Genomic DNA, 56,490 nt, shown 5'->3' with positions numbered 1-56,490 from the left:
AAGCAGGGTGTAGCAAAAGGAAGCGCCCTGGGCGGAGCGGTTCTCCTCGTCACTGTCGGTGTGCTCGAAATTCTCCAAGGCATCTCGGCGATATCCGAGGACGACGTTATTGTCGTCGGCCCTGAATACGCGTACCAATTCGACCTCACCTCCTGGGGATGGATTCACCTCGCACTCGGCGTGCTCGTCACCGCTGTCGGAATCATGCTCTTCACCGGCGCGACGTGGGCACGGGTAGGCGCGATAATCTTCTGTTCGCTGTCGATCCTCGCGAATTTCCTGTGGTTACCCCACTCTCCGTGGTGGTCGATCACCATCATCGCGCTCGACGTGTTCGTCATCTGGGCTGTCGCGACATGGAATCCCGACGTGATCTGAGGCCACACCTTCGGCTCCGCCCCTCGAGTTCAACGTTTTCATCTGTGCGGCAGCAGTTTCCCTCCGGAGAGGAACATGATGGCAAACGGCACGAGCGACGGCCCACTCCACGAGGACGAACGTGCCGAACTAGCCCGGTTACGCGAAGAAGTAGCAACACTGCGCGAGCAGACTCCCAGCGTCCGGGAAACGACCGTCGAGAAAGTATCCCGACCGCCTCGACACGGGCTGCGGTGGACCGCGGTGACTATCCTGCTGGTGCTGGTAGCACTACTCGCAGTCTTGTCGGTAACCACCCGCTTCGTTCGAAGTCAGATCCTCGACACCGACCGCTACGTCAGCACGGTAGCGCCGCTGGGTGAGAATCCAGCCGTGCAAGCGGAGATCACGAATCAAGTCACGGACGAGATCTTCGATCGCGTCGACGTCGAGGGGCTCACCACCGAGGCACTCACCGCATTGACGGACGTTTCGAATCTCGCAGCCAATGCGCCTCGCGTGGACCAGGCACTGGTGGGTTTGGCACCGGTGATCGCCGGCCAGGCGAAGAGTTTCGTCCACGACACAGTGGGCTCACTCGTACAGACGCAGCAGTTCGAAGACCTGTGGATTCAAGCCAACCGAGCGGCGCACAACTCTCTCGTCGCAGTGATGACCGGAAACTACGGCCCCGACTCCGTCGAAGTCGACCAGAGCGGAACCGTCAGCATTTCACTGAGCACGATCATCGACCGGGTGAAAACGGCCTTGACCGACCGCGGCTTCGCTTTTGCAGACAAAATCCCCTCCGTGGACAAGGAATTTGTACTCTTCCAGTCCCCCGAACTGGTGAAGGCCCAGCGAGCTGTCTCGGCACTCGACAAAGTGTCGTCGGTGTTGCCATGGCTGGGAATCGCCTGCGCCGCAGCCGCAGTCGCCGTTGCCCCCAGCGGTCGAAGGCTCCGTGCACTGTCCCTGGTCGGCCTGTCGATCGCCTTGGGAATGCTTGTTCTCGCGATCGGAATTCTGATCGGGCGTGCAATCTACCTCGACAGTGTCCCCACCGACATTCTCTCGCCCGACGCCGCCACAGCGGTCATCGACACTGTCCTGGTGCCGCTGCGGACGAGCCTGCGCGCGGTTGCGGTCCTCGGCGTGGTGGTGGGACTCGGCGCCTACCTCGTCGGTGGGTCGTCGTCGGCGATCGCCGTTCGTCGAGGCTACGGGCAGGCGTTGGACTTCGTCCGCCATTCTGCAAGCGGCCGTAGGCCGAATCAGGTCGAGCGGTGGGCCAATCAGCTTCGTGTTCCGCTGCGCTGCACAATCATCGGCATCGCCGCACTGTTGCTGCTTTTCTGGCGCTACCCCACCGGATTGGTCGTGGGCTGGATCGTCGTCATTGCCTTGGTCGCACTCGTCGCACTTGAAGTGCTGGTTCGTCCTGCCCGCGCTGCCGCACAGGAAAACGAGAAAACTACGCCAGCGCCTTTGCCTTGATGGCCTGGAATTCCTGTTCGTTGATTGCGCCGGAGTCGAGAAGCTCTCTGGCGTCGGCGATCTGCTGAGTCGGAGATTTGCCGGCGACGGTTCGGATGTAGTCACTTTGCGCGTGTATGTGCTGCTGGGCGGCCTCCATCGACCGCCGCGTCATTCCGTCATTCTTCACGACCACGTAGATCATCGCGGACAAGAATGGAATGACGAAGAGGAAAATCATCCATAAAGCTTTGGCCCAGCCCGAAGTCTCGTGATCACGGAACAAGTCGGTGATGATCGAGAACAGCACGCTCAAGTAGGCCACAAACGCAAAGCAAACGAAGATGAACCAGAAGAATTCCCAGAAGCCTTCCATGTCAACGCTCCCTGTACTCGGTTTCCACATCAGGAGTCGGGAGACTGACGTTCCGCGCCTGAAATCCGCATGCGGCCAGAACTCCCTGGTCCAAGGTCATTTCAGTATGCGCCGACGACGCCCGTTCCGGCTACAGCTCGAGTGAGTTGAGGCTCGCCGACCGCTCATCCAGTATCGGAATCACGATTCTCCGATTCGAGATCTCTTGTCTGGCCGCCTTTTCGACGAGGAGAGGCACGAAGTCACGGATCCGACAGCCGACAAAGCGCTCGTGAATTTTTCGCACTCTGGCTTCGATCTCGGTTGGCGAAACGGCGGGATAGCGGGAGATCAGGCGAGTGATCACCCGCTCGACGTGGAGCAACTCTTCGTCGCCAGTCATCCATTAATGGTCGTCCGTCCAGACGAGCACGTCAAGGCTCGAAACAGGTTCGAAAACAACACGATTCGGGTCTCGATCACGGGGAGAATAGGTTGACCGAATACGGGGCATACACATACGAGCGGACGATCCCCGCACGCTCACGATGCGCTCACGATGGCAGGGAGTCGAAGTGGGAAAGAACGCTCGGACTCGCCGCGACGACACGGCGTCGATTCTTCACGACGACGCGGCACCCGTCGCAGAAAAGCTGATGAAGAACAAGGCGTACCGCCGCGAACTCAAGCCATTGCACGGCGAACTCGTGGCTTTGCAGGAGTGGGTCAAATCGTCTGGCGCCAAGGTCTGCGTCGTGTTCGAGGGCCGAGATACCGCGGGGAAGGGCGGTGTCATCAAGGCCATCACCGAGCGCGTGAGTCCGCGAGTATTCCGGGTCGTTGCGCTGCCCGCCCCGACCGAACGCGAACACTCGCAGATGTACGTCCAGCGTTACGTTCCGCATCTTCCGGCGGCTGGTGAGATCGTCATCTTCGACCGAAGTTGGTACAACCGTGCCGGTGTCGAACGGGTGATGGGCTTTTGCACCGAAGAACAGGCACATCAGTTTCTCCAGCTCATTCCGACCGTCGAGCGCGCGATCGTGGAATCCGGCGTCATTCTGCTCAAGTACTGGCTCGAGGTCAGCGAAGAGCAGCAGCTTCTGCGTTTGCAAAGCCGAATCGACGACCCTCGAAAGATCTGGAAGCTGTCAGATCTGGATCTGAAGTCGTTCAGTCATTGGTACGACTACTCGCGTGCCCGCGACGAGATGTTTCGCTTCACCGACACCGGCTGGGCACCTTGGTATGTCGCGAACAACGACGACAAGAAACGCGGGCGACTCAACATCATCAGCCACATTCTGAGTCAGATCCCCTACGAACCGTTGCAATCGACTGACATCACGTTGCCGAAGCGGCAGAAGGCCCACGGCTACCAGGCGCCCAAACAACCGCTGCACTGGATTCCGACCCGGTATTGACGATCGCCAAGGAAAGGACGTGCGGTCATGAGCCCCACGCCGTGGCATGCGCAGAGCGGCGAGTCAGTCGTGTCCGCACTGCAGTCGGACCAGGAGCGCGGGCTGCAATCGGCTGAGGCCGACCAGCGCCGACGACGATACGGTTCGAACGAAATCACGTCGACACCACCTCCGTCGACGTGGTCGATCGCGCTGTTACAACTGAAAGATCCGATGAACTTGATGCTGGTCGCCGTTGCTGCGGTCAGCATCGCCATCGGTGAAGTACCGACAGCAATCGTGGTGGCCGTGCTCGTCGTGCTCAACATCGTCCTCGGAACTCGACAGGAGTTGAAGGCACGGGCCAGCGTCGACGCGCTCGCCAAGATGCAGACACCTCGAGCGCGGGTCATTCGTGACGGGAACCTGATTGAGCTCGACGCTACCGAACTGGTGCCGGGTGACGTCGTCCAAGTCGAGGCGGGAGACATCATCGCCGCCGATGGACGGTTGCTCGCCTCGACCACCCTGGAGACGCAAGAAGCCGCACTGACCGGTGAAAGCGCACCGATCCCGAAGGACCCGAAAACGCTGAGCAATAAGGATATTCCTCTCGGAGACCGGAGCAATCTGGTGTTCCAGAACACCTCGGTCACTCGCGGCACGGCAACCATGGTGGTCACCGAGACCGGGATGCAGACGCAGATCGGCCAGATAGCGTCGATGTTGTCGGCGGTCGCCCCGGGAAAGTCGCCGCTGCAACGAGAATTGGACTCTCTGACAAAACTTCTGGGGATCATCGCGTGGACGGCGGTGATCGTCATCGTCGTCATCGGACTGATTCGCGGGCAGGATCTGACAACGCTTCTGCTGCTCGGTATCGCAATGGGGGTCTCTGCGATACCGACCGGCTTACCAACTTTCGTTCAGGCGATGCTGGCGTACGGTGCCCGTCAACTGGCAGACGCCAAAGCAGTCGTGAAGAACCTGACCGATGTCGAGACACTCGGCGCGACCAGTGCGATCAACTCGGACAAGACCGGCACGTTGACCATGAACCAGATGACCGTGCGATCGCTGTACGTCCACGGCCGGTGGTACACGGTCGACGGAGAAGGTTACGCCAAGACCGGAAGGATCACGCAGGTTGCCGGCGAGGCACCACCCGACTTCACACTCCTCGCCTACGGGTTGTGCCTCGACAGCGATGCAACGGTTTCCGATTCCGGAGAGGTTGTCGGCGACCCGACCGAGGCCGCACTTGTGGTGCTCGCGGCGAAGATCGGTGCCGACGCCCCACTCACCAGACGGACTTATCCGCGAGTCGCAACGGTTCCGTTCGATTCCGCGTACAAGTTCATGGCGACGTACCACCATCTCGAAGTCGACGGCGAAAGTCAGTTCGTCGAACTGGTCAAAGGCGGGCCTGACGTCGTCCTCGCTCGGTGTGGTTCGGCCTTCCTCCCCGGCCGTCGACCGGTACCGATCGACGAAGTCCGTGACGAGCTGACGGCAGCAAATCAGTCCATGTCCGAGAAGGGTCTTCGGGTGCTGGCTTTCGCTGTCAGACGACTCGACGGACGGGAAGAAGCCGTCGTGGCGGACCCCATGTCCTTTGTCGAGGACCTGACGTTTGTCGGCATGGCAGGCATCATCGACCCGCTGCGGCCGGAGGCAGTCGATTCGGTGCGCACCGCGCACCGCGCCGGCATCGAGGTCCGCATGATCACCGGCGACCATGCCGTCACCGCCGCCGCAATCGGTGCCGAACTCGGGCTCGGCCCGGGTTCCGTGAGCGGAAGCGATGTACAAGCGATGACCGACGACGAACTGTCGACCGCATTGCCGAACCTGCACGTGTTCGGCCGAGTCACCCCGCAGGACAAACTTCGATTGGTCGATGTCATGCAGCGCAGTGGCGCCGTCGTCGCAATGACCGGCGATGCCGTCAACGATGCCGCCGCGTTGAAGAAGGCAGACATCGGCGTCGCCATGGGCTCTGGCAGCGAAGTGACCAAACAGGCGGGCAAGATGGTGCTCACCGACGACAACTTCGGAACACTCATCACTGCGATCACTTTGGGCCGCAACATCTACGGGAAGATCGTCTCGTACATCCGCTATCAAATGTCGAAGCTCTTCTCGTTGGTTCTCCTCTTCCTCGCTGCCAGCATCTTCAACATCAACGAGGGTGTCGCGCTGACGCCGCTGATGGTGCTGTTCCAACACTTCTTCATCACGCTCTTCCCCGTTGCCGTGATCATGCTCGACCCGCCGCCTCCGGATCTGATGAACAAGCCGCCACGTGATCCCAAGATGCCGATCGCACATCGAAGCGCGGTCGGACAGTGGCTCGCGTACGGCGTCCTGCAATTTGCCGTGACCCTCGCGGCGATGCTTCTCGCACCGGGTGAAATGAGCACTACCGAAGCGAATGTCCCCATGACCACCGCATTCGTCGTCCTGTCTCTCGGTTCCATATTCGCGGGGTTGACCATGCGGCGCGATCCCGAGTCCGGTCTCGTTCCGCCGGTTCTCGGTGCTGTCAAAATCCTGACGATTCCCACGGTCGTCACCGTGTTTGCCGTCGAGGCGGGTGTCCTCCAGGAACTCCTCATGACCACCTCACTGACCGGCGCCCAATGGCTCGCCTGCCTCGGATGGTCGCTGGTCATCCCGGTTGTCGTCGAGTTGGAGAAGGCGATCCGACGCCGCCGCCTCGCGCAGCGACCTGTCCCGATGACCGCGGCCGCCGCGATTGCCCCCGAACGCGCGCGTGTACTCCGCTGAGGGAGGGACAATCACACGATGATGTGGGCGGAGAATCTAGGTCGGCTACCGGGCATCGCGACTGCCCGCGGGTATCGCCGCGAATGGCTGCGAACAGACATCACTGCCGGACTCGTCTTGACGGCATTGCTGATCCCGGCAGGTATGGGCTACGCCGAAGCCGCCGGACTGCCCGCGTACGCCGGGCTGTACGCCACCATTGTGCCGCTGCTCGCGTACGCGCTGGTCGGACCGTCGAAAATTCTTGTACTCGGACCTGATTCGTCGCTGGCACCGCTGATCGCCGCCGCGGTCATACCGCTGGCTGTGGTCGGCGATTCGGAGAACGCGCTTGCACTCGCCGGGGTTCTCGCCATTCTTGTCGGACTCATCCTCGTGATCGGCGGATTCCTTCGTCTGGGCTTCGTGACCGAACTCCTCTCGAAACCGATCCGCCTCGGTTACCTCAACGCCATCGCAGTCGTTGTCGTGGTAGGTCAGATTCCCAAGCTGCTCGGATTCTCGGTCGACGCATCGGGCCTCCTCGGTGAAATCGGTGAAATCGGGAAGGCCCTGATCGGTGGCGATGTCGACCCACTCGCTGCGGCCATCGGTGTCGGCTCACTCGTTGTCATCGTCGCCTTCCGACTCTGGGTACCTGTTGTGCCCGGCGTGCTGGTGGCCGTTGTCGCGGCAATAGTCTTGTCCGCCGTCGCCGGTCTCACCGATGACATCGGCATGGTGGGAGCACTGCCGGAAGGACTTCCCCTCCCCTCTGTCGGCGGAGTCACCTGGCAGGACGTCGGCCATCTGATCGGGCCGGCGGCCGGTATCGCATTGATTGCCTTTGCCGACACCGGCGTTCTCTCGCGCACCTTCGCCGCACGACACGGCGAGGACGTGAACGGCAGTACCGAGATGAAGGCAATCGGTGTCGCGAACGTGGCCGGCGGTCTCTTCGGCGGATTCCCCATCTCGGCGAGCGGGTCACGAACTCCGGTAGCCGAACAGAGCGGGGCGCATACGCAATTGGCCGGCGTCGTCGGGGCGCTCGCCGTACTGGTGTTCGTGCTCGTCGCTCCCGGACTCACGGCCTATCTGCCAGACGCGACATTGGCCGCCGTCGTCATCGTCGCGGCGTGTGCGCTGATCGACGTAGGCGGAATGGTTCGAATGTGGCGGATGAGCACTGTCGAATTCGGCCTCGCTGTCGCGGCATTCCTGGGGGTCGCGCTGGTCGGCGTGCTTCAAGGCATCCTGGTTGCGATCGGACTGTCCTTCGCGGCAGTCATCGCGCAGGTGTGGCAACCGCACAGAACCGAACTCGTCGAAACCGGTGACCTGGCCGGCTTCCACGACTTCGAACGCCATCCAGATGGGCATCGCATCCCCGGGTTGGTGTTGGTGAGGTTCGACGCTCCACTCTTCTTCGCGAACGGCGAGATCTTCGACGAGTACGTTCGCTCCGTCGTCGCCAAAGCGCCGGACCCCGTCGAATGGGTGGTGATTGCCGCCGAACCGATCACCGGACTCGATACCACGGCCGTCGACGAACTCGTCGATCTGGATACATTCCTCGAAGGCAAAGGAATTCGATTGGCGTTCGCGGAGATGAAAGGTCCGATCAAGGATCGACTCATCCGATTCGGCGTCGGGGATCGGTTCGATTCGACGCATTTCTTCCCGACTCTCGAGGCCGCGGTGAGTGCATTCCGCGCCAGGAACAGCGACTGACTGCGCGACGAAGTTGGGAGCATCGGTCGTTTTGGGTACCGTTCGGTATGGGATTCACGACGGACAATGTTCCGGCACGCCGTATCGCTCAGGTCGCCGGTGTGGGCGGCATTGCCGTCGGCGTTGTCGCGCTGATCGCGTTGTACTCCTCCAAACCGATCAACCCGTTGATCGCCGCGGCCTCTTTCGTCCCGATTCTGCTTGCAGTCACGCTCGTCGCATCTTTGATCTGCCTGGCCTTTCGGCGCTGGATCCTCCTGGCGATCTCGGTTGCGCTCATAGCGATCGGCGCTTCGGTGATCAGCCCGTTGTACGTCGCGAACGGTTCCGAAATCGACGGGCCGTCCCTGCGGGTGATGCAGGCGAATCTTCTGTTCGGACAAGCAGACCCTGCCAGTTTGACCGCGACGGTGCGCGAGAAGGCAGTCGACGTCCTGACAGTTCAGGAACTGACCGAATCACTCGAAGGATCCCTGCGAGATCAGGGCCTCGAACAACTATTGCCGTACCGCTTCTTGATGCCGGACAACGCCGGCGGCGGTGGAGCAGGGATTTACAGCCGCTTCCCGCTGACGGATACGCGAGAGCTGAACGGCTTCGGACCCACGAATCTGGTTGCAACAGTGGGTTTCTCCACCCCGTTCACGCTTCTGGCGGTGCACCCCGGACCGGCGTACGTGACCCCGCCCGACGTGTGGACTGCCGAGCTGAGCACTCTCCGGAACGCGCTCGACGCCGCTGCCGCCGAGGACACCGTCATCGTCAGCGGTGATTTCAATACGACCTTCATGCACAAACAATTCCGAGACCTCCTCGACGTCGGCTACTCCGACGCCGCAGACCAATTGGGCGTCGGCATCGTTCCCACCTACCCCGCTGACAAGCGGTTCCCTGCGATAGTCGGCATCGACCACGTAGTTCTGCGCGGCGCACAGGCGAAGTCGCTCGAGCGAATCCAGATCGAAGGTTCCGATCACCACGGCTTGATCGTCGACGTGACCATCCCCGAGTAGGCAGGGAGCATCCCGCCACGCACGAATACGGTGCAACTCACCCGTGCCTGGGCATGCTCCGACCCGACACATCTATCGTCCGATGGAGGTGATGCGGCGTGCGCAGGACTATCGATCGATCTACCACGGATACGCCCGGGAACTGTTCGGCGAGATAACCTTCCAATCGCTGCACGTCGTCGATCGAGCGAAGCCACACTGCCAGTGCGATGTCGTAGCTGCCGATAGTCGAAGCAACAAGCCTCGCTTCTCGCAGGTGCGCAAGGCGCTGGGCAATTGCCTCCTTTCGCGCGTCGAGACGTAAGAAGTACCAGGCATAGACCGGCCAGCCGGAGTATGGCCGCGCAATCTCCGTGCGGACGACCAGCCGCCCAGTCGACAGCTCGTGCGACAAGAGCGCCCCGGCGCGAGCCGCTGTCACTCCGAGCACTGCGGCGAGGGCAGAGATTGTAATTCGTGGTTCACGAGAAAGGATCTCGAACAGCTGCGACTGTTCTTCTTCGCTGGCACGAACACCGCGAATCTTCGACGGCGGGGTCGACTCGAGCGCGGCAACTTCGTCCGCGTCGAGAGCACGTAAACGCCAGTTTCGGGCGTCGGAGTTCGCCGAGGACACGATCTGTGTTCGCATCGCGGTGATCATCGGCAGCGATTGTGTTCGCTCCAAGACGTACCGGGACAATTGGTCGAGGTCAGTACACGTGAGGGTGACGAACAGATCCCGATTGCCAGTTGTGAGATCGACTGTGAGTACTTCGGGATCGTGTGCGATCTGTTCGGCAACGCGCAGGGTCTGCGCCGGAGCGCATTCGATCTCGAGAAGTGCGGTCGCCGACACGATGGAGGCCCCACGGTAGGCAGCGATCCAGGCAATCCCTTGCGAGTGAAGGCGCTCCCAACGCCTGGTCAGCGTGACCGGATCGGAACCAATGGCGCGCGAAAGCTCGGACCACGACGCTCGCGGCCGGATCTGCAATGCGTTCAACAGTCGAAGATCTTCGTCCTTGAGCATCTGATCCTGCACCGGGGACCTCACTTTCAGAAAAATCCTGCACCGAAACAGGATCGAAACGCGTTGATCCTAACTTCATGACATCAATATTCCACCAAATCCTGAACCTCGAGAACGCTCACGTCTTGCGTTCGTTCGCCCCTCGAGAAAGACACCGACATGACCGAAGCATTTCCCGTCTCGCATGACGATTCTCCGGTTCGCGCCCCAGCCACGACGCAGAAGGTCATTTTCGGCATGAGATCGCCACGGCTGTGGATCGTGGTGATTCTGCTCCTCGCTCTTGCGGCAGGCGCCCAACTGATCGGCCCCGCAGTGATTCCCGTCGGCGCTGCCGCTATCACCATCTTGCCCATGGTGTGGGGACTGATCGCCGGCGGTGTCGTCTCGAGCCAGAAGTGGAAACCCCTAGGCCTCGACCTTCAGGCCGCAGCGTCGGCAATCATGGGTCTTGCGGTTCTCTTGCTCTGCGCAAGACTGTCTTTCACCATCGGCCCGAACATCCAACTGTTGTTCGACGCCGGCCCCGCACTCCTGCTACAGGAATTGGGACATTTGTTCGGCACGATCGCGCTCGCACTCCCACTGGCTGTACTCCTTCGAATGGGACCGGCCACCGTCGGAGCGACGTTCTCCATCGACCGTGAGGGCTCCTTCGCGATGGTCAGCGAACGATACGGCCCCGATTCCGACCAGTACCGTGGCGTCCTGTCGATGTACGTTTTCGGCACGCTCTTCGGTGCCGTGCTGATCAGCCTGATTGCATCGCTGGCTACCTCTTTCAACATCTTCGACCCCCTCGCGTTGGCGATGGGCGCTGGAGTCGGATCCGGCTCGATGATGGCCGCCGCTGCCGCGAGCGTCGTCTCGGCGCACCCCGAGATGGCCGATCAGGTACTCGCCGTGGCGGCCACATCCAACATCATCACCGGTCTCCTGGGCGTGTATGTCGGCATGTATGTCGCACTCCCCCTTGCTGATCGAATCTACGGCGCACTCACCAAGCGCTCGAAGGTGACCACCGAACAGAAAGCCCGGACTGCTCCCCGAGCAGTTGCGCCGAGCGTCACCGTGCCGTTGGCAACTGTCATTCCGATTCTGTTCGTCGGAGGAGTCATCGTCTCCTCGATCGCGGCGGGTGGGATGTCTCGCTCGATCATCGTCGGATACCTGATCCTCACCGGCTTGTTGCTCCTGGGCGTTAGCGTCGCCCGCCTGACACGCGGAAAGATCGCGGCGATGATCGCAATCATCACCATCGGCGCGTTGGCAACCACGCCATGGTCCCCCATCGGTGATTTCGTCTCGAGCACCGTCGGTACTGTCGACTTTCTCTCGATCTGCACCCTCACCTTGACTGTCGCAGGTCTCAGCCTCGGCAAGGACCTCCCTTTGCTCAAGACGATCGGCTGGAAGATCGTCCCCGTCGGAATCGTCGCGATCCTCGCCTCGTACCTACTTTCTGTGGTCGTCGCGGAGTTCGCGCTCGGCCTCTGGCACTAGAACTGCAACCACAGACACCGCGATCCAAAGATACTGGGAACCAAAGACGTTGAAAGGAAGCAATATCCATGTCCATCACTGACACCCTCACCCCCACAGACTCGGTTTCGAGCACGATCGAGAAGTGGGCATCACGCCTCATCGACGTCAGCCACACCATCCATGCTCACCCGGAGTTGGCATTCGAAGAGCATCGTGCATCGGCCCTCTTGGCCGACGCCGCGCAGGAAGCCGGCTTCACGGTTACTCGCGCCGCCTACGGCCTCGAGACGGCATTCGAAGCGGTTCGGGGCTCCGGCCCTTTCCGCGTCGTCGTCTGCGCCGAGTACGACGCCCTCCCCGACATCGGTCATGCATGTGGACACAATGTCATCGCCGCCGCCGGACTGGGCGCAGCCATCGCGCTCGGTGAGGTCGCGGAGGACTACGGGCTGACTGTTGTCCTCCTCGGTACGCCGGCCGAAGAACACGGCGGTGGGAAAGTCTTGCTCCTCGAACGCGGCGCGTGGGAGGGCGCGGCAATGTCGATCATGGTCCACGGCGCTGCAGGTGAGGACGTCAGTTGCACTGTCACCGGAACGCAAGCAGTCGATCGTTTCGACGTGACCTACTCCGGACGGGCCGCACACGCGGCCGCCGCACCACACAAGGGCATCAACGCAGGTGACGCCGCCACGATCGCACTGGTTGCCATCGGACTCCTCCGTCAACAGCTCCCTTCCGACGTCAGACTCAACGCCTACGTCGAACACGGCGGAGAAGCCACCAACATCATCCCGGCCTCGACTCTGGTCCGAGCGGAAGTTCGGGCCGCAGATCTCGAGGTGCTGTTGGACGCCAAACGTCGAATGCTCGCCTGCTTCGAGGGCGGCGCGGTGGCCAGCGACTGCGCCTGGTCAACCGAACGCGCCGAACCTCGCTACGAGGAACTGGTTCAACATCCGGTGTTGGCAACTATCTGGGACGAGGAGATCGCGAACCTGGGCCGCATCGCGGCCGCCCGAACTCCCCTGACCGGTGGTTCGACCGACATGGGCAACGTTTCGAAGGCGGTTCCCTCGATCCACCCGATGATCGCGTTGCGCGGTGTCACCGGAGTTCCTCACACGATCGAATTTGCCGCTGATGCCCGCTCCTCAGCGGGTGACGAAGCTGTTCTACACGGAGCAATTGCAATGGCGCGCACGGTGATCCGAGCCGCTACCGGAGACTCTCGCTCCGATCTACTGACGATTGCGGCCCAGCGCGAGTCAGGAGCGACCACCGTCACGAGTGCCGAATGAGCACCAATGGCGTCTACGTTTCCGCTCTCGAATTCTTCTCCATCGGCATCGGACCGTCCAGTTCACACACAGTCGGTCCGATGCGAGCCGCCCACGCTTTTGTCGGCGAACTCGAATCTGCCCGATTGACCGATCCGGTCGACCGAATTCGCTGCAATCTGCACGGCTCTCTCGCGGCCACGGGTATTGGCCACTGCACTCCCGACGCCGTGATCGCGGGACTTCGTGGGTTGGATCCTGAAACGTGCGAGCCCGCCGACGTGCACGGCCCATTTGCCGAACTGTCGGACGGTGGATCGGTGATGCTCGCCGGTGGCTCACTCGGACACGTCGTTTTCACTCGTGACGACATGGTGTTCGAACCGCTCGTTCGCCGGCACGGGCACCCGAACTCGATGACCCTGACGGCATTCGAAGGTCACGAAATCGTCTACACGAGTACATATCTGTCGATCGGTGGCGGGTTCGTAGTGCGCACGGGAGCGCAGACACCAGAACCCACGCACCCGATCGACTCCCACTACCGCACCGCGAAAGAGCTACTGGCGGAATGTGGCTCCGGAACTATCGCCGACCTGGCGTTGGCAGACGAAATCGCGATGCACGGCCAGAACCGAGCGCTCGCCGGGATCGACGCAATCTGGTCCGCGATGCGCGCCTGCATCGAGCGCGGCATGCATACCGTCGGTGTGCTGCCCGGAAAACTCGGAGTTCGCCGACGAGCACAATCAGCGAAGAGCCAACTGGAACAACGCAACTGCGCACCCTCCTCACGCGAGTGGCTGACCGTCTACGCCATGGCGGTCAACGAAGAAAATGCAGCAGGTGGCCGCGTTGTCACGGCCCCAACCAACGGTGCGGCAGGCATCGTGCCTGCGGTGCTCTACCACCACATACGCGCGACCGGCGCCGGCGTTCACGACGTTCGGACATTTCTCCTCACTGCGGCCGCAATCGGATCGATCATCAAGGCGAATGCCTCGATCTCCGGGGCGGAGGCCGGGTGTCAGGGTGAGGTCGGAGCCGCCTGTGCGATGGCGGCGGCCGGTCTGTGCGCCGTCATGGGCGGATCGCCACGACAAATCGAGAATGCCGCTGAGATTGCCATGGAACACCATCTGGGCCTGACCTGCGATCCGGTCGGTGGTCTGGTCCAGATCCCGTGCATCGAACGAAATGCCGTCGCTGCCTCGACTGCGGTCACCGCGGCTCAACTCGCATACCTGGGCGACGGAACGCACGTGGTGAGCCTCGATACCGTCATCGAAACCATGCGACAAACCGGAAACGACATGTCCGTGCGCTACAAGGAAACCAGTGAGGGCGGGCTCGCCGTCAACGTGGTCGAGTGCTAGCAGAGTCACGCGTGATCGAAGACTTCCCTTCGCTGCATCCGACCGAGGGCGGAGGCCATCGCGAAAAACATCATCCCCGCGTCCGATGAACTCCGGTGCACCGATTTCTACACTCGAGGACATGACTTTGTGGACGGTGACCGGATGATCGCTCATCACGCTGGAGGAATCCCCCTGCACAATTCTCCACTGCACAACACTGCGGGGCCGTCGCGCTCAGCGCAGTCCTCCGGTCGCAAGATCGCCGCGCTGATCGCGTTGGTCGCCGTTGTCTCCGCTGCCTTCGTTTTCGGCCCGGGCATGCTGACCAGTAGGCCGGGCGATGGGTATGCAAACCAGGGGGAACTCGTCGAGACGGTCCGTGCCGCGTTCGTCGAGTACTGGAGTTCCGGCGTCCAAGCCTTCTCTCCCAGCTTGGAGTCCGCTGTCGATTACTGGATGCGGTACCACGTGGCCAAGGCAGTGATCGCGGTAATCCTGCTGACGGTTCTGCTCGCACTCGGCCGCATGCTCAAGGCGTCGTTCGTGAACGCCGGCCCTCTGACGGCTGGAAAGAAACTCGCATTCGTCTCGGCGGGAGGGCTGGTCACGCTCCTCGCGATGTTTTCTTCGGTGCTCGTGATGGCCAATGTCCAAGGTGTCGTTGCACCCTTCTCTTCGTTGATCTCGATGTTGCCCGTGGCCCAGGCGGATGGGGCACTTGGCGAAACTGTCGGGCAGGTCCGCCAACAGCTCGCTCAGTCGACGGGCACCGGCAACCAGCAAAGCCCTGTCCTCGAACTGATGATCAGCGACTTCGCGCGGTATCACGTGGCCATGGCGGTGATCGCGCTGATCGCGGCAGTACTTTCACTGACCGTGGCTGTAGTCGTGTGGGTGCGCTTCGCCAGAACGGCGCGATCCGACAGGCGAGCGAGGCTCGGGTTGGGGTCGATAGGTCTTCTCATTGCACTGTTCACGCTGGGATTGATCGTTGTCGGCGTAGCAAATACGGGCACCGCGGCCGACCCGGCACCGGCCCTGGCGGCCTTCTTCGACGGCGGGCTCTGACCCAAGTCAAGGGTTCAGGGAGGGGTTCAGGCAGGGGTTCCGTAGTCCCCCGGTACCGGTTGAGGAGGTACCTGGGGACTGCGGCAGCCGTACCGGGGGTCGATGTGCACGCCTCGTCGGGCAGGCAGAGTTCGACTCATGAAAATCGGAGCAAGACGCATCATGCTCGTCGGCCTGTGCAGCGCCATGGTTGCCGGGGCTGTAATCAGCTGCAGCACGGACAAATCCACAGACAATCCGACAGCCACATCCGAGAAGGTCATGGACTCTGCCGTCACCGACCAGCTCGATTCGATCATTGACGCAGCGGTGAATTCGACCGGGATTCCCGGTGCGATGGTGGGCATTTGGGGACCCGACGGCAACTATGTCAAGGTTGCAGGAGTCTCGGATACGGCAACCAGAGCACCGATGGAAACCGACTTCTATCACCGGATCGGCAGCGTCACCAAGACATTTACTGTGACTGCCCTGCTGCAGTTGGTCGACGAGGGCAAGATCGGTCTCGATGATCCGATCTCCAAGTACGTCGATGGCGTCACGGAAGGTGATGCGATCAGCTTGCGCCAGCTGGCGGGGATGCGCAGCGGCCTTGTGGACTACACGACGTCCGAACAGTTTGTCATGGAATATCTTTCGGATCCTCGCCGAGCTTTCACACCTGAAGAGCTCGTGGGGTACGTCAAGGATCTCCCACTTCAGGTTCGACCAGGGACCACCGTCGACTACTCGAACACCAACACTATTCTGCTGGGAATGGTGATCGAAAAGGTCTCCGGCTCAAAACTGTCGGAAGTCATCGACACCAAGATCGCGACACCACTCGGGATGGAGCACACCAGCTTTCCCACCACCAACGCGTTCCCGAACCCACACGCACAGGGGTACACCAACCAAACGCTCGACGAATCCGTGACCGCGGCAACGGATTGGAATCCGTCGTGGGGCGGCGCCGCGGGTGCGATGATCTCGTCGTTGGACGACATGCGCATCTGGGTTCCGGCCTTGGCCAAGGGCGATCTCCTCACCGACAACACTCAGAAGCAGCGCCTGCAAACCGTGAACTTGAGCGAAGGGGACGACAGTTCCGGGTACGGACTCGGTTTGTTCAACAGCGGCGGCTGGATCGGTCACAACGGAAGCCTGCCCGGTTATAAGACAGTCTCGGTCTACTTGCCCGAGAAGGACACCACCCTGGTCGTCTTCATCAACACCGACATCGACGGAGAGACCGACCTGACCAGCGCTTTGATGGTGCCCATCACCAAGTTGATCAGCCCGGGCAACGTCTACGGCTGATCACCTCGGGTCCGATCGACAATTCGGACGAAAGTGACATCTCGGGTTTCGATCTGTCGATAGGCTCGACCGTCGACAGATCGAAACCCGAAAGAGGCACTCATGGGATCGTTGAACGACTGGCTTCTCGACAGCGACAGCGCGCTCGTGGGGATTGTGGGTGGCATCCTGCTGACGATCGCGATGCTTTTCGGTGGAACGGGTATGTAGCCCATCGCGTGATTCAACGAACATGTTCGTTACGAACATGTTCGTGTACGCTGGTGCCATGCCCACTCACCCAGCAAGTCCGTCGAGCCGACGCAATCGCCCGGCCAAACCCGCACTGACACGTGAAGGCATCGTCAGTGCGGCGGTGGATATCTTGCGCTCGGAGGGGCTGCAGAAGTTGACAATGCGTCGACTCGCCCTGGAACTCGACACCGGACCCGCGTCGCTGTACGTGTACGTGCGAAACACAGCCGAATTGCACGCCGCGGTTCTGGATGAGCTGCTCGGAGTCGTCGACCTCGCCGAAAATACTTCCGGCACTTGGCAAGCGCGCCTCGAACGGGTGTTGACGTCCTACACGGCCGTATTGTTCGATCATCCCGGCCTTGCCCAGTCGGCTCTTGTTTCGCGACCAAGCGGAGTTCACTACGTACGCCTGCTCGAACGCCTGTTGGCATTGCTCGACGAGGGCACGGTTCCCTCGGCTCAAGCCGCCTGGGGCGTGGACCTCCTACTTCAGTACGCGACGTCCACTGCTGCCGAGCACTCGGCGCCGAACAACGTCTCGGACACGGACGCCCGGTGGAACGCCTTGACCGACGCAATCGAGCACGCAGACCCGCAGATGCACCCCCTCGTCGCGAGCCATTCCACAGCCCTACTGGCCGGTGAACCCACCGCACGCCTCTCCTGGGGATTCCGAACGCTCATCACGGGCATCGAGAACACCCCACTCACTTCTTAGGAACCCACCATGAACCACTACCCCATCGCAATCATCGGCGCCGGCCTCGGTGGGCTCACGCTCGCCCGAGTCCTCCATCAGCACGGAATCAATTCGGCGGTATTCGATCTCGAATCCGGACCGACGGCCAGAACTCAAGGCGGGATGCTCGACATCCACGAGGACTCAGGCCAGATCGCGCTTCGTGCCGCCGGTCTGTACGACGAGTTCCGCGCACTCGTTCATCAAGGCGGTGAACAGATGCGCGTTCTCGATCGAAATGCCGTCGTGCACCTGAGCGAGGAGGACAAGGGAGACGGCGACCGCCCCGAAGTCGACCGCGGGCAACTGCGCGACCTACTACTCGGATCGCTGCCGAAAGACACCGTCCATTGGGGAGCCAAAGTGCGCGGCGCGCATGCACTGCCGGACGGTCGACACGAAGTTCATCTCGCGGACGGCTCCCACGTCACCACCGATCTTCTGGTCGGCGCCGATGGTGCGTGGTCGAAAATCCGTCCACTGGTTTCACACGCCACCCCTGCATACACCGGAATATCCTTCGTGGAGTTCGACCTCCACGACGCTGACAACCAGCACGCGGAATCCGCCGAAACAGTCGGCGGCGGAATGATGTTCGCGCTCAGTGCCGACAAGGGCTTCCTTGCCCATCGTGAGACGGACAACAGTCTGCACATCTACGCTGCCCTCCGAGTTCCCGAGAGTTGGGCTTCGAGCGTCGATTTCTCCGACGACCACATTGCGAAGAAGATTCTGCTGGAACACTTCTCGGACTGGGACGAGTCGTTCCGGTCGATGATCGTCGAAGCGGACAGCTCGTTGACCCCTCGTCCCATCCATGCTCTTCCCATCGGACACAGCTGGAGTCGCGCTCCAGGCGTCACACTGCTCGGGGACGCGGCCCACGTCATGTCGCCGTTTGCCGGAGAAGGCGCGAACCTGGCAATGCTCGACGGCGCCGAACTCGGTCAAGCGATCACGTCACACAGCGACACGGAGAAAGGACTCGCTGCCTACGAAGAGCGACTCTTCCCGCGCAGCGCCGCATCGGCACAACAGTCGGCTGATGGTCTGGACATGTGCTTCGGCGAGAACGCACCCCAAGGGCTCCTGGACATGTTCAACGCACACGGGTAATCCAAATCCCACCCCTCCACCGCGACTACTCGCGCAGAGTCGTCAAGAAGGCAATACGGTCGCCGCGGTAGAGCGAGCGCACCCGCTCGATCGGCACGCCCTCCGGGTCGACGGACGTCCGGTGCAGCAGAAGCATCGGCATAGAGGTCGTGGACTCGACGAGCGTCGCCTCACGCGGCGAGGCAAGTACCGTCTCGATTCGTTCGGTAGCGGAGGCGAAGACCACGCCGATGGAGCGGATGGCAGCGTACAGCGATGTCGTCGCATCGAAGGCGTCGATCATCTCACCGAACCTGCTGTCCGGCAAGAACGTTGATTCGAGTCCGATCTTCTCGCCGTCGGCGAAGAGGACACGCTCGAGATGAACGACGGTGTCGCCCACCTCGATACCCAACTCAGTGGCGAGACCGTCGTCGGCCGACATTCGTTCGAAGGTCACGACTTCACGACTGGGCACTCGCCCAGCGCTCAGCGCGCCCTCGGTGTAGGAACGAAGCGAAAGGGGCTGCACCAATTTCGGACTCGCAACGACGGTTCCCCGCCCACGCCGCTCGATCCGTCCTTCGACGAGCAGATCGCGAAGCGCTTGACGGACCGTCTCACGAGCGACGGTGAACCGCGATGCCAGTTCCCGCTCCGACGGGACGGCATCACCTTCCGCGAGCCCACTGAGAATGGTCTCGATCTCGGTGCGGACGCGGTAGTACTTCAGCTCCGGCTCGATCACGACGCTCGAGGTCCCCGGCCCGGTGGACGTCTGCTGATTCATGGCGCAAGCGTACAAGAATTCGGTCTATACCAATTGTTAACCTGGAGTTCGTCTCGATTCCCCCTATTGGTCTAGACCAAACGTCACTATCTCTACATGCGAATTTTGATTGTGGGCGGAGGAATCCTCGGAACGGCGCACGCCGACGAGGCAATCCGCCGGGGACATGAGGTTGTTCATCTCGAACGCGAGCCGGAAGCCCGCGGTGCCACGGTACGGAACTTCGGACTCGTCTGGGTATCCGGGCGAGCTCCCAACGAACTCGAAGCCGCGCTACGCTCGCGCGAGTTGTGGGCAGACCTTTCCGCCCGTGTCCCCGGCGTCGGATACCGACCGGCGGGTTCGATCACCCTCATGCGCACCGAGGAGGAAGTCGCGGTCGCGCAGGAAGCGTTCTCTCGGCCGGACGCTCACAACAGAGGGTTCGCGCTCCTGGATCCCGACGCCGTTCGTGCCGTCAACCCAGCACTCCGAGGGAAGTTCTTGGGCGGACTGCACTGCAGCCTCGACGCTGCAGTCGAATCACGGCAAGCGCTCCCCGCCATCCGGTCGCATCTCGATGCCAGCGGCCGTTACACCTTCCACGCCGGAACAGAAGCTCGTGAGATCACGACGAACAGCACCGGCGTACACATCCGCGACGACCACGGCCGCAACTTCGACGCCGATCTCGTGATCGTCTGCCCCGGAGCAACACTCGGCGGATTGGCTCGCGATCTCGCCGGAGATCTCCCCCTGCGCCGTGTGCGCCTACAGATGATGCAGACGGCCCCACTCGGCGAAAAGCTCACCACCGCAATCGCAGACGGCGACAGCTTCCGCTACTACCCCGGTTTCGCCGGATCGGCCCTCGATCACCTTCGCACCGTGCAGCCGCAGGAACCGACTGCCGAGGCGCACCGCATGCAGCTCCTGTGCGTGCAGCGCTTGCACGGCGGGCTGACCATCGGCGACACCCACGAGTACGAGGAGCCGTTCGACTTCGACGTCGACGAGGCGCCCTATCGCCATCTGTCCACAGTGGTGGAAACCCTTCTGGGACGCGATCTTCCGCCCATCGTCAAGCGATGGGCGGGCGTCTACAGCCAGTGCCTCGACCCCTCACAACTGGTTCACCGCGCACAGGCCGCCGACAACGTCTGGGTGGTTGCCGGCCCCGGTGGCCGCGGTATGACGCTCGGCCCGGCACTGGCAGAACAAACCGCCGACCAGCTCGGTCTCTGAATCCTTCTGACAAGAAAGACTTCTCATGTCTCCCATCACCCTTGCCGTTCTCGATATGGCCGGCACCACCGTCGCCGACGACGGACTGGTTCTTCGCGCCTTCGCTGCCGCCGCTGAAGCCGGCGGACTGCCCGACGAAGGCCCGGAAGCCGATGCCGCTCGCCAGTACGTCCTCGACACGATGGGCCAGTCGAAGATCGTCGTGTTCCGCGCGATCTTCGGTGACGAAGACCGCGCCCAGGCCGCGAACGCAGCCTTCGAAACCACGTACGACTCCCTCATCGACCAGGGGCTCGCCGAGCCGATCCCCGGCGCGGAGAAGGCGATAACCACACTCCGCGAGGCCGGCATCAAAGTTGCCTTGACCACCGGGTTCAGCCGATCGACGCAGGACAAACTCCTCGTCGCGCTCGGCTGGGAAACCCTGGCCGATCTCACCCTCTCCCCCGCCGAAGCCGGTCGCGGTCGCCCGTTCCCTGACTTGATTCTGACTGCGCTGCTCAAACTCTCGATCGACGACGTCCACCAGATCGCCGTACTCGGCGACACGTCCAACGACGTGCTCAGCGGCATTCGCTCCGGCGCAACCATCGTCGCCGGAACTCTGACCGGCGCTCACGACGAGCAACAACTGCGCGGCGCCGGTGCCACCCACATCGTCCCGTCCGTGACGGAGTTCGCCGAACTCCTCACCCACCCCTGATCTCACCTCCGAAAAAGGAATCGTCATGCGTCTACGCCCGAGCATCGCTGCGGCCGCTCTCGCCGTGTCCGTCCTTTCGTTCACCACAGCCTGCGGTGGAACCGGCACTGCCGCCGGATCAGATACCGAAACCGTCACCGTCTACAGCGCCGACGGCCTGTCCGGTTGGTACAAGGGCAGATTCGACGCCTTCACCGCGCAGACCGGCATCGCTGTCAACCTGGTGGAAGCCGGTTCCGGCGAGGTCGTCTCCCGCGTCGACAAGGAGCAGTCCAACCCACAGGCCGACGTCATCATCACCCTGCCGCCGTTCATTCAGAAGGCCGACGCGCAAGGTCTGCTCGAGCCCAGCGGAATCGACACCTCCGCCGTTCCGGCCGACGAGAAGGACGACGCAGGCAAGTACGTACCCGTCGTCGAGAACTACCTCTCGTTCATTGCCAATCCGACTGCATCACCCGCCCCACAATCTTGGGACGACCTACTCACAGATCAGTTCAAGGGCAAGTTGCAGTACTCCACGCCCGGCCAGGCCGGCGACGGCACCGCGGTGCTCTTGCTGCTCCAGCACCTGATGGGTAAGGAAGGAGCACTCGACTACCTCGGAAAGCTCCAGGCAAACAACGTCGGACCCTCGTCCTCGACCGGAAAGCTCCAGCCCAAGGTCAGCAACGGAGAGCTGCTGGTCGCCAACGGTGACGTCCAGATGAACCTCGCTTCGATCGCGGACGACGGATCGAAGTTCGACATCTTCTTCCCTTCCGGAGCCGACGGCACTCGCACCACCATTGCACTGCCCTACGTGATGGGGCTCGCCAAGAGCGCTCCGAGCAGCGAACAAGCCAAGAAGCTCATGGAATTCCTGCTCTCCGAGGAATCCCAGAAGACCGTCGCCACCGATGCACTCGGCATATCGGTCCGCGAGGACGTCCGAAGCGCTACCGGTGAATCCACCGACAAGAACACGCCTTCCGGAGTTCTGCAGGGCGTCAACGTGTGGACCCCGAACTGGAACGACGTCCTCAGCTCGCTCGACGCCGACATCGCCGCCTACCAGAAAGCCACCGGGAGCTGATCATGGCAAGAACCAGACTGGGGCGGACGCTCCCCGAGACCGTCGGTGTCCACGGAGCGATCGAACATTCGGCTCCGGCCATCACCTTCGATCGCGTCAACGTCGCCTACGGCCGCGGAAAGACCGCAACCCACGCCCTCGTCGATTTCAATCTACGAGTCGCGCCGGGTGAAACTGTGGCACTGCTGGGGCCCAGTGGATCCGGCAAGTCGACCGCTCTGAAGGCCCTCGCGGGATTTGTCCGCCCCACGTCCGGTTCGGTCAAGCTCGGCACCCGAGACATCACCACTCTCCCTCCCTCACAACGAGGAATCGGCGTCGTCGTTCAGTCGTACGCGCTCTTCCCACACATGAGGGTCTCCGAGAACGTGGCCTTCGGACTCCGAGCCCACCGTGTGCCGCGGTCGGAGATCGGCCCACGCGTGGCCGAAGCCCTCGACATGGTCGGGATGTCGGCGTACGGAAAGCGTCTGCCGCGTGAGCTTTCCGGCGGTCAACAGCAGCGGATTGCCATCGCTCGCGCGTTGGCTATTCGTCCCGGAGTACTCCTCCTCGACGAACCGCTGGCCGCCCTGGATGCTCAACTTCGCGAGAGCATGCTCGGCGAACTGGCGAGACTGCGCGCCGCACTGCCTGACACAGCCATGCTCTACGTGACACACGATCAGAGTGAAGCCCTGGCGCTCGCGGACCGAATCGCAGTGATGCGCAATGCCAGACTCGCGGACATCGACACCGCGGAGGCCTTGTGGAAGCGTCCGCCGTCCAGCTTCACGGCGGCCTTTCTCGGCGGCGCCAACCTGTTGCCCTGCACGGTCACTCGCGTCATCGGTACCTCCGCGTTGGTCTCGATCGGTGGCGCTCCGTTCACTGCTCACGCCCCTCAACCCGAGATCGGGCGCATCGAGTGGGAGTCCGACATGGATGCCTACCTGTGTGTTCGTCCGCACGCGGTAGTGGTGACCGGCGTCGGCGCACGAGGATCATTCCCGGCACGCATCGTCTCGAGCGTCTGGCGTGGTTCAACGACGCGTCTGACACTGGCTGTCCGTGGCCTCGACGACGTCCGCGTCGACGCGGATGTTGCAGGCCACGACGAACGACCGGTCGACACCGAGGTCGGCGTCATCTTGCCCACGGACGGCAGCGTTCTGGTTCCGGCGGATCGCCGGCCATGACCACAACCTTGGAACGCCCCGAAACCGCTATGCCCCAACACAAAGACCCGATTCCGTGGCGCCGGATCGGGTGGGCGCTACCGCCACTGCTTCTGGTGCTCGTGTTCGCGGTGTATCCCACCGCGCGGGTCCTCACGGAATCGCTGAGCACCGCAGACGGCATCGGTCTGTCCACGTGGTCTTCGGTGCTCGGATCGGAACTGTTCCGAACCGCGCTCTGGCGGACCATCCACATCGCCGTGGCGTCGACCCTGGGTTGCCTGGTCCTCGGCACTTTCCTCGCCTTGGTGCTGGCCTTCGTTCCGTTCGCCGGATCAAAGGTGGTGGGGCGATTGATCGACACGGTGCTCGCGCTGCCGTCTTTCCTGATCACGTTGGCGTTCACGTTCCTGTACGGCACGGCCGGCGCCGTCAACGCCTTGATCGTCCGCGTCACCGGCGACGCGAATGGGCCCCTGAATTTCCTCAACACTCCCTTCGGTGTGATCGCGGCCGAAATCACCTTCTTCACGCCCTTTGTCGTGCGTCCACTTCTTGCGGCATTCACCCAGATTCCGCGTGAACAACTCGACGTCGCAGCCAGCCTCGGAGCGTCACCCGTACGAGTTCTGCGACAGGTGGTGATGCCGGAAGCGTGGCCCGCACTCCTGGCCGGTGGATCGCTCGTGCTTCTGATGACGCTGAATGAATTCGGCATCGTGCTCTTCACCGGAGCCAAAGACGTCGTAACTCTGCCGGTCCTCATCTACACCCGTGGCATCGTCACCTTCGACTTGCCAGGCGCGGCAGTGATCGCGACCGTCCAGGTCGCACTCTCACTCGGCTTGTACTGCCTCTACCGATTCACCTTCAACAGATTAATGGGAGGCAGCCGTGCTGCTGTGGACACGAAGCTCTAGGGCTTTCGTTCTCGGATTCTTCGCCCTCGTCGTCGCGGTCGTTTTCGTCGCACCCATCGCCACCGTCGTCGCGGCTGCGCTGGCCGGATCGTGGACGGGGCCACTCCCGTCGAATCTCGGCGGCAAGAACTTCTCCACGGCGCTGTCCGACGAGAACTTCGCCAGTCTGACCGTCAGCTTGCAGACTGCGTTCATCTCGGGAGTATTGGCACTGATCGTCGGAACGTGGGCCGCGCTGGCCTCTCGTGAGGCACCGATGTGGCTGCGGCGCATCACCGATGCCGTATTCCATTTACCGATTGCGGTTCCGTCGGTCGCGATCGGCTTGGGTCTGCTCATCACTTTCAACGAGCGCCCACTTCTGCTCGGCGGTACCAAGTGGATCGTGATTCTCGCTCACACGGTTTTGGTGCTTGCCTTTGCCTTCAGTTCCGTATCGGCCGCGCTCGAACGGCTCGATCCCGCCTACCGTCAAGCTGCCGAATCACTCGGCGCCGGCCCAGTGCGGGTGCTGACGCGGGTGACGCTACCGCTGCTGCTCCCAGCATTGGGTGCGGCCGCCGGGCTTTCCATCGCACTGTCGATGGGTGAGCTGGGCGCAACGGTCATGGTCTACCCGGCGACATGGAAGACCTTGCCGGTCAGTATCTTCGGACTCACCGACCGCGGCCAGGTATTTCTTGCCGCAGCAAATACGACACTGCTGCTTGCAGTTACCCTGGTCGCCCTCATGGTGGTCGGCAGAATCCGTCGGCGCTGACCTTGCTGTGCGCCTTTATTAACCGCCCGCGGTTAACAAAGGCGCACAGCAGGGGTTTAGCCCTTCCGCAAGATGTACCGCTGAACCTTGCCGCTCGGGGTCTTGGGCAGGTTCGGAACAAAGTGCACGGTGCGCGGGTACGCGTGCGCCGCGAACTTCTTCTTCACCAACGTCTGCAGTTCCTTCTCGAGTTCGTCGTCGCCGTCGACGCCTTCGCGGAGAACGACAAACGCCTCGAGGACCTCACCGCGCAACTCGTCGGGCATGCCCACGACGGCGGCCTCGATGACGTGCTCGTGCATGACAAGCACGCTCTCGACGTCGAAGGGTCCGATGCGGTAGCCGGCCATGATGATGACGTCGTCATCTCGCGAGGAGAAGAAGAAGAATCCGTCCTCGTCCGTCATTCCGGCATCACCGGTGATGTACCAGCGGCCGTCTTCGCTGAATCGCTGCTTCGTCTTCTCCGGAGCATCGACGTATCCGGTGAACCACATCAACGGGCTGTTATGGGTATCGATCGCCACGCGGCCCTGAGTGCGAGCCTGTGCGATGTCATCCGAATTGTCTTCCAGCACAGCAGCAGACCAACCCGGCAACGGACGACCCATCGATCCGGGGCGCACGTCCTCACGCAGCCCGTCGGCCCATGCATTGACGATGAACATGCCGTGCTCGGTCTGGCCATAGTGATCACGGACCTCGACGCCCAACGAGTTCTTCGACCACGCAACAACGTCCGGAGTCAAGGGCTCACCGGCCGAGGACGCGCGGCGCAGCGAAAGCCCTTCCGGAACCGGCGCCTTGTCGGCACGCAGACTGCGGTACACGGTCGGAGCGGCCGCAAAATTGGTGACACCGAACTTCTCGATGATCTGCCACGTCAGGGGCGCGGAGAATCCGGCGTGCAGCAGAATGCTTCGCGTTCCGGCGGCAAGTGGGCCGAGCAACGCGTAGTACAACCCGTACGCCCAGCCCGGGTCCGCGGCGTTCCAGAACACGTCGTCCTCACGGACGTCGAGGCCGAACTCCTGGTAGGCGTGGAACGACGCGAGCGCACGCACCGGTACCGGCACGCCCTTGGGTGTTCCCGTGGTGCCGCTGGTGAACAACTGCACCATCGGCGCATTTCCGCCGACGGCCTGAGCAGCGCCCTTCGGGTCTTCTGCATCCTGAGCTGCGAGGAGGGCGTCGAAGTCCAATTCGTCCCCGGCCGCGCCGCCGGCGACGATGACCTGCCACGCCGCGTCGGCGGGGATGTCCTCACCCGGCGCGAGCTTGTCGAGCTGATTGGCGTCGGAAATGACGACCTTCGCACCGCTGGCCGTCAAACGGAATGCGATGGCGGGCGAGGCGAATGCCGTGAACAACGGCACGTGGACCGCGCCGCGGCGCCAGATTCCGAGGAGCGCGACCACGAGATCCGCAGACTTGCCCATGAGAGTCGCTACGTTGTCTCCCGGCTCGACTCCGAGCTCCGCCAGAGCTGCTGCGAAACGCGCCGACTGCTCACGTAGATGACCGTAAGTGAGGTCCACCGAGCTAAGGTCTGCCTCGACGACGGTGAATGCAACGCCATCCGCGGGATGCCGATCGCAGAGCAATTCTGCGGCGCTGGCATGCGGGGTGTCGTACTGGTCCAGCAGCTCGCGCACCCGTGCGGTGGGATCGGTGCTCATCAACTTGCTCCTTATCGATCGTCGTATGGTTGGCCCGACCGGTTACGTTGGCGGCTCGTCATACGTACTGTTCACCCCCTATGATCTAGCTCACAAGAGAACTTCACTACCCCCAGAAAGGGGTACCTGCGTGAATCGACATGCTTCGTCACTTCTGCGTCCCCGCGACGGGGACGCAATGCGAGGTGAACTCCGAACCATTGCAGCTCAGGGTGTTGTTCCTGTGCTGTTCGGAGGCGAGGTCCAGGACGGAACCCTGCACCTGAGCGAATTCGTCGGCACCCGCACAAACAACCTCAAGGGCTTGGCCATCCCGCCGCGCTCGGGCATGGGCGGACGCGTCGTAGCCCAGGGTTCACCGATCACCGTCAACGATTACGGCAATTCGCAGTCCATCACTCATCACTTCGACCGTCCTGTTCTCAGCGAGGGCCTGCATTCGATCATCGCCGTTCCGGTCATGGTTTCGGGAAAATCGCGCGCTGTGCTCTACGCCGCGATCCGTGATTCCGCTCCGTTGGGTGACCGCACAGCAGACGTCATGGTCGGCGCATCCCGGCGTCTCGGGATGGAGTTCGCCATCCGCGACGAAGTCGATCGTCGCCTGCAATTACTGCAGGCCGCCGCAGCAACCACCGCCGACGGTATGTCTTCGGAAGAGATCCGCGGAGTCCACGCCGAACTACGCAGTGTCGCCCAGACCGTCACCGACACCGACTTGCAGACCAAACTCCGCGGACTCTCCCAGCGTTTGGCCAACTTGCTGCGTCCGACCGCCGACGCCGAATCCGACGTCACGCTCACCCCACGCGAAGTGGACGTTCTCTCTCAGGTCGCACTCGGCTGTACCAACATCGAAGCCGGCCAACGGCTTTCCCTTCGCCCGGAAACAGTCAAGAGCTATCTGCGAAGCGCGATGGGAAAGCTGGACGCCAGCTCACGCCACGAAGCCGTGGTGACCGCCCGGAGGTTGGGACTGCTCCCCTGACGGGTCAGTAACCTTCCGGCAGGGCGGTGAGCATGTCGCGGGTGACTGCGACGGCGTTGTCCGAACTTCCGCCCCGCACAACCAGAGTCGCGAAGGCCAGGTTCCCGCGATAGCCGACGAACCACGCGTGCGATCCCCCGTCGACCTCGGCTTCACCGGTCTTGCCGTACACCTCACCCTGATCTTCGACGCGTTCGGCGGTACCACTGGTGACGACGAGTCGCATCATTCCGCGCAGACCGTCGACCATGGCCGGTGTGATCGCCGGGCGCTCACCGTCGATGGTGGTTTCGCGCCCTGAAATCAGTTGCGGCACCGGTGTCGAACCGTTCGCGACCGTCGCCGCCGCCATCGCCATTCCGAACGGACTGACCACGACCTTGCCCTGACCGAATCCGTCCTCGGTCCGCTGCACCAGATCCGACGCCGGCGGCACCGAACCGGAATCGATCGGCAATCCCACCACGTTGTAGTCCTGGCCGATGCCGAACTGCGCTGCGGCAGTGGTCAACGTGTCTGGTTGCATCTCGCTGGCCAGCTTGGCGAAGGACGTGTTGCACGAACGGGCGAAGGCCGTTGCCATCGGCACCGTGCCGAGTGAGAACTCGTTGTAGTTGGGGACGCTGCGCTCGCCGATCTCGATTCGGCCCGGGCATGGCACCATCGTGTCGGGAGTCGCCTGACCCGTCGAAATTGCCGCGCCAGCCGTGATGATCTTGAACGTCGAACCGGGCGGGTACTGACCCATCGTCGCGACCGGTCCGTCGCGGTCTGCTGCCTTGTTCTGCGCAACGGCCAAAATGGCACCGCTCGACGGTTCGATGACCACCATCATCGCCTGATCCTTGTTCACGTTCACCGCGCGTTGCGCAGCGATCTGGATGTTGCGGTCCAGACTGATACTGAACGACGGAACCGGTTGCGGCGCAGTCTCGGTCAACACGTCGGTGTCGACGCCGTTCTGGTTGACCGTGACGACACTCCAGCCGGCCTTGCCGTCGACCTCGTCGATGATCGTCTTCTTGATCTGCCCGAGCAGGTCAGGTGCGAACTCCGGGTCGGTCGAGACCAGATCCGATTCGTCCGACACCGAAACCCCGGATATGGCTCCCAGTTGCGCGGAAACCTGGTCGTAGTCGTCACTACGCAACCTGGTCACCAGATAGTCGCCCTTGACGGCCGTCGACGATTCCGCGATCGACTGACCCGTCAGCGACGAATCGAATCGCCCGAGAACGCTTGCGAGACTGTTCGCGGAGCCGATGATGTCGTTGCTCTTCGAGCGATCGAACTTCACGCGGTAGACGATTCCCGGCACGAGGACGTCCGTGCCCGAATGCTCGTTGACCCTCGCCCTCGGCGCAGCGGTTGCCCGCAACGACATCGTCTGTTTGTCACCGAGACGGGGATGAACGTCCGTCGAACTCCACCGGACAGACCAGTCGCCGTCCTTGCGACCCATCTGCAGCTCGCCGTCGTAGGTCCAGACGCGGTCCTTCGGGAGATGCCACTCGTAGGTGTAGCCGACCGTCGCGGTGTCTCCGTTCATCTTCACCGACGTGGTCTCAGCGGTCATCGACTCGGCCTGAAGCGCATCCCAGGAATCGCTCAACACGGGTCCGGCAGAATCAGGCCGGTCCGTAAATTTTGCTGCCTCGTCGATGTCTCTGTCACCGAACGCACTCAGGAACTGCTGCGCGACGGGCTCGGGGCCGGCGGGTTTCGGAGTACACGAACTGATCCCCACCGCCAAGAAAATCACGGTGCAGGAGGCCAACAGTTGGGCCGAGCGACTACGAGAGAAATGCCGAGTGTTCATCGAGCCCCATACTAGGGCGGCAACCGACGCGGTCAGGGTAGGCGCGACCATTGCACCCACCGTGTGCGGTCAGTCGAGCAGTACCGTCGAGAAAGTTGCGACCTGTCGGAACCCGACCCGCGAATAGGTCGACCGCGCAATCGTATTGAAGCTGTTGACGTACAGGCTCGCAATGCGACCGGTCGCCATGATCGACTCCGCGACAGCCGCCGTTCCGGTCACGCCGAAGCCCTGTCCGCGAAACTCGGGATTGACCCAGACGCCCTGAATCTGGCCACAGCGCGCGGACATCGAACCGACCTCCGCCTTGAAAACGACCTGGCCGTCCTCGATGTGCGCCCACGCTCGCCCGGCGGCGATCAGGCTTGCGACACGATGCCGATAGCCGCGCCCACCGTCGTTGGCACGCGGATCGACGCCCACCTCTTCGATGAACATCGCGATCGCGGCAGGCAGGTAGATGTCGAGTTCGTCGGAGCGGACCTGCCGGACCAGAGGATCCGACGGGCATGCCAGCGGCTCGGATACCGCGAGCAACGGTTGTTCGGGGCGGACCTCCCGCGCAGTTCCCCAATCCAGTTCGAGCATTTCCCAGAGCGGCAACGCCAACTCGGCGCGGCCGACCACTGACGAGCACATGCGTGGAATCCGACAGGCACGGTCGGCGAATGCTCGAATGTCATCCGGATCGCCCCGAAGCGGAACCAGATTTGCCCCGGCAAAGCACAAGGACGACAACGGCCCGCCACGACTCCACAGCTCGCCGTGAATCATTCGTGGGTCGACGCCGCATTCTTCGACGCGCGCGGCAATCATGCAGGCCGCGACCGGATCGGCGTCGAGTACCGCTCGGACGTCATCGAGATCTCGACTTCCGACCTGCTTGGCTCCGAGGAGTTTGAGCATCCGTCAACCCCCTCGACTCGACTGCGCGTCCACGAATATCACTACCCGATCATGATGCACTCAGATTGCCACGAACCTGACACCGACGGGGAAGATTCATCCGGCAATCACTCAACTCACGGTGACGACCGGCGCACCCTCCGAAGCGTCGCCCTCCATGCTTTCGGCAATTTTCATCGCCTCTTCGATCAACGTCTCGACGATCTGCGCCTCGGGCACCGTCTTGATGACCTTGCCCTTGACGAAGATCTGGCCCTTGCCGTTGCCGGACGCCACACCGAGGTCAGCCTCACGCGCTTCACCCGGTCCGTTCACGACGCAGCCCATGACTGCCACGCGAAGCGGAATCTCCATGCCCTCGAGACCCGCGGAGACCTCGTCGGCGAGTGTGTAGACGTCAACCTGTGCGCGGCCACACGAGGGGCATGAGACGATCTCGAGCTTGCGCGGACGCAGGTTCAGCGACTGCAGAATCTGGTTACCGACCTTGATTTCCTCGGCCGGCGGGGCTGAGAGCGACACACGGATGGTGTCGCCGATGCCCTCCGCGAGCAGCGCACCGAAGGCGACCGCGGACTTGATCGTGCCCTGAAACGCCGGACCCGCCTCGGTGACACCGAGGTGCAGTGGGTAGTCGCACTTGGCGGCGAGTTGGCGGTAAGCCTCGACCATGATCACCGGATCGTTGTGCTTGACGGAGATCTTGATGTCACCGAAGCCGTGCTCTTCGAACAACCCGGCTTCCCACAGCGCAGACTCGACCAACGCTTCAGGCGTCGCCTTGCCGTACTTCTCCATCAAGCGAGGATCGAGCGAACCGGCGTTGACGCCGATGCGGATCGGAATGCCGGCATCGCCCGCGGCCTTCGCCACCTCTTTGACGCGGCCGTCGAATTCCTTGATGTTGCCCGGATTGACGCGCACCGCAGCGCATCCCGCCTCGATTGCCGCGAAGATGTAGCGCGGCTGGAAGTGGATGTCGGCGATAACCGGAATCTGGCTCTTCTTCGCGATGGTCGCCAAAGCGTCCGCATCTTCCTGGCGCGGGCAGGCGACACGGACGATGTCACATCCGGAAGCGGTCAGTTCGGCGATCTGCTGGAGCGTTGCGTTGACGTCGTGCGTCTTCGTGGTGCACATGGACTGCACCGAGATGGGGAAATCGCTGCCCACACCTACCGTGCCGACCTGCAGCTGCCGAGTCTTGCGGCGAGGAGCAAGAATCGCTGCGGGTGCCGAGGGCATTCCCAGTCCGATAGGGATGGTCACGTCTGTGCCTTCTTTCATAGCTTCTCTGCAAGTTTAGCCGGGCGATCGCCGCACTACCGCGCGGCAACCGTCGCCCTGCTCACACGGTCAGAAGATCTTGATCGGATTGACGATGTCAGCTGTGAGTGTCAGCAACATGAACGCGCCACCGATCACGATGAATACGTAAGTAATCGGAAGGAGTCTCGTGTAGTCGACCGGACCGCCCGGGATCAGGCCGCGGCGGGCGCGGAACCAATCGCGAATCTTCTCGTAGAAGACCACCGCGATGTGTCCGCCGTCGAGCGGCAGCAGCGGCAGGATGTTGAAAACACCGAGGAAGAAGTTGATCGACGCGAGCAGCCCGACGAACATCGGCCACTCGGCTCGATCAGCAGCCTCGCCGCCGATCACGCTGGCGCCGACCACACTGATCGGTGTGTCCAGCGCCCGCTCGCCGCCCGTGACCGACTCCCACAGAGCCCCCACCTTCGACGGAATGTCAGCCAACGCCTTCACCGAGTCGACCATGATCTGGCCGGTGTAGTCGAAGGCTGCCGGAACAGCCGTGAGCGCGTTGTACTCGACCAACGCCGAGCCGGGTCCACCGATTCCGACAGCAGATACTTCTTGCTTCACGGGAACACCACTGGCGGAGTTCACGTATCGCTGGACGCGTTCGGGAACGACCGTGATCGACAATGCCTCTCCCTCGCGATCAACCGACAACGTGATGGGGCCGTCCACACCTCGAATAGCTGCTGCCACCTCGGGGAAGGTACTCGTCGACGTTCCATCGACTGCGGTGATTCGATCTCCCGATTTCAGGCCCGCATCGCCCGCAGGGCCGCCACCCGAGCACGCTGTCAGCTCGAAGTTGCCGTCCTGACCCAGCTGATCGGGGGCTACACACGTGACTTCTTGAACCACTGGTTGAGCAGGCTCAGTTCGGCCCCAGCCGAGGAGCAATGCGTAGATCAGGAGGAACCCGAGAATGAAGTTCATCGCGATACCGCCGGACATGACGACGACGCGCTTCCACGCCGCCTTCTTGTACATCGCGTGCGGCTCTTCTTCAGGCGTCATCTCGTCGAGAGCCGTCATGCCTGCGATGTCGCAGAATCCGCCCAGCGGCAGTGCCTTGAGTCCGTACTCGGTCTCACCTCGACGGAACGAGAAGATCTTCGGTCCGAAGCCGATGTAGTAGCGGCGAACCTTCATTCCCAAAGCCTTGGCCGTCCACATGTGGCCGGCTTCGTGCAGGGCGATGGACACGCCGATGCCGAGGGCAAACAGCACTACGCCCAGTGCAAAAACCATGAAAGTTCTAGCCCTCCTGCTTCACGAGCTGACGCGCTCGTGTGCGTGCCCAGCCGTCCGCGGCCAGAACGTCGTCCACGGTAACCGGTTCCGCGGACCATTGACCTGCATCGTCGAGAACAGCAGCCACCGTGCGGACGATCGCCGGGAACGAAATGACGCCGTCGAGGAAAGCCTGAGCCGCCACTTCGTTGGCCGCGTTGTAGATCGCAGTGAAGCAGCCGCCGGATTTGCCTGCACTTCGCGCGAGATCGACGGCGGGGAACACCGACGAATCGAGCGGCTCGAATTCCCAGGTGGAGGCGGTCGTGAAGTCGCATGCCGACGCCGCACCTTCGATACGGTCCGGCCAGCCGAGAGCGAGAGCGATCGGAAGCTTCATGTCCGGTGGGCTTGCCTGCGCCAGCGTCGAGCCGTCGAAGAAGGTCACCATCGAGTGCACGATCGACTGTGGATGCACGGTGACGTCGATGCAGTCGTAGTCGATCCCGAACAGCAGATTCGTCTCGATCAGCTCCAGGCCCTTGTTGACCAAGGTTGCCGAGTTGAGGGTGTTCATGGGTCCCATCGACCAGGTGGGATGCGCTTTCGCCTGAGCCGGATTCACACTTTCGAGATCCTCGGCGCTCCAGCCGCGGAACGGCCCACCGGAAGCGGTGAGAACCAACCGCGCCACCTCGTCGCCCGTTCCCCCACGTAGACATTGGGCCAACGCCGAATGCTCCGAGTCGACCGGCACGATCTGGCCGGGAGCGGCAGCTTTGGTCACCAACGCTCCGCCTGCGACAAGGGATTCCTTGTTCGCCAGCGCCAGACGTGCACCCGAGTTCAAAGCCGCCAGGGTCGGTTCGAGTCCCAACGAACCGACGAGCGCATTGAGGACGACATCGGCACCGCTGTCGCGAACCAGTTCCGTCACTGCGCTCGGTCCCGAACGAGGCGTCACCGATTCCAGAGCAGCGGCAGCCGCGGGATCGGCGACGGCGACGTCGGTGACGCCGGTTGCGCGGATCTGCTCGGCCAACAATTCGACGTTGTTGCCGCCCGCTGCCAGTCCGACTACTTCGAAACGATCGGGGTTGGCAGCAATGACCTCCAGCGCTTGGGTACCGATCGAACCGGTACTGCCGAGGAGGAGGACGCGGGTACGTGTGGTTTCCTGCACTCGCCCATTGTTCCTGATAACACCTGAGAACAACCTTATCGACGCCCAACTACGTACGACAGGCAGTCGTATGTCACCATATTGGGCAGTAGTGCAACCGAATGAGCAGGAGGATCGACCGTGGCCGATACCCAGTTGGACGTCAAGTCCAGCGCCCCCGTCGTGGTCTCGCACGTCGATGAGGCCGAGGTTCCCTCTGCCGCATGGGGGTGGAGTGGTGAAGGACTCAAGTTTTTCCGTTTCCTCGGATGGTTCTTCGCAATATTCCTGCTTCTGATGATGATCGGTAACCATCACGGCAAGGTCGAGGATCTGTGGCTCATCGGCACCGCCGGATTGATGATCTTCATTCTGGTCCGCGACATCGTCATCCGTCGCCGCCCGCGCTAGAGACCTGACAAAGAGAAGGCCTCCACGAACGAAAGTTCTTGGAGGCCTTCTCTTTACGTGTTTCAGGCCTAGAACGATTCAGACCTGGAGCGTCTCAGTTCTCGGCGGCCAACTGGCCACAGGCTGCGGCAATTTCCTGGCCGCGCGTATCGCGCACCGTGCACGAGACGCCCTGGGCGATGACCCGACGCACGAACTCACGCTCGACGTCCTTCGGGCTCGCGTCCCACTCACTGCCCGGAGTCGGGTTGAGTGGAATCAGGTTGACGTGCACCAACCCGCCGAGCGCCTTCTTCAGCTTCTTGCCCAGCATGTCCGCACGCCACGGCTGATCGTTGACGTTCTTGATCATCGCGTACTCGATGGACACACGGCGGCCGGTCTTGTCTGCGTAGTATCGCGCGGCTTGGAGCACCTCCGACACTGACCAACGGTTGTTGACCGGCACTAGCGTGTCGCGCAGTTCGTCGTCCGGCGTGTGCAGCGATACCGCCAACGTGACGCTCAGGCCTTCGTCGGCGAGCTTGCGGATCGCGGGAGCGAGGCCGACGGTCGAGACCGTGACCGACCGCTGGGACAGGCCGAGTCCGTCCGGTGCGGGCGAGGTGATGCGTCGAACCGCCGCCACCACACGCTTGTAGTTCGCCAACGGCTCGCCCATGCCCATGAACACGACATTCGACAAGCGGCCGGGGCCGCCGGCTATTTCACCGTCGCGCATGGCTGCTGCCGCCTCCCGAACCTGATCCACGATCTCGGCAGTCGAAAGGTTGCGGTCGAGGCCGCCCTGACCCGTCGCACAGAACGGGCAGGCCATTCCGCAGCCTGCCTGACTCGAGATGCAGAGTGTCGCCCGATCGGGATAGCGCATCAGGACGCTCTCGAGCAGCGTTCCGTCATGTGCCTTCCACAGGGTTTTGCGTGTGTCGCCCGAATCGCACGCGAGATGCTTGATCGGCGTCAACAAAGTCGGGAAGAGCGAATCCCCCACCTTTTCGCGTACCGATGCGGGGAGGTCGGTCATCTTTTCCGGATCTGCTTCGAGCCGAGCGTAGTACTGACGCGCCAGCTGATCGGCCCGGAAAGCGGGAAGGCCGAGCTCTTTCACCGCTTCTTTGCGCTCGGCGGAATCGAGATCGGCGAGGTGCCGTGGAGGCATTCCGCGCTTGGGTGCAGTGAAAACGAGGGGAAGAGAGGCAGCCATAGTTACACCATTGTCCCATTGTTTTGGGGTGCTACCCCACTGCCACCCGATTGTGGCCGGATTACCCGTGCAACTTCGCGCAGGTTGCGTGATGATCATGTCATGTCAACCACACCAGAGGATCCGTCGAACTCCCCCGTGTACGGCCCCGCCGACGGTTTCGGTCCCGACCCGGAACTCCCGAAGGTGGGCGAGGACAAGGCAGTCGAAAAACACGATCCCGAACCGAACCCGACGCCTGAACCGACGCCGACCGGAACCGCGGTTACCGACCGGACCAGGGCTGCGACGACGTGGGTTGGCCTGGTCATCGGCGCAATCGTGCTGATCATGCTGCTGGTGTTCATCTTGCAGAACCTCGAGAGCGTCTCCGTCAAGATCCTGGCCTGGCAAATCGACTTTCCGCTCGGAATCACGATCCTGCTTTCCGCGATCGCGGGCGCATTGATCATGGCGTTGGCAGGCGGGGTTCGCATCATTCAGATCCGGCGCGCAGCCAAGCGGCAGATGTGACTGAAATCTAGTTACGCAATTGGGTCTACCCGCGGGTAAGCAGGCATCATTGTTGTCGTGGAAATCACCCGAAAGGCCCTGATGTGACTACTCACATGGAGAGACCTGTGACCTCGCGTATTGCCCCGCAACAGGCAAGATCCTGGCTCCTCGTCCCCGCATCCAAACCGGACACTTTTGACGCCGCTCTCGCGAGCGCCGCCGACGCCGTCATTCTCGATCTCGAGGATGCCGTCACCGCGCCCAACAAGCCGGCCGCTCGCCGCGATGTCGTCGCATTCCTGAGCGAACATAATCACGCGTGGGTTCGGATCAACGACGCAACGACACCGTTCTGGGAAGAGGATCTCGCCGTACTTGCGGGCCTCCCCGGACTCGAGGGTGTCATGCTCGCGAAGACCGAAAGCGGCCAGCAGGCCGACGCCACCGCCGAGCGACTTCCCGAGGGCACCAAGATTCTTGCGCTCGTCGAATCTGCGGTGGGACTCGAAGCTGCTCCCGAGATCGCACGCACCGACGGAATCTTCCGTCTTGCATTCGGCAGCGGAGACTTTCGTCGCGATACCGGGATGGACGACTCGCCCACCTCGATGTCGTACCCGCGCTCGCGACTGACAATCGCCAGTCGCGCCGCTCGTATCGCTCCGCCGATCGACGGCCCCACGCTAGGCCCCGACCTGGATTTGCTCGCTCGAGACTGCGCGATCACCTTGTCGCTCGGCATGGCCGGCAAGCTCTGCATGACCACCGCGCAGACGGCTCCCGTCAACGCCGGCCTGAGCCCCTCCGTTGCCGACGCCATCTGGGCACAGAACGTCATCGACGATCTCGGCGAAGATGGCTCACGCGTACGCGACGGCAGTGACTTGCCCAAGCTCGCCAAGGCAAAGAAGATCCACAAGCTCGCCACCCTGTTCCACATCCACACCAATCACTAATCACCTTTACTACTGAATCGGTCCAGAAAACGTCAGGCGCTCACGTCGGAGCGCCTGACGTTCGTCCGTTCGAGCCCGGTCACGAAAGTTCGAGTGACCGCGGTTTGAATCGAACATGGATCCGGTATCGCACCGCAAAGGCCAATCCCGTCACTTGCGAGAACGCACGCTCGGCGGTCTTCTCGGTGAACTCGATCCCGAGTACTCGCCGCAAGTCGTCGCGATTCTCGAACTCCCACCGGGCGTCGACACGGGTGAGAGAGAATCCCTGAGCCTCGAAAAACGCTTCGACGGCCGCGGGATCGTATTTGGGCAGATCCGCCCTCATCCACTCTCCGTACGGGCCGGAGCTCACGTCCAGGTCCACGATCAGCAGGGCTCCCCCAGTCCTCAGGATGCGCATCGCCTCACGAATCCCCGGGCCGCAGCCTTTGCCGAAAAAGTACGCCGTTCGGGCATGAACGAGATCGACGGAAGCATCGACCAGACCCGTGGACTCTGCGGAACCCTGGACCACGTCGATCGACGCCGAATCACGGGTTCGTTCTCGCGCGGCCTTCACCAGCGGCGCGTGCGGCTCCACTCCGATAACACGGCGCGCGGTACGAGCGAACTCCGGTAGGTGAAACCCCGCGCCGCAGCCGACGTCGACGACGTCGAGTCCAGACCAGTCGACCTGGGCTCGCATCGCGGCCCAGATGGAACCGTCGACGTCCTGCGCACGGTTCTCGACCTCGTAGACGTCCGGCCAGTGCCAGATGTTGGGACTGGGGATGGGCTTGGATCGGCCCGAGAAGAAATCACGCACGAGAAATCAGACGAGTGCGTACAGAATCAGCCAGGTGACAAATGCCGACGGCAGAAGCGAATCGAGGCGATCCATGATTCCGCCGTGGCCGGGAAGCAAAGTTCCCATGTCCTTGATGCCGAGTTCACGCTTGATCTGCGATTCGATCAGGTCACCGACCGTCGCGACGACCACCAGCACCACGCCGAGCAGGACGCCGATCATCGAGTTCGCGTCGAGGATCAGGGTCACCGAAAGCAGGCTGCCGATGACGCAGAAAATGAGGGAGCCGACGAATCCCTCCCAGGACTTCTTCGGGCTCACCGCCGGGACCATCGGGTGCTTTCCGAACAGGACTCCCGCGGCATAACCGCCGACGTCGGAACACACGACGCCGATCATCAGGACAAAGACACGACCCGGGCCGTCGTCTTCGAGCACCATCAATGCACCGAAGGACGCCAACAGCGGGATCCACGCCAGAACGAACACCGTGATGGAGGTGTCTCTCAGGAAGTTCTTCGGAGTCGCCTTGAGCCCGTGGTCGAACAACCGCCACACCATGCACACCAGGACAGTCGCGGTGAATCCGCTGAGCACTCCGACCGGTCCCCACGGCCAGCCGAGCCAGATCGTGGCTTGCCCTCCGACGAGCAGCGGAATTCGCGGCACCTCGATGTCGGCTTCACGAAGCCGCGTGGTGACCTCCCACGTCGCGATGAACATCGCGATCGCGACTACAGCGATCCACCCCGGAGGCAGAAAGATCAAAGTGCCGATGACCAGGGCGCCGAGACCGGCTCCGACGCCGATGGCGGCAGGTAGGTTCCTGCCTGCCTTCGACTTCGGCGGTTGCGCGCCCTCAGCGCCGCCCGTAGGCCCGTCCGTGACGGGACCACCGGCGGTTCCCTCTTGTGCGTGCACCCAGACTCCCTGATCTACTCCCGACGACAAACACTGCAAACGAGGAGGCTATACCTCCATCAACTCTGCTTCCTTGTGCTTGACGAGTTCCTCGACCGTGTGCACGTACTTCGCCGTGGTCTTGTCGAGTTCTTTCTCTGCGCGACCGACCTCGTCCTCGCCGGCTTCGCCGTCCTTCTGGATCCGGCCGAGTTCGTCCATCGCCTTGCGGCGGATGTTGCGCAGCGTGACCTTCGAGTCCTCGCCCTTGGACTTGGCCTGCTTCACCAGTTCACGACGACGCTCTTCCGTGAGCTGCGGAACCGAGATACGGATGATGCTGCCGTCGTTGGACGGGTTGACTCCGAGATCCGAGTTGCGGATCGCCGTCTCGATCGCGTTGAGCTGCGAAGCCTCGTAGGGCTTGACGATGACCATGCGCGCCTCGGGGACGTTGATGCTCGCGAGCTGCGTGATCGGTGTGATCGATCCGTAGTAGTCGATCACGATGCGCGAGAACATACCGGGGTTGGCGCGTCCGGTACGAACCGAGCCGAGATCGTCCTTGGCTACCGTGACAGCCTTTTCCATCTTCTCTTCTGCCTCGAAGAGCGCTTCATCGATCACGGCTGTTCCTCCATGTTGTTCTGCATCATTTTTCGGGGTTCACTCACGACTTGATCAGGGTGCCGATCTTCTCACCGGACACCGCGCGAGCGATGTTTCCTTCGGTGAGGAGGTTGAACACCATCATCGGCATCGAGTTGTCCATGCACAGGCTGAACGCCGTTGCGTCCGCGACCTTGAGTTCACGCTCGATGACCTCGCGGTGCGTGATCTGTTCGTACATCGTCGCGTCCGGGTCGATACGCGGGTCGGCCGAGTAGACGCCGTCGACAGCCTTGGCCATCAGCACTACCTCGGCACCGATCTCCAGCGCGCGCTGCGCAGCAGTGGTGTCGGTGGAGAAGTACGGCATACCCATCCCGGCGCCGAAGATGACCACACGCCCCTTCTCGAGATGCCTACGTGCGCGAAGGGGAAGGTACGGCTCGGCGACCTGTCCCATGGTGATGGCAGTCTGCACACGAGAATCGACGCCGGCCTTCTCCAGGAAATCCTGCAGAGCGAGGCAGTTCATGACGGTGCCGAGCATGCCCATGTAGTCGGAGCGCGCGCGATCGAGGCCACGCTGCTGCAGTTCCGCTCCGCGGAAGAAGTTTCCGCCGCCGATGACCACTGCAACCTGTACGCCTGATCGAACGACCTCTGCGATCTGCTCAGCCACCTTGGTGACCACGTCGGGATCGAGACCGACTTTGCCGCCTCCGAACATTTCGCCGCCGAGTTTGAGCAGGACCCGCTTGAATCCTGGACGTTCGTTGGCAGGTTCGGACATTGTTCTCCTCAGTTCGATACAAGACCCTGTAGGTCCTTCGTTCTTCTTCTGTCACCGAATCGGCGACGGTGACACAGAAAGCCCTCGGGACTAGTCCCAAGGCACTCCCATCCTGCCTCATCGGAGGCCCCAGGTACACGTAGACCCCGCCGGTAGAGCAAATGCTCTTCTGGCGGGGTCCATGTGTACGGGCTCCGATTAAGCGGAGGCGCCGACCTCGAAACGCACGAAGCGCTTGATGGTCACGCCGGCGTCGTCGAGGATCGCCTTGACGGTCTTCTTGGAGTCCTGAACCGAAGACTGCTCGGTCAGCACGACGTCCTTGAAGTAGCCGTTGACGCGGCCTTCGATGATCTTCGGCAGAGCCTGCTCGGGCTTGCCCTCCGCGCGAGCGGTCTCTTCGGCGATGTGGCGCTCGGAAGCGACGATCTCCGCGGGGACCTCGTCACGCGTGACGTACTTGGCCTTGAGTGCAGCGACCTGCATTGCAGCTGCGCGAGCAGCCTCGGCTGCGGCATCGCCTTCACCGGTGTACTCGACGAGCACGCCGACGGCGGGCGGCAAGTCGGCACTGCGCTTGTGCAGGTACACGGCAACGGGGCCGTCGAAGGAAGCGACGCGGCTCAGCTCGAGCTTCTCGCCGATCTTCGCGGACTGCTCCTGGATGACGGTGTCGATGGTCTTGCCGTCGAGCTCGAGCGCCTTGAGTGCGTCGAGGTCGGCGGGCTTGCCAGCGGCAGCGACGGTCACGATGGCGTCGGCCAGCTTGATGAACTCGTCGTTCTTGGCGACGAAGTCGGTCTCGCAGTTGATCTCGATCATGACGCCGTCCTTGGCGACGACGAGACCCTCAGCGGTGGTGCGCTCTGCGCGCTTTCCGACATCCTTCGCGCCCTTGATGCGCAGCTGCTCGACGGCCTTGTCGAAATCGCCGTCTGCATCTGCGAGTGCGTTCTTACATGCCATCATTCCGGAGCCGGTGAGCTCACGGAGCCGCTTGACGTCAGCGGCGGTGTAGTTCGCCATGATTAGCGAGCCTCCTCATGTGTCTGTTTCGGACCTAGGACTAACGGTGAGCACGGCCTAACGGTGAAGCACGGCCTGACGGTGGTGCTCGGGCCTAACGGTGAAACGGCCCTGACCAAAAGAACTCTTGGTCAGGGCCGGTTTCAACGAATCAGGCCTCGGTGGCCGGTGCCTCTGCGGCGGGGGCTGCCTCAGCCTCTGCAGCCGGAGCTGCCTCAGCCTCTGCAGCGGGAGCTGCCTCAGCCTCTGCGGCCGGAGCTGCCTGCGAGAGCAGTTCCTGCTCCCACTCGGCGAGGGGCTCGCCTGCGCCGGCTTCGGGCTTCGCGTCCTTGTCGGCGCTCAGTCCTGCACGTGCCTGCACTCCCTCGGCAACCGCGGAAGCGACAACCTTGGTCAGCAGTGCTGCGGAGCGGATGGCGTCGTCGTTGCCCGGGATCGGGTAGTCGACGAGGTCGGGGTCGCAGTTGGTGTCCAGGATCGCGATGACCGGGATGTTCAGCTTGCGAGCCTCGGCAACTGCCAGGTGCTCCTTGTTGGTGTCGACGATCCACACCGCGGAAGGAACCTTGGCCATGTCGCGGATACCACCGAGGGTGCGATCCAGCTTGGTCATCTCACGCGTGAGCATGAGGATTTCCTTCTTGGTGCGACCTTCGAATCCACCGGTCTGCTCCATTGCCTCGAGCTCCTTGAGGCGAAGCAGACGCTTGTGGACGGTGGTGAAGTTGGTGAGCATGCCGCCGAGCCAACGCTGGTTGACGTAGGGCATTCCGACGCGAGTCGCTTCGGAAGCGATGGACTCCTGCGCCTGCTTCTTGGTGCCGACGAAGAGAACGGTGCCGCCGTGGGCAACGGTCTCCTTGACGAACTCGTACGCCTTGTCGATGTACGTCAGCGTCTGCTGGAGGTCGATGATGTAGATGCCGTTGCGGTCGGTCAAGATGAATCGCTTCATCTTCGGGTTCCAGCGACGGGTCTGATGTCCGAAGTGGGTTCCACTATCGAGCATCTGCTTCATGGTTACGACAGCCATGGCTGTGTACCTCAAACTTTCAATCCGGTTGATGCAGGCGATCGGGTGATCCCTGCCCTGGCACCCGCACGGCCGTCGGACCTGTTTCGTGAGAACCAGGACCAGCCGAGGCCGGAAAACGTGCGCGGGCGCGCGAAGTCGGACTGTGCGAGCACAGACCGCTCGCCAAGTGTACGTCCTCGTCCCCCGATGCCATAACCACCCCGAAAGCAACAGACCGAACCGGCGGTTGTGGATCGGCGGCCATCCTGTGGATTACCCGTCTGATCTGCATTGAAGCGCGTACGACTCCACGCAAGATCAAGCAATGACGATGTTGAGCGGAGCCCGAAAAGGAGTGGTCGTCGCCGTGATTTTCTGCTGTATCGCCGTCGGCACGGCGACGGCAGAGGCGCGTTTCGTCTGGCCGCTCACTCCCCTGCCGCGTGTGGAACGCGCTTTCGACAAACCGGCGCAGAACTGGCTGCCTGGTCATCGCGGCGTCGATCTGGGCGGCAGTGCCGGCCAATCCGTCCTCGCGGCCGGCGACGGCATTGTGGCGTTCGCGGGAGTCGTCGCGGGAAAGCCGACGGTGTCGATTGATCACGACGGCGGCCTACGTACTACCTACGAACCCGTCGCGGCCGACGTTCGAGCAGGTGAACGCATCGCAACCGGGGCGGTGATCGGAACCCTCGAACCCGGGCACGACGGGTGCGTCGTCGCCGCGTGTTTGCACTGGGGCCTGCGCAGAGGGCGCGAGTATCTCGATCCACTCGGACTGGTTCGGTCGCAACCGCTCAGACTCAAGCCACTGACCGGGGGTTGAGACCGATGGGGTTGAGTCAGTGCCACTCGGAGACGGCGTGCCGACCCACGGCGTCCGCGAAATCGTCGGCAACCATCGCTGCCAATTCCATGAATGCTCGCCTGGTGGCCGGTCGCATCAGGTCGAGATCCATGACCGATCCCTCCGCGAGATGCTCGTCGAAAGGAATGACCTCGACGGCGCGGCATCGACGCATGAAGTAGTCCACCAACGCATCCATGTCGATCACGCTCGACCCTGGTCGGGCGGCGCTGATCACGACGACGGTCCGTTCGACCAGATGACCGTATCCATGCAACTGAAGCCAATCGAGCGTTGCCGCTGCGCTTCGCGCTCCGTCGATTGCCGGAGAACTGACGAGAACCAACGAATTGGCAAGATCGAGAACGCCGTTCATCGCCGAGTGCATGATCCCGGTACCGCAATCGGTGAGGATGATGTTGTAGTAGACCTGCAAGATGTCGATGACCTGGCGATAGTCGGCCTCGCTGAACGCCTCCGAAATCGCCGGATCCTGCTCACTGGCCAGGACCTCGAGACGACTCGGCGACTGAGATGTGTGCACGCGCACGTCCGAATAGCTCTTTATGTCCGGCCTCGCGGCGATCAGATCGCGCACTGTCGAATTTGTCTGCAGCGGAACACGTTGCGCCAAGGTTCCGAAGTCGGGATTGGCGTCGACCGCCACGACGCAGTCGCCACGCAGCGAAGCAAACGTCGCACCGAGTCCCACCGTGACGGTCGTCTTGCCGACGCCACCCTTGAGCGAGAGCAACGCTATTCGGTAGTCGTTGCGTATCGGCTGCTCGATTCTGGCGGCCAGTGCGCGGTTGCGCTGTTCGTTGGTCGAATCCCCGAGATTGACCACGCCCCCGGTCGCACGATGCAATCCTCTTCGCCAGCCGCCCCGCGGTGTCCGTTTAGGGCGTTTCAGTAAAGCTTCGGCAACCAGGTCCTGGTTGGTCACCTGCTGCTGGCTCGACGGCGGCGGCGGCGCGGCCCAGGCCTCTTGCGGTCGTGCCGCCGGCTCCGGAGTCGACACCGGCACGGGAGCCGGTTGCGGCGCTTCGGACAGCCAGGCCGGTTGGCCACTGTTCGGCGGGTGCTTCACATCTTGGCGGTTCACGAATCCCCCGGATATCGCATGTAATCGAGTGTCTTGACACGACGATCGAACTTTGCCGATTGTTCACTCTTCTGACCTGCGACGCTACCAAATACCCGCCGAGAACTCGCGTCGCTTCACAATCTAGGCGCGCGGATGGGCCTGATCGTGGACGGATCGAAGCCGTTCGACCGATACATGCGTGTACAGCTGAGTGGTCGCCAGACTCGCGTGCCCGAGAAGTTCTTGCACCACACGAAGGTCTGCACCGCCTTCGAGCAAATGTGTCGCAGCCGAGTGCCTGAGCCCGTGCGGACCCATGTCGGGGGCCCCTGGAATTGCGGCCATGGTCTCGTGGACCACCGAACGCGCCTGACGCTGATCAAGCCGGCCGCCTCGAACTCCAAGGAGCAATGCCCGCCCAGACCGATCCGAAGTCAGTGCGGGTCTTCCGTGCTCCAGCCATCCGTTCAGTGCCGATTCTGCGGGCAGGCCGTAGGGCACCGATCGCTCCTTGTTTCCCTTGCCGAGCACACGCAGCAGGCGTCGATCGGCGTCGACCGACTCGACGTCCAGTCCACACAACTCGCCGACGCGAATTCCGGTGGAGTACAACAACTCCACGATTAGCCGGTCCCGCAGGGCGAGCGGCTCTTGTTGCTGCGCACCACTTTCCGCAGCATCCATTGCATCGAGGGCCTGGCTCTGACGCAGCACCGTCGGCAATGTGCGGCGAGCAGGTGGAGCCGCCAGACGCGTACCGGGGTCGACGGGAATGCGTCCTGTCTGCGCGAGCCACGCCGTGAAACCGCGCGCCGACGACGCCCGTCGAGCTACCGTCGTCCGGGCCGTTCCCACGGCATTCTGGGCAGCCAACCACGAGCGCATGACTCCTAAGTCGAGGCCATCGAGATCTGCAGTCGCCGAACCCGCAGCGAAATGGGTCAGCAATGCCCGCGCGTCACCGACGTAGGCACGGATCGTGTGTTCCGACCGCCCTCGGCTCAGTCGGAGGTGCTCGGCATACGCATCGAGGTGACCACTCAAGCTCGCCGGCAATGCGTCAGTCATGAACACACGCTCGCCCGCCGCGATTGAAACTGCAAGCTGCCTCGCCGATAGGGTTGATCGGTGAATCGAGCAATTCCTCTGAAGATGCTGTTTGTACTGGCACTGATTTCCGCAATCGCTCCACTGTCCATCGACATGTACCTGCCCGGCCTACCTTTGATGGCGGATGCACTCGACACTACTGCGGCCAGCGTTCAGCTGACACTGACCACCTTCATGGCCGGCCTCGGAATCGGCCAGCTGATCATCGGTCCGATCTCCGACGGACTGGGGAGGCGGCGAATACTGCTTGCCGCGACGATCATCACAGCGCTGAGCGGTGCGGCGTGCGCGGTGGCGCCCAACATCGAGTTTCTCATCGGCGCCCGACTCGTCCAGGGATTGAGTGGAGGCGCTGCCATCGTCTTGGCCCGTGCTTGTATTGCCGACCGGGCGCGCGGCGACGACGCAGCGAAGCTCTTCAGCATCATGATGATCATCGGCGGTATCGCTCCCGTGGTCGCGCCACTGATCGGCGGCGCACTTCTCGGCCCCGTCGGGTGGCGCGGAATCTTCTGGGTCCTGGCGGTCGCGGGCGCCGTGATGGTGGCTGGTGTCGTTTTGCTTGTTCCCGAGACACTCCCACCCGAGCGACGCCACGGCGGTGGATTGAAGGCACTGATCTCGAATCTGAGATACGTCGTCCGAAATCAGCACTACCTCGGATATGCGCTCGCATTCGTCTTCGGATTCGGCGCCCTGTTCGCGTACATCTCCGCGTCGCCGTTCGTCGTTCAGAATGTCCTCGGGCTGAGTCCGTCACAATTCTCGATCGTGTTCGCAGTGAACGCCACCGGAATGGTCACGGCAGCGATGATCACCACTCGCCTGCTCGGTCGCGTCGGAGCTCGCACGCTACTCCGTTTCGGGGTGTGCCTGCTCCTCATGGGCGGCGCCGTATTGTTCTGTACCAGCGTGGTTTTCAGTTCCACGAATACGTGGCTGATCTTGGTCCCGCTGTTCGTGGCGATTTCGAGCATCGGGTTCATCATGGGCAATGCAACCGCTCTCGCCCAAGGAGAGGTCACCAACGCGGCCGGAACTGGTTCAGCCCTGATGGGAGCGGGCCAGTTCGGCTTGGCAGCGCTGGTTTCGCCGTTGGTGGGAATTGCGGGAGAAGACACTGCCGTGCCGATGGCAATCGCAATTCCCACCTTCGGAGTTCTCGCGGCCGTTGCGCTCGTGTTGCTGACTCGCGGCAAGGCCACCGCGAGTTAGTTTTCGGCCGCGGCGAGTTCGGACTTCCAGACCCGGAATCCTTCTTCGGTGCGACCACGACGCCAATAGCCGGAAATAGAAGCGGCCGACGCCGGGACGTTTCGTTCCTTGCGAATGTACGGCCGGAGGTTATGCATGACGGCTTGCGCTTCACCGTGAATGAATACGTGCGGTTCGCCCGGTAGCCACTCGAGCGCCTTGACCGCGGCGACGACTGGCGCGTTGTCACCCGCCGACTCTTCACCCACCGCGTCGGATGACGCTCCGCGATGTAGCCAGGTCACCGCGATACCTTCTGGGGCATCGAGTGCGATTTCGTCCTCTGGTCCACCGACCTCGACAACGGCGTAGCCGACCGCATTCGGCGCCAATCGCGCTATCGACGCCGAAATAGCGGGTATTGCGGTCTCGTCTCCGACGAAGAGATACCAATCAGCGGTTGGTGACGGCGAAAACGCGCCACCGGGTCCACGCAAGGTAATCTCCGCGCCCGGCTGAACTGACGCGGCCCACGGACCTGCAACACCCATGTCACCGTGGACGACAAAATCGATCGCAATCTCTTTGGCATCGAGATCGTACGAACGAATCGTGTAGGTACGCAGTACCGGCTGATCAGGCGTGCCGAATTCGATCTTTACATAGGAATCGCTGTATTCGCTGGGAGTGAACGACTCGAAGCCCGATCCCCCGAGAAACACTCGCACCATATGGGGAGTCAATTGTTCGGTCCGCAGAACCGTCAATGCAGTTGTCGGCTTGGCCACAGAAAGATCCTTCCGAAAGTTAGTGTTACCTAACTAAGGTACACGACAATTGCAGTGCACGGGCAAAATGCCTCCGCGGTGAATCCGTCCAGCGCGCGGACAGATCAGGGTAAGCAACGAAATAAACCGACCACTCTGCCCGGTAAATGTGATGGCAGCCAAATTATCGGCTCACGAACCAGCGGATGATCAGGCAGGACATCACTATCGGAGAAATTAGCAAAGCAACAGTAAAATACGCTTCCGGGTCACAATACGCCTCTGGCTCCTGACGAGGTTCGCCAGGAGCCAGAGGAGGTATTTAATTCAGCCTAGTGTGCAGCATCGAAAGCGTCGATGATTTCCGCTTTGATACGCCCACGCGGAGCAACTTCGTAACCGTTCTTACCCGCCCAGTCGCGAATGGCCTGGAGCGTCTCCTTGGAGCGTCCGGAACCCGACGTGGCCTGCGGAGATGCAGCCTGAGCCTTCTTACCGCGTTTTCCGCTCACCTTCGCAGCCGCCTCGACGAACGGCTTCACCGCAGCGTCGAACTTCTCCGCATTGGTGGCGCGCAGATCGATCACGTAATCCGTTCCCTGGTAAGAGAACTCAATTCGATCACCGAATCCATCGTCAATCGGCTTACCGTCAAGGTCGTCGATGAGTTGCCGAATCAGCTTCTCAGCCATTGCACTCCTCTTTCAATGATCGATTCAATTCTCCTTCACAATACACAGATAGAGCGTTGATGAACAAAAGAAGTCCGAAAACCTCTGCCATTTCCGAACAGACTCAATGGTCCGAATTAGCAGCGGGTTAACGACATACCAATCAATACCAGCCTTCACTGTGATCCAGACTAATCAGACGACTAAGCACATTGACCTGAGACTTTCCTGAGGCCCGTTGAAATTCACCGCCAGGTCTGGATAGCAGGGTCGAGAATAACGCTGCACACAGCCGAGCAAGTTCACGAAAAACAGCCCTGACGTGCAATTACCAGCACCGCGAGGGTATTCACGTTTCGCAATCGCAGGAACAGTTAGTGAGCATCGCCACCTGCCCACAGGAAGAGCAGAATGAAGTTCTCGCGCTACCGCGTTCGAAACCAACCACTCGAATCAGAACTCGCAAACCCCTCGAGTTCGAGCAGAGGAAGAGTTGCACGAACCTGAGCTACGAGCAATCCCGATTCCTCGGACAACTCACGGGTACTACGGGAACCTGTTCCCGGCAAAGCTTCGTACACCAACCGAGAATTGCCTCGCAATGCGTCGATGTCACGCGTCGCGGCGACATCCTCCGCGGAATCACCCACACCGAACGGACCCGACGCTTCGACTACGTCCACGGCATTGGAGACGAGGTGCGCTTCACCTTCGCGGATCATCCGGTGACATCCGGTCGACGATGCCGAGGTAACCGGTCCGGGCACCGCCATCACGGGGCGGCCTAACTTCCGAGCCCAATTGGCAGTATTGCGTGCCCCACTGCGCCATCCGGCCTCGACCACCACTACTCCGTCCGACAATGCAGCAACCAGTCGATTCCTTGCCAGAAACCGGAACTTTGCAGGTGTTGTGCCCGGTGGATATTCACTTATCACTGCACCCGAACTCGCTATCTGTTTGAGTAGTCGCGCATGCCCTGACGGATAGGCACGATCCACGCCACAGGCCAAGACAGCCATTGTGGTTCCCCCTACGCCCAATGCAGCGCGGTGCGCGACCCCGTCGATACCGAAGGCCGCCCCGGAAATCACGGTCCATCCGTCGACAGCCAGGTCACCGGCAATCTCTGCCGTCACGTGTTCGCCGTACGCAGTCGAGGCCCGCGTGCCGACAATCCCAACCGATCTCTCGGTCAGATCTACCAGATCCCCAGACCCCAACACCCACAACACAAATGGCGCGATCTCGCCGGCGGCGGCGTCGAGTCCGTCGAAGGAGAGCATTCGCCACGCCGGCCAATCGGCGCAGTTCGGTGTTACGAGTCTGCCTCCCATCGCCGCCATCAGGTCGAGGTCTCGCTGGGCTGTGTCGATGTGAGCGCGCGCTCGCGTCTTCTCCTCGATCGCGGGTGGCAGATCGCCGGTGCGGACCGCCCTCGCAGTTTCTTCGATCCCGAGCTCGTCGATCAACATGGACATGTACGCGCTGGGCCCTTGCACGACGCGGGACAGATATGCCCAAGCGAGTAGTCGTGGATCGTGTGCAGTCATTGGAATCCTCTGTCTCGGAAGTCGAGTGCAGTGACAACTTGATCTGGTCCGGGCATCGTCTCACCTGCCAAGTCGGCGACGCTCCAGGCAACCCGCAACGCTCGGTCCGCCCCACGAGCAGTGATCACCCCTTTACGCAGCGCCCGTTCCACTGGCGCCAACGCAGCACGCGAGAGTCTGAACTTCTGCCTCAGCGCCGGCCCTGGTACCTCCGCGTTGGTCCGCCACCCGTACTCACTCCACCGCTGGGCCGCAGTGTCTCGAGCTGCCGCCACGCGCGCACGAACATCGCTGGTGCTTTCCCCCACTTCGTCGATCAGCGCTCCGGTTGCAACGGCCTGCATGCGGACCCTGATGTCGACTCGGTCCAACAACGGGCCGGACAATTTACCCAGGTATCGGCGACGTGCCGCGGGTGCACAGACGCAATCCGCGTCTCGGGGCGGCGCGCACGGGCACGGATTCGCGGCCAGGATGAGCTGGAATCGCGCCGGGTAACGAGCAACTCCGTCCCGCCGGGCGATTCGCACCTCCCCGTCTTCGAGTGGTGTGCGTAGCGCTTCGAGCACTTTCACCCCGATCTCGGCACATTCGTCGAGGAACAGCACGCCGCGATGAGCCCGGCTGACCGCACCAGGACGAGCCATCCCACTACCACCACCCACCAGCGAACTGACCGACGAACTGTGATGCGGCGCAATGAAAGGCGGCATATCTATCAACGGCCGATCCTCCGGCAACACCCCCGCCACCGAATGAATCGCCGTCACCTCCAACGACTCCCCCTCCGTCAACGGCGGAAGAATCCCCGGAAGCCTCTGCGCCAACATCGTTTTCCCGATCCCCGGCGGACCCGTCAACATCAAATGATGCGCACCCGCCGCAGCAACCTCGATCGCCCACCGAGCATCCGTCTGCCCGACAACCTCACTCAGATCCCGCACCGTCACCGCATCAGCACGCTCGAAAACATCAGGAACAGCCAGCGCCAACTCACCACGCAACCACCCGATCACCGCAGACAGATCGTCAGCGCCCAGCACCTCGATCCCCTTCACCAGGCCCGCCTCAGCCAACGCCCGAGCTGGAACCACCACAGACCCCCACCCCGCCCTCTTCGCCGCAAGCACCGCAGGCAACACACCACGCACCGTCCTCAAACGACCGTCGAGCGCCAACTCCCCCAAAAACACAGTCTCCCGCAACAACTTCCGTGGTAATTTCTTCGCCGCGTCGAGAACCGACAACGACAGAGCCAAATCGTAAACGCTGCCCACCTTCGGCAACGTCGCCGGCGACAACGCCAAAATCACCTTGCTGTCCGGCCACTCCTCACCAGAATTGGTCACCGCCGCCCGAATCCGATCACGCGACTCGTGCAACGCCGTATCGGGAAGCCCCACCAAATGCACCGCAGGCAACCCACGCCCGATATCCGCCTCGATCTCCACGATCTGCCCGTCCACACCACTGACCGCAACAGAATGCGCCCGCCCCAACGCCATCAGAACGCGTCCACAAAATGCTCGACCGAAGGCTCGCCGTCGCGGCCGATCAACACCGCCACCACATCGAAACGCACCCTCGACCACGACCGGCCCGAATCAGTGAGCCACTGCATCGCCAAAACCCGAATCCGACGCTGCTTCGCGAACGTCACCGACTCCGCAGGACTCCCGTACCCGACACCAGAGCGAGTCTTCACCTCCACGAACACAATCCGATCACCGGACGTCGCAATCACATCCAACTCGCCGTACCGACAACGCCAATTACGCTCGACAATCTCCAAACCCGCATCGATCAGGAACTCGACAGCCACATCCTCGCCCCGAGCACCCAACGCCATATTCCTCGCCATCGCAGCCCCCACCACTCATACGACCGCGCGCCCGCCCCGTACGAAACGCGTCCTAACCACCACCCTCAACCCACCACCACCAAACCAAGCCACCCAAAAACAACCTGTTGACAACCCAGAACCTGTGGAGTTCGGCAGCGCGACACACCAACGGCGACCCGAACCCTGACAATTTTCTGAAATCCCCACAAATTGGACGAAAGTCCAGTAGAACTAGTTACAGTTTTGCTCAAACCGTCACGCACCCCGCTGAATGGAGTTCTACATGGCCCGCCGCTCACTACGCCACGCAGTAGCCACCACCACTTCCCTCGTTCTCCTCGCCGCCGGCGTCACTGTTGGACTTGGAGCGTCGGTGGCGCAAGCAGCACCGGCATGCGCGCTCAACCAGTCGGTCACCGATAGTTGGGCCGGTTCCCTCGGGACGCCGTACACCGTCAGCAAGGAGGTTGTCGGCGATGGAAAGGTCGCCGCGGGTCAGACGGTCACCTACATCACCAAGGTTTCCGGTTCCGGAGCCCTCGTCAATCAGATCCGCGATTTCCACCCGGCAGGATTCCAGCTGGTCAAGGCTCGCCTGAACGTCAAATGGCTTATCGGCGACCAGAAGTGGGACGACGTCACCAAGACCGTCGTTGTCGGCAACAACTCCGTGGTGGCAAAGGGCGGCGGATGGACCACTGCGGGCGGCGGCGTCATCGCTTTGGAAACCACCTACAAAGTTCCCGATAACGCAGTTGTAGGCACGCAGCTCGACAGCGGCGCCGGCACCAACATTGTGCTGGCGGCGGGCGACTGGAACATCAACCCGATGGGCGTGTGCGTCACCATCCGGCAGCCGAACCCCGTCGAGGCGGGCGCCGGAAGCCTCGAGGACATGGGCTTCGGCTCACTCAACTCCGGATCAGGCCAGGTATTCGGCTCCCTGACCGACCCGCAGGGGTCGATGACCAATGTCATCAGCGGTGTCTTGGGCAATGTGCTCGGCAACATGAGCTGACTCAGTTCAGATTAGTAAATCGGCCGAGCTACCAGCAGATGCTGGTAGCTCGGCCCATTTCTACGTTGCCGAACAAAGCTTTGCCGTCAACCGAGTTCAAGAAATCATCAGCAAATCACCGCATCAGCTTTCCGCCGTACCGGGCCGGCGTCGTACCGAAGGTTTCCCGAAATGCGGCGATGAACCCACTGCTGGTGCGGTAACCAACCTGCGGGGCAACGTCATTGACACCCTCACCCCGCGCGAGCATCTCGAGTGATGCGTACATGCGTGCTCGAGTTCTCCACTGCCCGAAGGTAATCCCGGTATCGGCGACAAAGGCACGCATCAAGGTCTTGGAACTGACCCCGAGTTCGCCCGCCCACTCCCCCAGCGTCCGTGAGTCTGCCGGATCGGCAAGGATGCGGGCAGAAACCGAACTCGCCGCAGCATTGCGAGGAACCGCGAGGACGTCGTGCCGTTCGGGCGCGGCAGCAAGAATGTCGTAGAGCAACTCCTGACTCATCAACCGCCGAGCATCATCGATGGTCCGGTCGGCGAGATGGCGCAGCAATTGAGCGGACAGAGCATCGACTTCGAGAACAAGTGGCTGAGTCCACCGCGGCCCGGCAGGGCGTAGATCCGGACGCGCATAGGCCGCAATCATGCACCCCTCCGTCAGAAGTGTCATGTCGTGGAGAACGGTGCCCGGCAACCAGACCAAGTGCTCGCTGTGCAGGTGCCACACATTGCCTCCGGCAGCGATCTGCATCGTCCCTTCACTCATCCAGGCGATCTGATGCTCGGGGTGTCGATGAGCTCCGTACGCAGTCACTCCGTCGACGACGTTGGTGTAGACCTGAAAATCTTTGAATGTCCGTCCGCGACTATCGGGTAGCGCTAGCAAGGACTTTGGACGAGTCGAGTACTCGATAGTGGACATTTTGCGTCTTTCTGGGCGTATCCGAGTCCATCCTGAAGGATGGACCGACGATCCTGCAAAGGTTAGCCTCACTTTATTGCTGACGCGACCAGTTCAGCACTTCACACGGAACTCAGATCACTTCGCCCACCACTTCGAAGGAGCATGCACGTGCCCTCACGTAGCACCCGAATCCTCGCCGCCTTACTCACGACGGCCGCGATCATCGGGTTCTCGACCGCCTGCGGAACCTCGCAAGGCGTCGACACCGCGTCAGCGACCCAGAGCAACGACGCATTCCCCGTGACGATCGAGCACGCCCTGGGTTCGACGACAATCGACGCCGAACCACAGCGCGTAGTGACACTCGGATATACCGATCACGAACCATTGCTTGCCCTCGGAGTTGAACCCGTCGGCATGGCCGAATGGTGGGGCTCCGGCATGGATGAAAGCTGGCCGTGGACGAAGGATTACTGGAAGGGAAAGACTCCGACCTACATCAACAGCGGCGGAGACTTCAACTTCGAGCAAATCGCCTCCCTCGCACCAGATCTGATCCTTGCGCTGTACGCCGACATCGACACGGAGACCTACAAGAAGCTGACCTCGATTGCGCCGACTGTCGTGCAGAGCAAGGACTACGACGCGTACACAACGCCGTGGACCGACATGACACTCACCGCCGGGCGCGCCCTCGGCAAAGAACCACAAGCTCAGCAACTGATCACGGATACCGAAAACGCGTTTGCCACCGCTCGCGCTGCACACCCGGAGTTTTCCGGGCAAACCGCAACGATCGTCAACCTCGACACTCCCGAGGGATACGTATTCTCGTCGCACGACCCACGTGGCATCTTCCTCTCTTCGCTCGGCTTCACCCTCCCCCCGACAGTCGACGCCTTTGTCGGCGAACAGTTCGGCGACTGGCTTCCGAACGAGCGTTACGACATCCTCGAGTCAGTCGACCGCTTGATCGTGATGGCCGACCCGGAGGGAGAGAAGGCCCTCGCCGGCAACACCCTCTACCAGCGCCTACCCGCCGTGAAGAACGGAAGCGCGGTAGTCGTGCGATACACCGCAGATCCACCGGTTGGTGCGGCGATGTCCGGCAACACAGTCCTGAGCATTCCGTATGCCATCGACCAACTGACCGCCACGTTGTCGAAGTAAACAAACAGGCCAGGTATCGAAAATATGTTCGAAGAGTGCTAGCCTCGAAGTCAGGAAGCACCCACGAACATCGAGGACCACCATGGACGAGGTACCGGGCACCGCGTTAGATCTGACTCGACTGGTCGACGAGCTGACGGTTCTCGACCAGCGACGCGTCGACATCGGCGAGAGCTTGGTTCAACTCGAGTACCTCTACTCCAGAATGGGCGAGCGACAACAAGCAGACGCTGCCCGAAAAGCCTTCCAGGAGAAGTACGTCGGACGAATCTACGAACTCGCAGACGGCCTGCGCACCTGAAAAGAGGTTGCACACAACCACTGACCGAGCGCATGGTCATTCCTGCACGACACACCGGACCGATCGGTTCGGTTGTGAACTATGTGGGAGAAATCTGATGGAGAAGATCACCAAGAGGCTGTGGAACTGGGCATCGATACTCGACGAGAATACTCGCGAGCAAGCGCTGCGCACGTCCCAGATGCCTTTTGTCCGTCCACATCTGGCATTGATGCCGGATGCGCACCTCGGTGCGGGAGCGACGGTGGGTTCGGTCATTCCGACGGAAGGCGCAATCATGCCCGCCGCCGTCGGAGTCGATATCGGCTGCGGAATGATCGCAGTCAAAACCCAGTTCAACGTACGCGACCTGCAAGGCCGCGACCTGAGCATTCTTCGCCACAGCATCGAACGCTCCGTTCCACTCTCGGCGGGTGTCTACAACAAGACGCTGAGCGACACGGCGCAAATCCGCATCGCAGAACTCGAGACCATGGCGGGCGATCGTCTGCCCTTCTACGACAAGTTCAAGAACAACTGGAGGTTTCAGCTCGGAACGCTGGGTTCTGGTAACCACTTCATCGAGGTGACGCTCGACGAGAGCGACGGCGTCTGGCTGTTCCTGCACTCGGGTAGCCGCGGTATCGGAAACAAGATCGCACAGCATCACATCAAGATCGCCAAGGACTTGTGCGAGCGGTGGTATATCAACCTTCCCGATCCGGACCTTGCCTACCTGATCGAGAAGACACCCGAATTCGACTCGTACATCACCGATCTCAATTGGGCTCAGCACTTCGCTCTGCTCAACCGTGAGGAGATGATGGACCGCGTCGTGAAGGACTTCGCGCACTTCATGGGTGACGGCACGATCATCGACGAGATCGAGCGGATCAACTGCCACCACAACTTCACGCAGAAGGAATTCCACATGGGCCGGGGTGTGTGGCTGAGCCGCAAGGGTGCGATCAAGGCCGACGAGGGCACTCCCGGGCTCATCCCCGGTTCGATGGGGACAGCGAGTTACGTCGTCGTCGGTAAGGGAAACGTGCCGTCGTTCAAGTCCAGCCCCCACGGCGCGGGCCGGGTGTACGGACGTAACCAGGCACGCAAGACCTTCACCATCGAAGATCTCGACAAGGCAATGGTCGGAATCGAATACAAGCGCTCCGCGGCGTTCCTCGACGAGATCCCGGGTGCCTACAAGGACATCGACGTCGTCATGGACGACGCGAAGGACTTGGTCGAGATTCGGCACACGCTGCGTCAGATCGTGAATGTCAAGGGCAACTGACCCGCGAAACTCCGCGAAATACGAAGTGCCCCGCCGATTTCGGCGGGGGCCATCGGTGTGGAGCAGGCAGGCAAGCACCGGTGGCTTTTACACAACTGTCGCGGCCGACGACTCGTAGGGTGTTGATATAGGGGGTGGGCGGG

54 protein-coding genes are annotated in these 56,490 nt (G+C 62.0%); 29 read left to right on the top strand and 25 right to left on the bottom strand.

Features of this window, described 5'->3' with window-relative positions:
- Positions 1-378 (top strand): hypothetical protein (locus tag ACFQ6H_RS23780; RefSeq protein ID WP_378648969.1); only part of this gene is annotated, 378 nt, incomplete at its 5' end.
- A gap of 78 nt (positions 379-456) precedes the next feature.
- Positions 457-1,854 (top strand): hypothetical protein, encoded by a 1,398-nt coding sequence (locus tag ACFQ6H_RS23775; protein ID WP_378648975.1) that lies wholly within the window; start codon positions 457-459, stop codon positions 1,852-1,854.
- Here the strand turns inward: ACFQ6H_RS23775 and ACFQ6H_RS23770 are convergent.
- Positions 1,832-2,209: an SHOCT domain-containing protein gene (locus tag ACFQ6H_RS23770; protein WP_378533670.1), complete on the bottom strand. Its 378-nt coding sequence runs from the start codon at positions 2,207-2,209 to the stop codon at positions 1,832-1,834. The two genes, ACFQ6H_RS23775 and ACFQ6H_RS23770, sit on opposite strands and share 23 nt — an antisense overlap.
- Before the next feature lie 130 nt (positions 2,210-2,339).
- On the bottom strand, positions 2,340-2,591 hold the full coding sequence (locus ACFQ6H_RS23765; RefSeq protein ID WP_378449500.1) for a three-helix bundle dimerization domain-containing protein: 252 nt from the start codon (positions 2,589-2,591) through the stop codon (positions 2,340-2,342).
- A gap of 172 nt (positions 2,592-2,763) precedes the next feature.
- Here ACFQ6H_RS23765 and ppk2 point away from each other — a divergent pair, with 172 nt between their 5' ends.
- From ppk2 to ACFQ6H_RS23745, 4 genes are read left to right on the top strand one after another with little or no spacing between them, the layout of a single operon-like run.
- On the top strand, positions 2,764-3,612 hold the full coding sequence (gene ppk2 / locus ACFQ6H_RS23760; RefSeq protein WP_378648967.1) for a polyphosphate kinase 2: 849 nt from the start codon (positions 2,764-2,766) through the stop codon (positions 3,610-3,612).
- A gap of 27 nt (positions 3,613-3,639) precedes the next feature.
- Complete coding sequence (locus tag ACFQ6H_RS23755; protein WP_378648965.1) at positions 3,640-6,381, top strand: cation-translocating P-type ATPase; 2,742 nt, start codon at positions 3,640-3,642, stop codon at positions 6,379-6,381.
- Between the two features lie 18 nt (positions 6,382-6,399).
- A complete protein-coding gene (locus ACFQ6H_RS23750; RefSeq protein ID WP_378648963.1) occupies positions 6,400-8,094 on the top strand; it encodes a SulP family inorganic anion transporter in 1,695 nt (564 codons plus the stop codon).
- Positions 8,095-8,141: 47 nt separating this feature from the next.
- Complete coding sequence (locus ACFQ6H_RS23745) at positions 8,142-9,107, top strand: endonuclease/exonuclease/phosphatase family protein (RefSeq protein ID WP_378630981.1); 966 nt, start codon at positions 8,142-8,144, stop codon at positions 9,105-9,107.
- 37 nt (positions 9,108-9,144) lie between these two features.
- On the opposite strand, the gene ACFQ6H_RS23740 is transcribed toward ACFQ6H_RS23745, so the two are convergent.
- The gene (locus tag ACFQ6H_RS23740) at positions 9,145-10,143 is read right to left on the bottom strand and encodes an Lrp/AsnC ligand binding domain-containing protein (protein WP_378630984.1); all 999 of its coding nucleotides are present in this window, start codon (positions 10,141-10,143) and stop codon (positions 9,145-9,147) included.
- Between the two features lie 135 nt (positions 10,144-10,278).
- Between ACFQ6H_RS23740 and ACFQ6H_RS23735 the strand changes: the two genes are divergently transcribed.
- From ACFQ6H_RS23735 to ACFQ6H_RS23705, 7 genes are all read left to right on the top strand, one after another.
- On the top strand, positions 10,279-11,622 hold the full coding sequence (locus ACFQ6H_RS23735; RefSeq protein WP_378533685.1) for a DUF3100 domain-containing protein: 1,344 nt from the start codon (positions 10,279-10,281) through the stop codon (positions 11,620-11,622).
- A 68-nt stretch (positions 11,623-11,690) separates the two neighbouring features.
- Positions 11,691-12,905: an amidohydrolase gene (locus tag ACFQ6H_RS23730; protein WP_378648959.1), complete on the top strand. Its 1,215-nt coding sequence runs from the start codon at positions 11,691-11,693 to the stop codon at positions 12,903-12,905.
- A complete protein-coding gene (locus ACFQ6H_RS23725; RefSeq protein WP_378630990.1) occupies positions 12,902-14,260 on the top strand; it encodes an L-serine ammonia-lyase in 1,359 nt (452 codons plus the stop codon). The genes ACFQ6H_RS23730 and ACFQ6H_RS23725 overlap by 4 nt, the downstream gene beginning before the upstream one ends.
- A gap of 144 nt (positions 14,261-14,404) precedes the next feature.
- A complete protein-coding gene (locus ACFQ6H_RS23720) occupies positions 14,405-15,310 on the top strand; it encodes a hypothetical protein (RefSeq protein ID WP_378648958.1) in 906 nt (301 codons plus the stop codon).
- Between the two features lie 138 nt (positions 15,311-15,448).
- Complete coding sequence (locus ACFQ6H_RS23715; RefSeq protein WP_378648957.1) at positions 15,449-16,609, top strand: serine hydrolase domain-containing protein; 1,161 nt, start codon at positions 15,449-15,451, stop codon at positions 16,607-16,609.
- Positions 16,610-16,877: 268 nt separating this feature from the next.
- A complete protein-coding gene (locus ACFQ6H_RS23710; protein WP_378648955.1) occupies positions 16,878-17,564 on the top strand; it encodes a TetR/AcrR family transcriptional regulator C-terminal domain-containing protein in 687 nt (228 codons plus the stop codon).
- Positions 17,565-17,573: 9 nt separating this feature from the next.
- Positions 17,574-18,701, top strand: a complete 1,128-nt coding sequence (locus ACFQ6H_RS23705) for an FAD-dependent oxidoreductase (RefSeq protein ID WP_378648954.1) — start codon at positions 17,574-17,576, stop codon at positions 18,699-18,701.
- A gap of 25 nt (positions 18,702-18,726) precedes the next feature.
- On the opposite strand, the gene ACFQ6H_RS23700 is transcribed toward ACFQ6H_RS23705, so the two are convergent.
- Entirely contained in the window at positions 18,727-19,470 is a 744-nt protein-coding gene (locus tag ACFQ6H_RS23700; RefSeq protein ID WP_378449514.1) for a GntR family transcriptional regulator, read from the bottom strand.
- Positions 19,471-19,566: 96 nt separating this feature from the next.
- Here ACFQ6H_RS23700 and ACFQ6H_RS23695 point away from each other — a divergent pair, with 96 nt between their 5' ends.
- The 6 genes from ACFQ6H_RS23695 to ACFQ6H_RS23670 are packed head-to-tail and all read left to right on the top strand — an operon-like array spanning position 19,567 to position 25,309.
- Positions 19,567-20,694 carry a TIGR03364 family FAD-dependent oxidoreductase gene (locus tag ACFQ6H_RS23695; RefSeq protein WP_378648952.1) on the top strand — a complete coding sequence of 376 codons (1,128 nt, stop codon included), beginning with the start codon at positions 19,567-19,569 and terminating at the stop codon, positions 20,692-20,694.
- Between the two features lie 25 nt (positions 20,695-20,719).
- Entirely contained in the window at positions 20,720-21,397 is a 678-nt protein-coding gene (locus tag ACFQ6H_RS23690) for a phosphonatase-like hydrolase (protein ID WP_378648950.1), read from the top strand.
- Between the two features lie 25 nt (positions 21,398-21,422).
- Entirely contained in the window at positions 21,423-22,472 is a 1,050-nt protein-coding gene (locus ACFQ6H_RS23685) for a 2-aminoethylphosphonate ABC transporter substrate-binding protein (RefSeq protein ID WP_378648948.1), read from the top strand.
- Between the two features lie 2 nt (positions 22,473-22,474).
- Positions 22,475-23,650 (top strand): ABC transporter ATP-binding protein, encoded by a 1,176-nt coding sequence (locus ACFQ6H_RS23680; protein WP_378648946.1) that lies wholly within the window; start codon positions 22,475-22,477, stop codon positions 23,648-23,650.
- Positions 23,647-24,549, top strand: a complete 903-nt coding sequence (locus ACFQ6H_RS23675; protein ID WP_378648944.1) for a 2-aminoethylphosphonate ABC transporter permease subunit — start codon at positions 23,647-23,649, stop codon at positions 24,547-24,549. Before ACFQ6H_RS23680 ends, ACFQ6H_RS23675 begins: the two co-directional genes overlap by 4 nt.
- A complete protein-coding gene (locus tag ACFQ6H_RS23670; protein WP_378648942.1) occupies positions 24,524-25,309 on the top strand; it encodes an ABC transporter permease in 786 nt (261 codons plus the stop codon). Before ACFQ6H_RS23675 ends, ACFQ6H_RS23670 begins: the two co-directional genes overlap by 26 nt.
- Before the next feature lie 56 nt (positions 25,310-25,365).
- On the opposite strand, the gene ACFQ6H_RS23665 is transcribed toward ACFQ6H_RS23670, so the two are convergent.
- Positions 25,366-26,988, bottom strand: a complete 1,623-nt coding sequence (locus ACFQ6H_RS23665; protein ID WP_378648940.1) for an AMP-binding protein — start codon at positions 26,986-26,988, stop codon at positions 25,366-25,368.
- A gap of 178 nt (positions 26,989-27,166) precedes the next feature.
- On the opposite strand from ACFQ6H_RS23665, the gene ACFQ6H_RS23660 reads away from it, so the two are divergent.
- Complete coding sequence (locus tag ACFQ6H_RS23660) at positions 27,167-27,976, top strand: LuxR C-terminal-related transcriptional regulator (protein ID WP_042450799.1); 810 nt, start codon at positions 27,167-27,169, stop codon at positions 27,974-27,976.
- 4 nt (positions 27,977-27,980) lie between these two features.
- Here the strand turns inward: ACFQ6H_RS23660 and ACFQ6H_RS23655 are convergent, their stop codons facing one another.
- From ACFQ6H_RS23655 to dxr, 5 genes are all read right to left on the bottom strand, one after another.
- Complete coding sequence (locus ACFQ6H_RS23655) at positions 27,981-29,795, bottom strand: penicillin-binding transpeptidase domain-containing protein (RefSeq protein WP_378648973.1); 1,815 nt, start codon at positions 29,793-29,795, stop codon at positions 27,981-27,983.
- A gap of 69 nt (positions 29,796-29,864) precedes the next feature.
- On the bottom strand, positions 29,865-30,701 hold the full coding sequence (locus ACFQ6H_RS23650; RefSeq protein WP_378533721.1) for a GNAT family N-acetyltransferase: 837 nt from the start codon (positions 30,699-30,701) through the stop codon (positions 29,865-29,867).
- Positions 30,702-30,812: 111 nt separating this feature from the next.
- Positions 30,813-31,970 carry a flavodoxin-dependent (E)-4-hydroxy-3-methylbut-2-enyl-diphosphate synthase gene (gene ispG / locus ACFQ6H_RS23645; protein WP_378449524.1) on the bottom strand — a complete coding sequence of 386 codons (1,158 nt, stop codon included), beginning with the start codon at positions 31,968-31,970 and terminating at the stop codon, positions 30,813-30,815.
- 87 nt (positions 31,971-32,057) lie between these two features.
- A complete protein-coding gene (locus tag ACFQ6H_RS23640; RefSeq protein WP_378648938.1) occupies positions 32,058-33,269 on the bottom strand; it encodes a M50 family metallopeptidase in 1,212 nt (403 codons plus the stop codon).
- Between the two features lie 7 nt (positions 33,270-33,276).
- Complete coding sequence (dxr, locus tag ACFQ6H_RS23635; RefSeq protein WP_378533725.1) at positions 33,277-34,434, bottom strand: 1-deoxy-D-xylulose-5-phosphate reductoisomerase; 1,158 nt, start codon at positions 34,432-34,434, stop codon at positions 33,277-33,279.
- A 120-nt stretch (positions 34,435-34,554) separates the two neighbouring features.
- Between dxr and ACFQ6H_RS23630 the strand changes: the two genes are divergently transcribed.
- On the top strand, positions 34,555-34,824 hold the full coding sequence (locus tag ACFQ6H_RS23630) for a DUF2631 domain-containing protein (protein WP_003942762.1): 270 nt from the start codon (positions 34,555-34,557) through the stop codon (positions 34,822-34,824).
- Positions 34,825-34,918: 94 nt separating this feature from the next.
- Here ACFQ6H_RS23630 and rlmN read toward each other — a convergent pair whose 3' ends face one another.
- A complete protein-coding gene (rlmN, locus tag ACFQ6H_RS23625; protein WP_378533727.1) occupies positions 34,919-36,028 on the bottom strand; it encodes a 23S rRNA (adenine(2503)-C(2))-methyltransferase RlmN in 1,110 nt (369 codons plus the stop codon).
- A 102-nt stretch (positions 36,029-36,130) separates the two neighbouring features.
- On the opposite strand from rlmN, the gene ACFQ6H_RS23620 reads away from it, so the two are divergent.
- A complete protein-coding gene (locus tag ACFQ6H_RS23620) occupies positions 36,131-36,541 on the top strand; it encodes a lipopolysaccharide assembly LapA domain-containing protein (RefSeq protein ID WP_378533729.1) in 411 nt (136 codons plus the stop codon).
- Positions 36,542-36,636: 95 nt separating this feature from the next.
- The gene (locus tag ACFQ6H_RS23615; protein WP_378534542.1) at positions 36,637-37,479 is read left to right on the top strand and encodes an HpcH/HpaI aldolase/citrate lyase family protein; all 843 of its coding nucleotides are present in this window, start codon (positions 36,637-36,639) and stop codon (positions 37,477-37,479) included.
- Between the two features lie 79 nt (positions 37,480-37,558).
- Here ACFQ6H_RS23615 and ACFQ6H_RS23610 read toward each other — a convergent pair whose 3' ends face one another.
- The 6 genes from ACFQ6H_RS23610 to rpsB form a co-directional block, all read right to left on the bottom strand.
- Entirely contained in the window at positions 37,559-38,287 is a 729-nt protein-coding gene (locus ACFQ6H_RS23610) for a class I SAM-dependent methyltransferase (protein ID WP_378648936.1), read from the bottom strand.
- A gap of 6 nt (positions 38,288-38,293) precedes the next feature.
- The gene (locus ACFQ6H_RS23605; RefSeq protein ID WP_283303770.1) at positions 38,294-39,190 is read right to left on the bottom strand and encodes a phosphatidate cytidylyltransferase; all 897 of its coding nucleotides are present in this window, start codon (positions 39,188-39,190) and stop codon (positions 38,294-38,296) included.
- Positions 39,191-39,238: 48 nt separating this feature from the next.
- Complete coding sequence (gene frr, locus ACFQ6H_RS23600) at positions 39,239-39,796, bottom strand: ribosome recycling factor (protein WP_003942777.1); 558 nt, start codon at positions 39,794-39,796, stop codon at positions 39,239-39,241.
- Between the two features lie 43 nt (positions 39,797-39,839).
- Entirely contained in the window at positions 39,840-40,568 is a 729-nt protein-coding gene (gene pyrH, locus ACFQ6H_RS23595) for a UMP kinase (RefSeq protein WP_019747988.1), read from the bottom strand.
- A 198-nt stretch (positions 40,569-40,766) separates the two neighbouring features.
- Positions 40,767-41,594 (bottom strand): translation elongation factor Ts, encoded by an 828-nt coding sequence (gene tsf / locus ACFQ6H_RS23590; protein ID WP_378533733.1) that lies wholly within the window; start codon positions 41,592-41,594, stop codon positions 40,767-40,769.
- A 151-nt stretch (positions 41,595-41,745) separates the two neighbouring features.
- Entirely contained in the window at positions 41,746-42,627 is an 882-nt protein-coding gene (gene rpsB, locus ACFQ6H_RS23585) for a 30S ribosomal protein S2 (protein ID WP_113682954.1), read from the bottom strand.
- A gap of 307 nt (positions 42,628-42,934) precedes the next feature.
- Here rpsB and ACFQ6H_RS23580 point away from each other — a divergent pair, with 307 nt between their 5' ends.
- Positions 42,935-43,435 (top strand): M23 family metallopeptidase, encoded by a 501-nt coding sequence (locus tag ACFQ6H_RS23580; RefSeq protein WP_378648934.1) that lies wholly within the window; start codon positions 42,935-42,937, stop codon positions 43,433-43,435.
- Positions 43,436-43,451: 16 nt separating this feature from the next.
- On the opposite strand, the gene ACFQ6H_RS23575 is transcribed toward ACFQ6H_RS23580, so the two are convergent.
- Together ACFQ6H_RS23575 and ACFQ6H_RS23570 are read right to left on the bottom strand one after the other, a co-directional pair.
- On the bottom strand, positions 43,452-44,561 hold the full coding sequence (locus ACFQ6H_RS23575; RefSeq protein WP_378648932.1) for an AAA family ATPase: 1,110 nt from the start codon (positions 44,559-44,561) through the stop codon (positions 43,452-43,454).
- A gap of 123 nt (positions 44,562-44,684) precedes the next feature.
- A complete protein-coding gene (locus ACFQ6H_RS23570) occupies positions 44,685-45,611 on the bottom strand; it encodes a tyrosine recombinase XerC (RefSeq protein WP_378533739.1) in 927 nt (308 codons plus the stop codon).
- Between the two features lie 84 nt (positions 45,612-45,695).
- Between ACFQ6H_RS23570 and ACFQ6H_RS23565 the strand changes: the two genes are divergently transcribed.
- A complete protein-coding gene (locus tag ACFQ6H_RS23565) occupies positions 45,696-46,868 on the top strand; it encodes a multidrug effflux MFS transporter (protein ID WP_378648971.1) in 1,173 nt (390 codons plus the stop codon).
- On the opposite strand, the gene ACFQ6H_RS23560 is transcribed toward ACFQ6H_RS23565, so the two are convergent.
- The 5 genes from ACFQ6H_RS23560 to ACFQ6H_RS23540 form a co-directional block, all read right to left on the bottom strand.
- A complete protein-coding gene (locus ACFQ6H_RS23560) occupies positions 46,865-47,635 on the bottom strand; it encodes a siderophore-interacting protein (RefSeq protein WP_378648930.1) in 771 nt (256 codons plus the stop codon). The two genes, ACFQ6H_RS23565 and ACFQ6H_RS23560, sit on opposite strands and share 4 nt — an antisense overlap.
- Positions 47,636-47,946: 311 nt before the next feature.
- Entirely contained in the window at positions 47,947-48,306 is a 360-nt protein-coding gene (locus tag ACFQ6H_RS23555) for an Lsr2 family protein (RefSeq protein ID WP_003942721.1), read from the bottom strand.
- 404 nt (positions 48,307-48,710) lie between these two features.
- On the bottom strand, positions 48,711-49,838 hold the full coding sequence (dprA, locus tag ACFQ6H_RS23550) for a DNA-processing protein DprA (RefSeq protein WP_378648928.1): 1,128 nt from the start codon (positions 49,836-49,838) through the stop codon (positions 48,711-48,713).
- Entirely contained in the window at positions 49,835-51,343 is a 1,509-nt protein-coding gene (locus ACFQ6H_RS23545) for a YifB family Mg chelatase-like AAA ATPase (protein WP_378648926.1), read from the bottom strand. The genes dprA and ACFQ6H_RS23545 overlap by 4 nt, the downstream gene beginning before the upstream one ends.
- Positions 51,343-51,699 (bottom strand): YraN family protein, encoded by a 357-nt coding sequence (locus ACFQ6H_RS23540; RefSeq protein WP_378533771.1) that lies wholly within the window; start codon positions 51,697-51,699, stop codon positions 51,343-51,345. The genes ACFQ6H_RS23545 and ACFQ6H_RS23540 overlap by 1 nt, the downstream gene beginning before the upstream one ends.
- Before the next feature lie 265 nt (positions 51,700-51,964).
- Here ACFQ6H_RS23540 and ACFQ6H_RS23535 point away from each other — a divergent pair, with 265 nt between their 5' ends.
- A complete protein-coding gene (locus ACFQ6H_RS23535) occupies positions 51,965-52,699 on the top strand; it encodes a hypothetical protein (protein ID WP_084326627.1) in 735 nt (244 codons plus the stop codon).
- Positions 52,700-52,814: 115 nt separating this feature from the next.
- Here ACFQ6H_RS23535 and ACFQ6H_RS23530 read toward each other — a convergent pair whose 3' ends face one another.
- Entirely contained in the window at positions 52,815-53,621 is an 807-nt protein-coding gene (locus ACFQ6H_RS23530) for an AraC family transcriptional regulator (RefSeq protein ID WP_042951517.1), read from the bottom strand.
- A gap of 144 nt (positions 53,622-53,765) precedes the next feature.
- On the opposite strand from ACFQ6H_RS23530, the gene ACFQ6H_RS23525 reads away from it, so the two are divergent.
- From ACFQ6H_RS23525 to ACFQ6H_RS23515, 3 genes are all read left to right on the top strand, one after another.
- A complete protein-coding gene (locus tag ACFQ6H_RS23525; RefSeq protein WP_378648924.1) occupies positions 53,766-54,773 on the top strand; it encodes an iron-siderophore ABC transporter substrate-binding protein in 1,008 nt (335 codons plus the stop codon).
- An 82-nt stretch (positions 54,774-54,855) separates the two neighbouring features.
- On the top strand, positions 54,856-55,074 hold the full coding sequence (locus ACFQ6H_RS23520) for a hypothetical protein (RefSeq protein ID WP_378533777.1): 219 nt from the start codon (positions 54,856-54,858) through the stop codon (positions 55,072-55,074).
- A gap of 97 nt (positions 55,075-55,171) precedes the next feature.
- Positions 55,172-56,347 carry an RtcB family protein gene (locus ACFQ6H_RS23515; protein WP_378648922.1) on the top strand — a complete coding sequence of 392 codons (1,176 nt, stop codon included), beginning with the start codon at positions 55,172-55,174 and terminating at the stop codon, positions 56,345-56,347.
- Positions 56,348-56,490: the final 143 nt, after the last annotated feature.

The organism is Rhodococcus sp. NPDC056506 (assembly GCF_042794945.1).
GTDB lineage: Bacteria > Actinomycetota > Actinomycetes > Mycobacteriales > Mycobacteriaceae > Rhodococcus_F.
This window is presented reverse-complemented; position numbering and strand designations above follow the sequence as displayed.

Bases quoted from the DNA above. Each gene is read 5' to 3' on its own strand.
- ACFQ6H_RS23775 (WP_378648975.1), top strand. From the start codon at position 457: ATGGCAAACGGCACGAGCGACGGCCCACTCCACGAGGACGAACGTGCC.
- ACFQ6H_RS23770 (WP_378533670.1), bottom strand. From the start codon at position 2,209: ATGGAAGGCTTCTGGGAATTCTTCTGGTTCATCTTCGTTTGCTTTGCG.
- ACFQ6H_RS23765 (WP_378449500.1), bottom strand. From the start codon at position 2,591: ATGACTGGCGACGAAGAGTTGCTCCACGTCGAGCGGGTGATCACTCGC.
- ACFQ6H_RS23755 (WP_378648965.1), top strand. From the start codon at position 3,640: ATGAGCCCCACGCCGTGGCATGCGCAGAGCGGCGAGTCAGTCGTGTCC.
- ACFQ6H_RS23750 (WP_378648963.1), top strand. From the start codon at position 6,400: ATGATGTGGGCGGAGAATCTAGGTCGGCTACCGGGCATCGCGACTGCC.
- ACFQ6H_RS23745 (WP_378630981.1), top strand. From the start codon at position 8,142: ATGGGATTCACGACGGACAATGTTCCGGCACGCCGTATCGCTCAGGTC.
- ACFQ6H_RS23735 (WP_378533685.1), top strand. From the start codon at position 10,279: ATGACCGAAGCATTTCCCGTCTCGCATGACGATTCTCCGGTTCGCGCC.
- ACFQ6H_RS23730 (WP_378648959.1), top strand. From the start codon at position 11,691: ATGTCCATCACTGACACCCTCACCCCCACAGACTCGGTTTCGAGCACG.
- ACFQ6H_RS23725 (WP_378630990.1), top strand. From the start codon at position 12,902: ATGAGCACCAATGGCGTCTACGTTTCCGCTCTCGAATTCTTCTCCATC.
- ACFQ6H_RS23720 (WP_378648958.1), top strand. From the start codon at position 14,405: ATGATCGCTCATCACGCTGGAGGAATCCCCCTGCACAATTCTCCACTG.
- ACFQ6H_RS23715 (WP_378648957.1), top strand. From the start codon at position 15,449: ATGAAAATCGGAGCAAGACGCATCATGCTCGTCGGCCTGTGCAGCGCC.
- ACFQ6H_RS23710 (WP_378648955.1), top strand. From the start codon at position 16,878: ATGCCCACTCACCCAGCAAGTCCGTCGAGCCGACGCAATCGCCCGGCC.
- ACFQ6H_RS23705 (WP_378648954.1), top strand. From the start codon at position 17,574: ATGAACCACTACCCCATCGCAATCATCGGCGCCGGCCTCGGTGGGCTC.
- ACFQ6H_RS23700 (WP_378449514.1), bottom strand. From the start codon at position 19,470: ATGAATCAGCAGACGTCCACCGGGCCGGGGACCTCGAGCGTCGTGATC.
- ACFQ6H_RS23695 (WP_378648952.1), top strand. From the start codon at position 19,567: ATGCGAATTTTGATTGTGGGCGGAGGAATCCTCGGAACGGCGCACGCC.
- ACFQ6H_RS23690 (WP_378648950.1), top strand. From the start codon at position 20,720: ATGTCTCCCATCACCCTTGCCGTTCTCGATATGGCCGGCACCACCGTC.
- ACFQ6H_RS23685 (WP_378648948.1), top strand. From the start codon at position 21,423: ATGCGTCTACGCCCGAGCATCGCTGCGGCCGCTCTCGCCGTGTCCGTC.
- ACFQ6H_RS23680 (WP_378648946.1), top strand. From the start codon at position 22,475: ATGGCAAGAACCAGACTGGGGCGGACGCTCCCCGAGACCGTCGGTGTC.
- ACFQ6H_RS23675 (WP_378648944.1), top strand. From the start codon at position 23,647: ATGACCACAACCTTGGAACGCCCCGAAACCGCTATGCCCCAACACAAA.
- ACFQ6H_RS23665 (WP_378648940.1), bottom strand. From the start codon at position 26,988: ATGAGCACCGATCCCACCGCACGGGTGCGCGAGCTGCTGGACCAGTAC.
- ACFQ6H_RS23660 (WP_042450799.1), top strand. From the start codon at position 27,167: ATGCGAGGTGAACTCCGAACCATTGCAGCTCAGGGTGTTGTTCCTGTG.
- ACFQ6H_RS23655 (WP_378648973.1), bottom strand. From the start codon at position 29,795: ATGAACACTCGGCATTTCTCTCGTAGTCGCTCGGCCCAACTGTTGGCC.
- ACFQ6H_RS23650 (WP_378533721.1), bottom strand. From the start codon at position 30,701: ATGCTCAAACTCCTCGGAGCCAAGCAGGTCGGAAGTCGAGATCTCGAT.
- ACFQ6H_RS23640 (WP_378648938.1), bottom strand. From the start codon at position 33,269: ATGGTTTTTGCACTGGGCGTAGTGCTGTTTGCCCTCGGCATCGGCGTG.
- rlmN (WP_378533727.1), bottom strand. From the start codon at position 36,028: ATGGCTGCCTCTCTTCCCCTCGTTTTCACTGCACCCAAGCGCGGAATG.
- ACFQ6H_RS23620 (WP_378533729.1), top strand. From the start codon at position 36,131: ATGTCAACCACACCAGAGGATCCGTCGAACTCCCCCGTGTACGGCCCC.
- ACFQ6H_RS23615 (WP_378534542.1), top strand. From the start codon at position 36,637: ATGGAGAGACCTGTGACCTCGCGTATTGCCCCGCAACAGGCAAGATCC.
- pyrH (WP_019747988.1), bottom strand. From the start codon at position 40,568: ATGTCCGAACCTGCCAACGAACGTCCAGGATTCAAGCGGGTCCTGCTC.
- tsf (WP_378533733.1), bottom strand. From the start codon at position 41,594: ATGGCGAACTACACCGCCGCTGACGTCAAGCGGCTCCGTGAGCTCACC.
- rpsB (WP_113682954.1), bottom strand. From the start codon at position 42,627: ATGGCTGTCGTAACCATGAAGCAGATGCTCGATAGTGGAACCCACTTC.
- ACFQ6H_RS23580 (WP_378648934.1), top strand. From the start codon at position 42,935: ATGACGATGTTGAGCGGAGCCCGAAAAGGAGTGGTCGTCGCCGTGATT.
- ACFQ6H_RS23570 (WP_378533739.1), bottom strand. From the start codon at position 45,611: ATGACTGACGCATTGCCGGCGAGCTTGAGTGGTCACCTCGATGCGTAT.
- ACFQ6H_RS23565 (WP_378648971.1), top strand. From the start codon at position 45,696: ATGCTGTTTGTACTGGCACTGATTTCCGCAATCGCTCCACTGTCCATC.
- ACFQ6H_RS23555 (WP_003942721.1), bottom strand. From the start codon at position 48,306: ATGGCTGAGAAGCTGATTCGGCAACTCATCGACGACCTTGACGGTAAG.
- dprA (WP_378648928.1), bottom strand. From the start codon at position 49,838: ATGACTGCACACGATCCACGACTACTCGCTTGGGCATATCTGTCCCGC.
- ACFQ6H_RS23545 (WP_378648926.1), bottom strand. From the start codon at position 51,343: ATGGCGTTGGGGCGGGCGCATTCTGTTGCGGTCAGTGGTGTGGACGGG.
- ACFQ6H_RS23540 (WP_378533771.1), bottom strand. From the start codon at position 51,699: ATGGCGAGGAATATGGCGTTGGGTGCTCGGGGCGAGGATGTGGCTGTC.
- ACFQ6H_RS23535 (WP_084326627.1), top strand. From the start codon at position 51,965: ATGGCCCGCCGCTCACTACGCCACGCAGTAGCCACCACCACTTCCCTC.
- ACFQ6H_RS23530 (WP_042951517.1), bottom strand. From the start codon at position 53,621: ATGTCCACTATCGAGTACTCGACTCGTCCAAAGTCCTTGCTAGCGCTA.
- ACFQ6H_RS23525 (WP_378648924.1), top strand. From the start codon at position 53,766: ATGCACGTGCCCTCACGTAGCACCCGAATCCTCGCCGCCTTACTCACG.
- ACFQ6H_RS23520 (WP_378533777.1), top strand. From the start codon at position 54,856: ATGGACGAGGTACCGGGCACCGCGTTAGATCTGACTCGACTGGTCGAC.
- ACFQ6H_RS23515 (WP_378648922.1), top strand. From the start codon at position 55,172: ATGGAGAAGATCACCAAGAGGCTGTGGAACTGGGCATCGATACTCGAC.